The sequence below is a fragment of the Terrimonas sp. genome (assembly GCF_003075435.1).
Lineage (GTDB): Bacteria > Bacteroidota > Bacteroidia > Chitinophagales > Chitinophagaceae > Agriterribacter.
Genome location: NZ_QCZJ01000027.1, coordinates 1 through 57,671 on the forward strand (window position 1 = coordinate 1; position 57,671 = coordinate 57,671).

At 43.0% G+C, this 57,671-nt stretch carries 48 protein-coding genes and 1 pseudogene (1 of these 49 running past the window's edge); 27 read left to right on the plus strand and 22 right to left on the minus strand.

The features are described 5' to 3' along the window. Positions 1-836: 836 nt before the first annotated feature. The 7 genes from DC498_RS21270 to DC498_RS21300 are packed head-to-tail and all read right to left on the minus strand — an operon-like array spanning position 837 to position 15,720. Positions 837-4,079 (minus strand): SNF2-related protein, encoded by a 3,243-nt coding sequence (locus DC498_RS21270; RefSeq protein WP_116876189.1) that lies wholly within the window; start codon positions 4,077-4,079, stop codon positions 837-839. A gap of 57 nt (positions 4,080-4,136) precedes the next feature. Further along, positions 4,137-6,413, minus strand: coding sequence for a hypothetical protein (locus DC498_RS21275; protein WP_370443931.1), 2,277 nt, complete (start codon positions 6,411-6,413; stop codon positions 4,137-4,139). Positions 6,414-6,455: 42 nt separating this feature from the next. Further along, positions 6,456-8,750 carry an AAA family ATPase gene (locus DC498_RS21280; protein ID WP_116876191.1) on the minus strand — a complete coding sequence of 765 codons (2,295 nt, stop codon included), beginning with the start codon at positions 8,748-8,750 and terminating at the stop codon, positions 6,456-6,458. Then, positions 8,716-9,414 (minus strand): ABC-three component system middle component 1, encoded by a 699-nt coding sequence (locus tag DC498_RS21285; protein ID WP_116876192.1) that lies wholly within the window; start codon positions 9,412-9,414, stop codon positions 8,716-8,718. Before DC498_RS21285 ends, DC498_RS21280 begins: the two co-directional genes overlap by 35 nt. Continuing rightward, a complete protein-coding gene (locus tag DC498_RS21290) occupies positions 9,407-10,702 on the minus strand; it encodes an ABC-three component system protein (RefSeq protein ID WP_116876193.1) in 1,296 nt (431 codons plus the stop codon). Before DC498_RS21290 ends, DC498_RS21285 begins: the two co-directional genes overlap by 8 nt. A gap of 36 nt (positions 10,703-10,738) precedes the next feature. Then, positions 10,739-14,473 carry an AAA family ATPase gene (locus tag DC498_RS21295; RefSeq protein WP_116876194.1) on the minus strand — a complete coding sequence of 1,245 codons (3,735 nt, stop codon included), beginning with the start codon at positions 14,471-14,473 and terminating at the stop codon, positions 10,739-10,741. A gap of 2 nt (positions 14,474-14,475) precedes the next feature. Next, positions 14,476-15,720, minus strand: a complete 1,245-nt coding sequence (locus DC498_RS21300; protein WP_116876195.1) for an exonuclease SbcCD subunit D — start codon at positions 15,718-15,720, stop codon at positions 14,476-14,478. Between the two features lie 144 nt (positions 15,721-15,864). On the opposite strand from DC498_RS21300, the gene DC498_RS21305 reads away from it, so the two are divergent. Further along, positions 15,865-17,541 (plus strand): recombinase family protein, encoded by a 1,677-nt coding sequence (locus DC498_RS21305; RefSeq protein ID WP_165813920.1) that lies wholly within the window; start codon positions 15,865-15,867, stop codon positions 17,539-17,541. A 657-nt stretch (positions 17,542-18,198) separates the two neighbouring features. On the opposite strand, the gene DC498_RS21310 is transcribed toward DC498_RS21305, so the two are convergent. From DC498_RS21310 to DC498_RS21350, 9 genes are all read right to left on the minus strand, one after another. Next, complete coding sequence (locus tag DC498_RS21310) at positions 18,199-19,005, minus strand: PRTRC system ThiF family protein (protein WP_116876197.1); 807 nt, start codon at positions 19,003-19,005, stop codon at positions 18,199-18,201. Further along, positions 19,002-19,718, minus strand: a complete 717-nt coding sequence (locus DC498_RS21315) for a PRTRC system protein B (protein WP_116876198.1) — start codon at positions 19,716-19,718, stop codon at positions 19,002-19,004. Before DC498_RS21315 ends, DC498_RS21310 begins: the two co-directional genes overlap by 4 nt. A 10-nt stretch (positions 19,719-19,728) precedes the next feature. After that, entirely contained in the window at positions 19,729-20,883 is a 1,155-nt protein-coding gene (locus tag DC498_RS21320) for a hypothetical protein (protein WP_116876199.1), read from the minus strand. Positions 20,884-20,900: 17 nt separating this feature from the next. Beyond that, complete coding sequence (locus DC498_RS21325) at positions 20,901-21,119, minus strand: PRTRC system protein C (RefSeq protein ID WP_116876200.1); 219 nt, start codon at positions 21,117-21,119, stop codon at positions 20,901-20,903. Positions 21,120-21,137: 18 nt separating this feature from the next. Continuing rightward, complete coding sequence (locus DC498_RS21330; protein ID WP_116876201.1) at positions 21,138-21,782, minus strand: prtrc system protein e; 645 nt, start codon at positions 21,780-21,782, stop codon at positions 21,138-21,140. A 64-nt stretch (positions 21,783-21,846) separates the two neighbouring features. Further along, positions 21,847-22,080, minus strand: coding sequence for a hypothetical protein (locus tag DC498_RS21335; protein ID WP_116876202.1), 234 nt, complete (start codon positions 22,078-22,080; stop codon positions 21,847-21,849). A gap of 11 nt (positions 22,081-22,091) precedes the next feature. Then, on the minus strand, positions 22,092-22,469 hold the full coding sequence (locus DC498_RS21340) for a hypothetical protein (RefSeq protein ID WP_133176932.1): 378 nt from the start codon (positions 22,467-22,469) through the stop codon (positions 22,092-22,094). A gap of 55 nt (positions 22,470-22,524) precedes the next feature. Next, the gene (locus DC498_RS21345) at positions 22,525-23,598 is read right to left on the minus strand and encodes a DUF932 domain-containing protein (RefSeq protein ID WP_116876204.1); all 1,074 of its coding nucleotides are present in this window, start codon (positions 23,596-23,598) and stop codon (positions 22,525-22,527) included. Positions 23,599-23,637: 39 nt separating this feature from the next. Beyond that, positions 23,638-24,021, minus strand: coding sequence for a single-stranded DNA-binding protein (locus DC498_RS21350; protein WP_116876229.1), 384 nt, complete (start codon positions 24,019-24,021; stop codon positions 23,638-23,640). Between the two features lie 520 nt (positions 24,022-24,541). Here DC498_RS21350 and DC498_RS21355 point away from each other — a divergent pair. The 3 genes from DC498_RS21355 to DC498_RS26685 are packed head-to-tail and all read left to right on the plus strand — an operon-like array spanning position 24,542 to position 25,741. Beyond that, positions 24,542-24,910 carry an ArsR/SmtB family transcription factor gene (locus DC498_RS21355; protein WP_054282574.1) on the plus strand — a complete coding sequence of 123 codons (369 nt, stop codon included), beginning with the start codon at positions 24,542-24,544 and terminating at the stop codon, positions 24,908-24,910. Continuing rightward, the gene (merTP, locus tag DC498_RS21360; protein WP_240628069.1) at positions 24,907-25,527 is read left to right on the plus strand and encodes a mercuric transport protein MerTP; all 621 of its coding nucleotides are present in this window, start codon (positions 24,907-24,909) and stop codon (positions 25,525-25,527) included. Before DC498_RS21355 ends, merTP begins: the two co-directional genes overlap by 4 nt. Position 25,528: 1 nt before the next feature. After that, positions 25,529-25,741 carry a GDCCVxC domain-containing (seleno)protein gene (locus DC498_RS26685; protein ID WP_072188924.1) on the plus strand — a complete coding sequence of 71 codons (213 nt, stop codon included), beginning with the start codon at positions 25,529-25,531 and terminating at the stop codon, positions 25,739-25,741. Between the two features lie 61 nt (positions 25,742-25,802). Here the strand turns inward: DC498_RS26685 and mobC are convergent, their stop codons facing one another. The 4 genes from mobC to DC498_RS21385 all read right to left on the minus strand — a co-directional run bounded on the left by mobC (position 25,803) and on the right by DC498_RS21385 (position 30,634). Beyond that, a complete protein-coding gene (gene mobC, locus DC498_RS21370; RefSeq protein ID WP_116876205.1) occupies positions 25,803-27,800 on the minus strand; it encodes a conjugal transfer protein MobC in 1,998 nt (665 codons plus the stop codon). A gap of 11 nt (positions 27,801-27,811) precedes the next feature. Then, the gene (locus DC498_RS21375) at positions 27,812-29,119 is read right to left on the minus strand and encodes a relaxase/mobilization nuclease domain-containing protein (RefSeq protein WP_116876206.1); all 1,308 of its coding nucleotides are present in this window, start codon (positions 29,117-29,119) and stop codon (positions 27,812-27,814) included. Further along, positions 29,107-29,496 (minus strand): plasmid mobilization protein, encoded by a 390-nt coding sequence (locus DC498_RS21380; protein ID WP_116876207.1) that lies wholly within the window; start codon positions 29,494-29,496, stop codon positions 29,107-29,109. The genes DC498_RS21375 and DC498_RS21380 overlap by 13 nt, the downstream gene beginning before the upstream one ends. 235 nt (positions 29,497-29,731) lie before the next feature. Further along, the gene (locus DC498_RS21385) at positions 29,732-30,634 is read right to left on the minus strand and encodes a toprim domain-containing protein (protein ID WP_116876208.1); all 903 of its coding nucleotides are present in this window, start codon (positions 30,632-30,634) and stop codon (positions 29,732-29,734) included. 156 nt (positions 30,635-30,790) lie between these two features. Here DC498_RS21385 and DC498_RS21390 point away from each other — a divergent pair, with 156 nt between their 5' ends. After that, positions 30,791-31,078 (plus strand): hypothetical protein, encoded by a 288-nt coding sequence (locus DC498_RS21390; RefSeq protein ID WP_116876209.1) that lies wholly within the window; start codon positions 30,791-30,793, stop codon positions 31,076-31,078. 102 nt (positions 31,079-31,180) lie between these two features. Here the strand turns inward: DC498_RS21390 and DC498_RS21395 are convergent, their stop codons facing one another. Both DC498_RS21395 and DC498_RS21400 read right to left on the minus strand, forming a co-directional pair. Next, positions 31,181-31,645, minus strand: coding sequence for a DUF6843 domain-containing protein (locus DC498_RS21395; RefSeq protein WP_116876210.1), 465 nt, complete (start codon positions 31,643-31,645; stop codon positions 31,181-31,183). Between the two features lie 82 nt (positions 31,646-31,727). After that, positions 31,728-31,943: a hypothetical protein gene (locus tag DC498_RS21400; RefSeq protein WP_116876211.1), complete on the minus strand. Its 216-nt coding sequence runs from the start codon at positions 31,941-31,943 to the stop codon at positions 31,728-31,730. Between the two features lie 443 nt (positions 31,944-32,386). Between DC498_RS21400 and DC498_RS21405 the strand changes: the two genes are divergently transcribed. The 22 genes and pseudogenes from DC498_RS21405 to DC498_RS21515 all read left to right on the plus strand — a co-directional run. Continuing rightward, positions 32,387-32,989: a helix-turn-helix domain-containing protein gene (locus DC498_RS21405; RefSeq protein ID WP_116876212.1), complete on the plus strand. Its 603-nt coding sequence runs from the start codon at positions 32,387-32,389 to the stop codon at positions 32,987-32,989. Between the two features lie 65 nt (positions 32,990-33,054). Then, positions 33,055-33,444: an HYC_CC_PP family protein gene (locus DC498_RS21410; protein WP_133176933.1), complete on the plus strand. Its 390-nt coding sequence runs from the start codon at positions 33,055-33,057 to the stop codon at positions 33,442-33,444. 244 nt (positions 33,445-33,688) lie between these two features. Continuing rightward, positions 33,689-34,087, plus strand: a complete 399-nt coding sequence (locus tag DC498_RS21415; RefSeq protein WP_133176934.1) for a hypothetical protein — start codon at positions 33,689-33,691, stop codon at positions 34,085-34,087. A gap of 96 nt (positions 34,088-34,183) precedes the next feature. Next, positions 34,184-37,414: pseudogene (locus DC498_RS26590) on the plus strand (efflux RND transporter permease subunit). Positions 37,415-37,425: 11 nt separating this feature from the next. Further along, on the plus strand, positions 37,426-38,685 hold the full coding sequence (locus DC498_RS21430) for a TolC family protein (protein ID WP_116876216.1): 1,260 nt from the start codon (positions 37,426-37,428) through the stop codon (positions 38,683-38,685). A gap of 1 nt (position 38,686) precedes the next feature. Next, positions 38,687-40,042, plus strand: coding sequence for an efflux RND transporter periplasmic adaptor subunit (locus DC498_RS21435; protein ID WP_116876217.1), 1,356 nt, complete (start codon positions 38,687-38,689; stop codon positions 40,040-40,042). A 10-nt stretch (positions 40,043-40,052) separates the two neighbouring features. After that, positions 40,053-41,183: an efflux RND transporter periplasmic adaptor subunit gene (locus tag DC498_RS21440; RefSeq protein ID WP_165813921.1), complete on the plus strand. Its 1,131-nt coding sequence runs from the start codon at positions 40,053-40,055 to the stop codon at positions 41,181-41,183. A 150-nt stretch (positions 41,184-41,333) separates the two neighbouring features. Continuing rightward, positions 41,334-44,033 (plus strand): cation-translocating P-type ATPase, encoded by a 2,700-nt coding sequence (locus tag DC498_RS21445; protein ID WP_116876219.1) that lies wholly within the window; start codon positions 41,334-41,336, stop codon positions 44,031-44,033. 61 nt (positions 44,034-44,094) lie between these two features. Next, positions 44,095-44,964, plus strand: a complete 870-nt coding sequence (locus tag DC498_RS21450) for a restriction endonuclease (protein ID WP_116876220.1) — start codon at positions 44,095-44,097, stop codon at positions 44,962-44,964. Positions 44,965-44,974: 10 nt separating this feature from the next. Then, positions 44,975-46,351, plus strand: coding sequence for an MBL fold metallo-hydrolase RNA specificity domain-containing protein (locus tag DC498_RS21455; RefSeq protein WP_116876230.1), 1,377 nt, complete (start codon positions 44,975-44,977; stop codon positions 46,349-46,351). Continuing rightward, positions 46,352-47,857, plus strand: coding sequence for a thymidine phosphorylase family protein (locus DC498_RS21460; RefSeq protein ID WP_116876221.1), 1,506 nt, complete (start codon positions 46,352-46,354; stop codon positions 47,855-47,857). It begins immediately after the preceding gene. Between the two features lie 13 nt (positions 47,858-47,870). Continuing rightward, positions 47,871-48,626: an SDR family oxidoreductase gene (locus DC498_RS21465; protein ID WP_116876222.1), complete on the plus strand. Its 756-nt coding sequence runs from the start codon at positions 47,871-47,873 to the stop codon at positions 48,624-48,626. Positions 48,627-48,707: 81 nt separating this feature from the next. Further along, positions 48,708-49,598: a ribose-phosphate pyrophosphokinase gene (locus DC498_RS21470; RefSeq protein ID WP_116876223.1), complete on the plus strand. Its 891-nt coding sequence runs from the start codon at positions 48,708-48,710 to the stop codon at positions 49,596-49,598. Between the two features lie 29 nt (positions 49,599-49,627). Beyond that, complete coding sequence (locus tag DC498_RS21475) at positions 49,628-50,215, plus strand: helix-turn-helix domain-containing protein (RefSeq protein WP_240628070.1); 588 nt, start codon at positions 49,628-49,630, stop codon at positions 50,213-50,215. A 65-nt stretch (positions 50,216-50,280) separates the two neighbouring features. Continuing rightward, positions 50,281-50,460: a hypothetical protein gene (locus DC498_RS21480; protein ID WP_116876225.1), complete on the plus strand. Its 180-nt coding sequence runs from the start codon at positions 50,281-50,283 to the stop codon at positions 50,458-50,460. Then, positions 50,453-51,709: a hypothetical protein gene (locus tag DC498_RS21485; protein WP_116876226.1), complete on the plus strand. Its 1,257-nt coding sequence runs from the start codon at positions 50,453-50,455 to the stop codon at positions 51,707-51,709. Before DC498_RS21480 ends, DC498_RS21485 begins: the two co-directional genes overlap by 8 nt. Positions 51,710-51,834: 125 nt before the next feature. Further along, on the plus strand, positions 51,835-52,260 hold the full coding sequence (locus tag DC498_RS21490) for a TolC family protein (protein WP_165813922.1): 426 nt from the start codon (positions 51,835-51,837) through the stop codon (positions 52,258-52,260). 175 nt (positions 52,261-52,435) lie between these two features. Continuing rightward, positions 52,436-52,834 carry an HYC_CC_PP family protein gene (locus DC498_RS21495; protein ID WP_116876227.1) on the plus strand — a complete coding sequence of 133 codons (399 nt, stop codon included), beginning with the start codon at positions 52,436-52,438 and terminating at the stop codon, positions 52,832-52,834. A gap of 106 nt (positions 52,835-52,940) precedes the next feature. Further along, complete coding sequence (locus tag DC498_RS26660; protein WP_054282532.1) at positions 52,941-54,239, plus strand: efflux RND transporter permease subunit; 1,299 nt, start codon at positions 52,941-52,943, stop codon at positions 54,237-54,239. Continuing rightward, complete coding sequence (locus DC498_RS26665) at positions 54,203-56,170, plus strand: efflux RND transporter permease subunit (RefSeq protein ID WP_255415854.1); 1,968 nt, start codon at positions 54,203-54,205, stop codon at positions 56,168-56,170. Before DC498_RS26660 ends, DC498_RS26665 begins: the two co-directional genes overlap by 37 nt. Further along, positions 56,154-57,407 (plus strand): TolC family protein, encoded by a 1,254-nt coding sequence (locus DC498_RS21510; RefSeq protein WP_206197720.1) that lies wholly within the window; start codon positions 56,154-56,156, stop codon positions 57,405-57,407. Before DC498_RS26665 ends, DC498_RS21510 begins: the two co-directional genes overlap by 17 nt. Then, positions 57,385-57,671: the start of an efflux RND transporter periplasmic adaptor subunit gene (locus tag DC498_RS21515; RefSeq protein ID WP_054282530.1), read on the plus strand. Its footprint extends 1,051 nt past the window's final position; 287 of the gene's 1,338 nt are visible here — the first part of the coding sequence; its start codon is at positions 57,385-57,387; its stop codon lies beyond the right edge, outside the window. The genes DC498_RS21510 and DC498_RS21515 overlap by 23 nt, the downstream gene beginning before the upstream one ends.

Genomic DNA, 57,671 nt, shown 5'->3' on the forward strand with positions numbered 1-57,671 from the left:
ACTTTTTCAAGAAAATTAACCGCCTGAACACTGAAGCGCTGGTGCAGGGCTTCCTTACTTATTTCTATACCATGAGCCTGCCTGAGCTCTGCCGTCAGATCCGGCAAGCTTATTTGACCTTGAGGGCTATCGGCTACCATTAGTGTAGTTAAAAAACCCTGTGCTGTTATTTTGCCACTGCTTCTTTTAATAAATCCTGTTTGCCTGCCTATTTTCTCTGCCTGTGCAGAGCAAAGGAAGCCCTTGATGTTGGCAAAAATATCTGCAGCATGTTCTTCTAATAAAATTTCTCTGCGAATGGTTAATTGGTTTCTCCTCTTAGGTAGTAAATGCTTACTTTTGCAACGGGCATGTATTATACAAATTCCCCTTACTTCATGCCCTTAAATAATACTACAATGAGGAGAAAATAAAAAAACAACTCCCCACGAGGAGTTATTCATTATCAATTAGTTAGCTCCACTTTTCTTCTTAGCTTAACGACTATGGTGGTGACACATACCAGTTCAAAGCTGCTTGTTCCAGCCTGACAAGTTCTTACTCAAACGAATGCAGACATTTTTGTCGATTTAGGGAATGTCTACTGGTGTAAAGCTATTTTTAAGAATTGAAGGAGTTCGTTGCATTAATCTGAAAATCAACCAACGTTTGTTAAATGAAAAGAAAAAAGGATTACCGGTTAAAGTAATCCTTTTCGTGATCCCTGTGGTACAAAACTCGAACCACTTTTTAGCGGATTTAAAGCTGCTAAGTGAATTATAGATTTTAATAACACTTTCAAAGATTTGTGTTGATTTTATTAAATACTGTCGTGCTAATTCTATTAAATGATGTACTTAGCCATGCTCTTGTTTTTCACTCTTTCTAGTTAATCCAATAATACAGGCAGAAACCATCTCATCCAGCGTATTTGAATACTGGCAATTTTCAAGCAACCATACCAGATGCTCACTATTAAGTTTCACATTTTTATGGGTTAGGTCTTTTAAAGTGTATATTTTCCGTCGCTTTGTTTTGGGAGCTTTGAGTTTATCCAGTTCGGGTATAAGAATATCTAACCAAAGGTCAGCAAATTGATCCAAGTCCACATAATTGTCACCATCGGATTCTGGATTAAATAACATAAGCAACCTTTCAGCATTTAGCTTATCCTTCTCTGATTTGAATGTTGGTGTAAAATGCTTTAATATTTTTTCTCCTTGCTCCAAGGCCCTTCTTTTTTTCCAGGGTAATAAAGCCTTTTCCTGCCTCCGGAGTTTATAAATAATCTGTTTTATAGTAAGGGATGCATCAACCTCTTTCCACCTACGTTGGATAATGTCTTTTTTAGTTAAATAATGTTTCAATTTCTCTGTTATCTCTGAGAAGTCTGTATATCCCTTATTGTTTTCATCAATAAATAGCCATTTAGGGCTCTTACTCGTGCTACCTCTAAAGGCAAAAAAGCACCAATTATTATCAGTTTCGACAAAACTAACAGCTGTTTTAACGGTAGCATCAACATCCTTATATAAGTCATAAATTTTGTGATCAATTAATGAATTTTCTCCTTCAATCAAACTATACAGATCTTGAGTGCTATCACGTACACCTTCCCATTCATGTTCTTCTTCCGTATATTCATTATAAGCACGAATGACATTGTGCGTGTTAAGGTTAGCTTTTAAATACTTTTCATAAATAGATTGAGGGATAGCTACATTATTCCCAATTAAATCTTCAGTTAACAGTAATGTATCTACCATGCGCTTATCTCCGTTTAAAGAAAAAGCATCTGAGTCATCGGGCCACAAAACCGTGATTTCCTTGTGCTCGCAATCCATTCGTTCCAAACGGCCAATCCTTTGTTCGACTATTCGTAAAACGCTGGGCATATCTAACAGTAAAAGGCAACTAGCGTCTTGGAGATTAATTCCTTCAGACATGGCATCAGAACACAGGGCAATAAGTTTTTCCTCTGTCTGATTACCCAAGGCAAAAAGCTGCATAACCTCATTTCTATCTCGGGTATTATGTCCTGCTGCTACAATTGTTTTTATATCAGGATGTTTCTCGCGAATGAGTTTATACAAATAGTCCAAGGTTATAACAGTAGCATCAAACGCGAGTATTTTTCTATGAGCTTTAGTATTATCAATGAGCGTATCGGCCTTGCTTTGCTCACGTTTTCCACTTAATTGCTCGGCTAATGCTCCTATTTTTTGATAAAGGTGTATCTCATGATCACAAGCGGATTTATATAAGCGTTCGTCATATAACCATTGCTGTTCCTGACTCAATAGTGAATCGTCAACATGCTTTTTAGGAAGGCTTGAGCTACATTTCTTTATTTTACCTAAAATGTCTCCTGATGGATTTTTAGTTGAATGAAGACTAAATTTCTGATTAGCAGCATCTGTGCCGTGGAGATATTCAAAGAGTGCACAATGAGAGGATCGTAATTTGACTCTGACCATGTAGGCCGCTAATGCAGTAGCTGATGTAAACCTTTGTTTAATGTACATGTTCTGATCTTCTTCTGTATGCAGATAATCTGGTACTTTCAGAACCTGTAAATAATGGATACCCTTTAACTCTAAAGTTAGAGACAAAATCTGTTGGGCTATAGTTTTATCTCCCTCCGTTTCTCCAGTACTATATACGATGGAATTTGTTTTCGGGTACTTGCAAGTATGCCCTAATCTGTTCTTATAATGCTCAGGCTCCCGATCAATCATTCGGTTCAACTCTTTTTTCGTACGCCGAACAATAAACTGGTTCACGTACCGCTTTAATTTCTCGAGATGATTTTTGTCTATGCCTTTCTTCCTGTTTTTCCTCAATTCGAGATAAGTATTTAGATCATCATCGCTTAAATTGTCAATATCCAACAGCTCAATTAACCTCAGCAAGTCATCTACCTTTTTATTGATAGGCGTAGCGGTAGAAAGAATTACATGGCTGGAGCCCTTTGGAATAATGGCCTTGCTTCGCTTCGACAGAGGATGTAAATAATTGTGCGCTTCGTCTATTACCAGTATATCGGAATTTTGAATTGCTTTCTGCAGTACACGTTGACTTTTGTCGGAGCCAAGACTTAACCTGCCCATGGACTCAATTTTATTATAAAGAGCAAAATGCTCCTGTTCTCTTTCCCAGTTATCCATTACCTGCTTTGGACAGATAATTAAGGCATTAGAACGATCTTTCCTTCCGTTTTCCCATAGCCAATGGAACAATGTATAGGCAAGGGCAGTAGCAAATTTTGTCTTTCCGCTTCCCGTAGGATCCGCGACCAGAACCCTTCCCTGATCCTGTATTATTTTCATCGCCCGGGCAATGCCTATCTTTTGTGAAGGCCAAAGGTTGTGCGTGATCAGTGCCTGATACAAAACAGGATAGTCCTGCATCCATTTGCTTTCTAATATTTCCGCTATGGCTCTTGCCAAAGCCTCCTCCCAGGTAGCGTCTTTTAAAAGCTTGCTAAATAGTTCAATCAGGTCTTTATTATAATCCTGTGCAATGCCATAGTAATATTCTGCAATGCGTTTGATGTCATTATACTGATTTTTCTCTACTGGTGACGATTGCAATTCAACCCGGATATTCGCCTCCGTTTGGTACACAGTGCCGGATTTACTGAAATTGGATGATCCGAGAATTGCGGCCTCATCGCCTACATAGATCTTTGCATGTAACCGATCCTTTGCTTTGAAATAATAAATGCCGTTGTTGATCTTTTCTATAATATTTAAGATGGGCCCACATAATCGAATGCTTACGTTCTGCCTTACCCAATAATTTTTGATCTCCGTGGGAAGTGAATAATGAGGTAATCGCCTACTAACCCGCTCATCCGGGTCAAAACCGATAACGATACGAAGTTCCTGTAATTTTGGATAATCTGTCGCGCCAAAAACATCAATCAGATTGGATAGCGATGTAAATCCCGTAAGAATTAAATAGTTATCCGAATTCTTTATGTCCTTCAGCAGCATATCACGTACTGCTCTTGCCTGCTCTTTTAGATTCAATGGAAAATCCTCCTGACCAGGCAGGTTAAGATGATAGTTGAAGTCGAAGAGGTTAGGGGCTTTCACTGTCTTTTACTTTAAGAAATATACTTAAAATTTGGAGTTACAAGCTCATATCACTGATTATATATCGACATCATCGAAGATGCTTCTTGATGTTGTGATAATTGTTTTTTCTTCTGTTATATCTAATACTCTATCGGGCCTTTCATCTTTTTGAAAAAGATGTTCATCTACCCAGTTTTTAGCTTTTGATACTTCGTTCTCAATTACCTCAATAACATTTTCTTCTTCCCGAAATTCTTCTTGAAGAATATTCATTTTGTCGAAAAAATCCTCCATATGCTCTTCTGACGTATCATCATTATATGTTTTGAATTCGTCCTCTCTTTTTCTCCTTACTCCTTCAAGCTTCGGTAATAGCTGTGTTTTTATCTTTTGTTTCAGCTCTTCTAATTCCATTGTAGTAAAGACTTTTTGTAAATCTTCATTGCGCAGTACGTAAAGATCATCTCCCGAAATTGTAAAATGAGCTATATAGTTCACAAATTCCTTCCTGTAATTTTCCGGCAGGAGCTGTAGTTCATTCAGCTTGATGACTAGATCAATGTCTTCGGAATAATGAAAAGACATAGAAGGTTTTACTATCTGCTCGAATATTTTAGGATTTTTTGAAATGTAGAGATTTATGAAATCTTTTGAAGAGCGGCGCGATAGAAAGGTGTAGATTTTCCTTTTGGCCCCCCATCTTGATAGGTAATCTGTTTTATATGCCTCGGATTCGTTGAATAACAGTATCCGTTCTAAAATAATATTGTACATGGCTTTGGGGACTATGATGGTCTTTTCAAGTCCGACATTGCCGCACGTTACCTGTTCCATCACTTTTTCAATATCTGTGCCGTATAGGTATATTTCTAATTGTTCAGGACTCTTTGAAACGATTCGTGCGTAAGCGTCGCCGATAGTCGGATGCTTAAAGCGCCAAACAGAGTTATCTTCAATGAAAGTATATTGTACCAAGCTATCCTTCATAGCCTCAAGGGCTTGTATACAGCTTCCTATGTCGCTCCCTAGTTTATTGATAGCGTCGTATTCATTTTGCTCCAATTCTAACGGGCTTACTACTTGACCATTGTTCATATATATAAGAGCAAGTGCTGCTTTGCAATCATTATCAAGTCCACGAATAACATCCTCTAAAAAGCTCTCTTGTTTTTCAACAAATTGCATAAGTGAGTATTTAGAGATGTACATTTGTTTTGTAAAAGCAGGATCCGCCAGACGCCTGGCGGTTTCCGGTATAAATCGACTATTATTGGCTATGTCATTTAAAAATGGCTTCATCTTGGTAAGAAATTGTTTGGGGTGGCGTCCAAGCTTTAAATGATTATAAAGGATCTGCTCCTTTTCAGGCATTGTTAGTTTATGAAGGTCAATTACCACCTGGCTTTCGTTAAATAGTGGGAATGCACCTTCTTTCAAATCATTCCTCGCCCTCCTGTAGATATAGTCACGAGAAGTCATTACTATTTTAATTCCTTGTTTGATCATGGCCTTAACCTGGGGCAATATATGATTCCAATTATTGACCAAATTTGATTCATATTGTGTAACCCCAAACGCGTCATCAATCCAGAATAACTGAGTAGGAGCATCAGAATTCCAATGTTTAATCACCAGTTCTGGAGTATCCAGTTTAAGCGTAAACAATTTCCATTGGTCAACAGCCGCCATAGCTAAAAGCGATGCAATCGTCGTTTTTCCTGCAGCAGGCTCTCCGATAATAAGGACAAAACCATGGTCACTCAACGCTTTTGCAGCTTTATAATAGGCCGTAGTTATAACAATTTTGGAAAGGTCATCTCTCATAGAAAGCAACAACTGTCTTGCTTGTGAATAGGCACGCTCGTCCAAGATTTGACTGAGGTCTCCAAGCCCGTATATACGAGGAACTAGCGTCCTCAACCGTGTACTTTCATGAATCTGGGAATATATCCAATTGCTTCCAAACACTCTCCACGTTTTAACACCAAGAGCGGAGAGTTGTCTGCTGAACGTTGTTTCGAATCGTCCAGAAATACCTGCGTTTGTCATCAAGACATAACAGTCACACCGTTTTTCTAAGACTAGTCTTTCAATTTTAGAAAACTCATCATCAAGATCACTTAATCTTAAGTTTTTATCTGATTTATTTGTGAACTTACATTGTATAACAAAATTTCCTGTCAAATCTTCGCCGTCCTTTTGCTTCCAAATACCTGAAAAAGCACCGTCTTTACCAGCATCATTGCTGTCTAGGAAAGTCATAACAGTTTGGCCCAGAATCTCTTGTGTAATTGTCAAGCATAATTTTTGAAATTCATACCAACCTAAAAGATGTAAATCGTATTTAATCATTTTCAAACATATCCAATTTTAGTTCTGTAACAGTCGATAACTTTATGATATCTCTTTGAGATTTAACCGTTTTTCATTGAGATTATAGTTTTTGAATTTATACCTCATGAAGGCAGACATCATATCTTCGTGAGTGGACATGACAATCTGATTATCACTAAATTCGTTTCTAAGAAGGTCAATAAATCCATACATATTTAACTCATCCATCGTTTGAACCGGATCGTCAATCAACACTATTTTATTCTGCGAATACTTTTTGTGAAGCGCCAATGTGAAGGCAATAATGAGGGCAGATAGCTGACCAGAACTCATGGTAAAGACAGCATCGTATGTTTTATTTGAGTCTGTCTGAAATCTTATGCCATCTTTTTCCGAAAAAATAAATAGCCCAATTCCTCCTTGAAAGGATTGCATAATCCTTCCAGAGTATACATGAAAAACTATTTCTATATCCTTAATAATCTTTTTCTGGTAAGATTTTAATGAAGCATTATAGATGTTTTTTAACCCATTTAATTTTTGAGAAGTTTCTCTGGCTTCATCTCTGCTTTTAGTCACCTCAAGTAGTTTTGTTGATTTGTCTTGCAAAAGTTGGTTTTGGTTTAAAGACCATTTGTGAGATAGGTACCTTTTCTTTGCTTCTATATTTTCAACGGGGACAGCATCAATTTGATTGAATTCATTGTCAAAATACTCGCGGAAATAGGCCAAAAAATAAGTCTCGATCAGCTCCATCTCGGAGTCATCTTTTAAAGGAGTGATTGCATTTTTAAATCTATCGAAGAGTGCTGAAACATCAAGTAGTTGTTCGTTACCTAGATATTGTGAATAGTCCACTTTAAGGAACTCAAAAGATTTTATTACATCATTAAAGCGGTTAATTTCTGTTTCGAGTAACCTCGTTACAAATTCTTCATTGTAATTAACCTTAGATAAGTCTTCCTTTATAATGTCAATTAAGTGTTTAACGGTTCCTGATTTAAACGCTACAAAAGATTCTTGAAGCCTGTTACTTTTATCAGAATTAATTACTTTGATTTGCTCTGATTTATTTTCGATTTGAAGAAAAAGTTCCTCTATGTTACCCCAATCGTAACCACATAAGATACATTCACTAATCGAAGTTCCTGCTTCTCTTAAAATTGTGATTTCACCTATTAATTCATTTCTCGATCTGGAAATATCTGAGTATATTCTATCCAGTCCCGAAAGTTCCTGGAAGCCAGACAAAAGTTCTTTTTTTGTTGCAGCAAAATCAACTTTAAGCTCAGCCGGGATAAATTCATAAGTTTCTAAATCTATTGTCTGATCAAGCGTATTATTATTTAGAGATTCTAGTTGGTTAATCAAGTTTTGTAGTTGGGATACCCTTGTGCGTAAATCACGTAATTCGTCCTTTTTTGGCAAAAAATTGTAAAATTTGAAGAAATCCTGGGTCAAATCTTCATTTTCCAGTAGATAATCTACCGCCCTGTTTATTCTATATTGATTAAATAAGTTTTTTCGCTCAATAAATATTTTTAAACGTTCCAGAACACCATCATTACCCACTACATCTAAATAGTTAAACGAATTTGTGTCTACGTCTTCTTTATCCCAACTCAACTCTTTTTTTTCAAAAAGTCTAATGTAAGTGGACGGTTCTTGCTCTTCAGTTAGACTTTCTTTCAACCTATCTATCTCTTCAGCTAGACTTTCTGCTTCGCTGAAGTTATTATTAAAAATAGTGTCGATTCTCTTTTTTAAATTTTCAATTCTTTTAATTTTTTCTTCAAATTCTTTAAGGTCAAATAAATGACCAATATGGCTCTTTCTGGTACTATCCTTATGTTTCAGTAGAAAAAGACATTCTTCCTGTTCTACATAATTGAGAAACTGGAAATTTGAGTTATAGTTCTTGCCCAGTATCCCTGCCAAGAATAGTTCCTCGTTGTCAACAGGGCTTTTTTCTACTGAAGAAAAATCATCTTTTGTGAACAGTTTGTATATTGAAAAGTCTATATAAGGACTTATGGTGTCAACTTGTGCAAGGCGCTCCAATACATAAATTTGCTCATTTTTAGCAAACTCGATCGTAATTACGATATCTCCGTCCTGTGCATTTGCATGCTGGAAGGGGTTCTCTGAAAAGCTTTGTCTTCCATCAATCAATTTTAACTTTAAATCATTATACCGTCTTATTTTGCCGGTAAAAACTAATTCAATGGCATCATAAATGGTTGTTTTGCCAAATCCGTTTGGACCGTCAAATACAATGATGTCTGAAGAGTTGAAGTCTAAAGTAATATCTTTAAATACTTTAAAGTTCTGGATTCTGATTTTGTTGATTTTCATCCGGCAATACTGATTTTAATTTTTCAAGAATGGCTTCATCTGTCATAGCACTAAAGTCTTCATCACTCAGCGAAAAAAAATTTTGCTCTAACAAATCATTAAGCTGATTATTCTCGACTGACTTTTTATTGATTTCCTCTAATGATTTGAGGTTATTGGTCTGCGTGATCTTTATTTTAATGAATGGTATTTTGATGGCCATTCGGTATACTAATGATTCGAAATCATTAGCATCGAAATACATTTTATGTTTTTCAAATATTGTATCTGTCAAAATCAATGATTCAATGGTGGGGAGTGCTATTGAATCTCCAATTGTGTCACTTAAATTTTTCAGTTCCACTTCTGTGTAATAAAGAATACTCTTTTTAAAGTGGTACGGATTTTCCTCAATTTGTAACAAGCTTTCTGGTTTAATATTGGAAATTGCGTCAACCTTGTTTAAAACAAGCAGATTAGCGTTCTTATCAAATGTTGGCTCTTGGATAATTTCTTTTGCTTTTACAAAAAGCTCAATTTGTTCACTTATAATCTTGTCAAGATCATCATACTGAACAATCACCCAGTAATTTTGCTGCTCTTTCAGTGCATAGATTTTAAAGTCTGTATTTGCTTTTTCTTCAAGCCCAGCCTCTTCGAATATTCTACTAATTAGATTAATCATTTAATTTATTTTTTGCTGTTTCGAGATCAATTAAGCTAACCTTTTTCCATTGGGTTATTCTATTTCGTTTTTCATCGTCATCTATCCCTAGGTCGCCGGTATTTAAGTGACTTACATTATTTGCACAAGCTTCTATATCATCGACATTGCATTCGCTCGTGATAAGATAATCCGAGTTAAAAGGAACATCTACCATCGTATTAAATGCTGTTTTTAATATGCGTTCACTCGCATTTTTTTTGTTAGCATCTGAATTAGAATAGGTTATCGAAGTCGGGTAATATTGCTTTTTTTCGGAACACGTCCAACCAATTCCATTTCCATTATTTGATTCTTTAATTGTCAGCAGTATTTGGAAAAAGGCGTCTTTCATTTCGTCGTCACTCAAACAATCCCCATATTCCTGTAAATCACGATACGATATTTCTTTGTGTGGTCTAATACTCTGTAAAAAAGCCTTAAAATCGGTGGAATGGAGAGCGTTGAACAGATATAGATAATTGTCCATTTTTGTCCTGATATCATCCGTCAACTGCTTTTCTTCACAATCCAAACAGAATTCTTGGTAATAGCGGTTTAGATTAGATTTGATTTTGCCCTCAAAATATTCCTCATCTTGAATGATAGCTGTGATATCTTGGCGTATTGCATCGAGGAAATCTGACAAACAAATTGGATTTTCGTAAGCTGCGACAGCGATAGCCTCTCCTCCATGGTTCTTAGCATGAATGTATGTTACCTTATCAGCTATTTTCTTCTCCAATATATCATATAATATTTGTATGTTATTGTTGTTTTGATGCCCTGGAATATTATATTTCTGAAGTGCAATAACTATAATTGCCTTTACCTTATTGTCAATTTCTGGTAATGGACAAAAGCCATCGTTATTATCATAGCAATATATTTTTAATCTTGGATGTTGATTTTCTATTTCATCATTTGTAGATGTATTTTGGGTTGATAAATGAAAATAGGCCTCTACATCTGCTATGCCGGTAGCTACTTTCTTTTGTTCAAGTTGATTAAAGTCAGCCTCATAAGTTGAATAATGATTGCTTTTGACTGCTTTGACTTGGTGCAATGTTATAGGTATAATATTCCCTTGTTGATTATATTTAACAATTGCAAAATCCTCCAAAGAATCAAGTTGTAAGTGTAATGCATTTATCTCATCTGGACTTTTTTCAGCTATAAGCTTTAAAGCATGATAAAGTGCCACTCTTCCCTGATATATAAACCCACTCCAAGTTGCTGCTGCTGTATGTGGTAGTATTTGTTTCGCCATAATGGTCAAATTGTTTCTTTACTTTTATTGTTTTAATCAGATTCCCATCACCTCCACCTTACTCCTCCCACTCTGCTGTTTACTCACCTTGATCTGTACAGGTATCCGCTCCGTCATTTCCTGCACGTGTGAGATGACGCCTACCTTGCGCCCCTGGTTGTGCAGGCGTTCGAGCGCATCCATGGCGATATTGAGCGTGGCGGGATCGAGCGAACCGAAGCCTTCGTCGATGAATAGGGATTCCACCTTCATGCGGCTGGACGAAAGTGAGGCCAGTCCCAATGCCAGTGCCAGTGATACGAGGAAGGATTCTCCACCCGAAAGGGAATACACGGTACGTACTTCATCGCCCATATCCTGGTCTATCACCTGCAGGCCCAACGTGTTTGGTATACGTTGTAGCAGGTAGCGATTGCTAAGCATGCCCAGGTGTACATTGGCGAAACTGATCAATACGTCCAGGGTATATTCTTGTGCTATGAGCCGGAACTTTTTGCCATCTGCGGAGCCAATGATGTCGTTAAGCTTAGCCCAGTTTTCGGCAATAAGCTCTTTAGCGTTAATGATGCCCAGCAGGTCGCCTATTTTTTGCTTATTGGCAATATCCTGTTGTAGCTGGAAACCGATCTCATTCTTTCGCTGTACCTGCTGTTGCAGGTCTGTTCTCACTATATTCAGTAATTCGGTCAGCGCTTCTGCACTTCGTTCTGAAAGCCGTTGCTGTTCATGTTGCTGCAGCTGTGCCGTGCGTTCCTGTAATATGGATTGTGCTTGTGTAATGGCATCATCTATCGCCCTCAATGCGGTGCGTTCTGTTTCTATCCAGGCGGCATCATACGTCAACAATTGCGATAATCGCTCTTCATCCAATGCCAACGTATTGCGGCTATTAAATGCGGCAAGCCATTCGTGTATCTTTTGAGCAAAGGTTATAGCATGTTGCCGTAAAGACGCTATATCTTTTTCGGTCTGTTCACTTTGTGTGAGGGTACGGGTAAGACTTGTTTGTAACAGGTCACGTACCGTCTTAATTTTTTCCAGTGCCTGCTGTGCTGCTGTTACAGCCTGCTTTAAACCTTGCTCTACGGTTGCGGCAGCCTCACCATTAAAGATGGCTTGACGCTTTTGGTTAAGGATATCCTGTTGTTTCTTTACAGTGCTAAGTGTGTCTTGTTTTTTTTGTACATCCACTGAAGCATGGTGTAGTTGTCCTTCTGTTGCTTCGAGGGTTGCCGTCAATATGCCATGCTGCCGGAAATCTCCTTCCAGCTTTTGGGTAGCGGTTTTCCATTGTTCAGCAAAGTCGCCGATGCGTTGCAGAAATGCCGCAGGATCAGCTTTCCAATTGGTAAACCAACCCGGTGCAGTAAAGTAAACAGATAAGTTTTGTTCTATTGTGGCAAGCGCCTGGTTGTTGTTTTGCTGCTCTTTATGGTATTGCGCCTCTTGTTCCTGTAAGGACTGCAGGTGCCGGTCTGTATCTTTTACGGAATTGCTGTTTTCGTTCTGCTGGCGTTCCAGCTCGTTTATAGTGTTTTGCAAAGCATCCAGTTCCTGCTTTTTTGTGGCATACAACAGTATCTGTTGTTGCAGGTGTTTTTGTTGCGCCCGTGCATCCTGTAATTGCTGTACCAGCCACGTTGCTTTTTGTTGGTTGGGTATTTCAGCAGCATGAGTGTATATGGCAAAGCCTTCCCATGTTTTTTGATGGGCAGCAAATGCTGTTGTTTTAGTGCTTGTTTCCTGTTCCTGCAAGGCGATTGTTTCTTTTAAATAGTTAACCGTTTCTTGCAGACTGCTTTCTGTTTGCAGGCAGCTTGTATAAGCTTTATCATTTTGCTGGTGTGCCGCTTCCAGTTCTGCTAACACATGATTCAATTGGGGCTGTTCTGCAACGTAGGGATGCTCCAGGCTGCCACAAACGGGGCAGGGCTCTTCAGGGACTAATTGTAATCGAAGGGATTCCACGTTTTCAGCGGCCGCAAGACGTGCTTTATCCAGCATACGGAGCGATGCATCCCGCTCAGCGGTGGCAATTACTAACTGCGCTGCTGCCCGTGCGAGTGCCTGCGATTTATCGTTTAGTTCGCTTTTATTGTCGGTGAGTTTTTGCTTTAGGGTATCTAGGTCTGCCTCGCCGTGGGATAATATTTTCCAGTGCGCTTCCGCTGCAATCATATCTTCTATGCGTGAGTCAGTAGACACCTTTTCTTTTTCTAAAGATGCAATGGGTATAGCCACTAAAGCCTCCGAAGCTTCGATATGCTTTTTCTTTTCTACCTGCAATTGTTGGACAATAGCTGCCGATATTGTTTTCAACCCGGTTTTTACCTGTTTCGCTTCGGCTATTGAGGTTTGTGTATGTTCCAGATGAGGTAACAATACTTGTGCAGCATCCCGCAGTGTCCCTGCATCCCCAAGCTTTGCACTGATGAGGTTGTGATTTTCAGCAATGGGCTGTCGTGCGCTATTGTCTTGTTTCCATTGCTGTAATTGCGAAATATACGCAAGTAATTCTTCGGATTGCTGCTGCTGTGCCTGTAGCTGTTGCTGCAGTTGCTCATGATTAACTTCTGCGGTCTTTACTTCTGTTGCCGCCTGATTTACCTGTTCTGCTTTTTCTTTGATCTGTACATCCAACGCCCTTGCTTCTTCCAGGTGCGGTAGCGCTGCTTCCTGCTTCTGTATAGCGGCGGCCACTGTTTCATTTGCGGTTTGCAATTGCTTATCCAATTCTTCCTGCTGCTGTTGCAGGCTATCAAGCGTTGTCTGTAAATCTTGCAGCGATGCTGTTTTTTCGGCCAGTTGCTTTTCGGCCGCCTGTTGTCCATCCACCCAAGTCCGGGTAGGCTGCACTTGTTCCACCTGCTTTAGTTGTTGCTCACGACCTGCTGCATTTTGTTTGGCTTCAATGGCCTGTGCCTGTGTTGTATATGCGGCACTGACGCTGGTTTGTAACACCGCAAGCTGGGTATACCATGCAATTTCATTGATTAACGCCTCCGCTTCTTTTTCCTGTATGATTATGTTTTGTTCAAGTGTTGCTTTTTGCTGCTTTAGATCTTCTACTTCTTCTGATGTCAGTGTGAGAATGCCTTCCCGTTGCAGGTTTAGATCTTCCAACTCTCTTTTTTCTTTACTGTAATTGACAAATATCTGCTTAGATATTTCAGAATAGATACGGGTTCCCGTAAGCTTTTCCAAAAGAGCAGATTTTTCGTCTTTGGCTGCTTTGAGAAAAGCTGTAAAATCCCCCTGGGCAAGTAATACGGATCGGGTAAACTGTTCAAAATTCAATCCCACCAACCGTTCTATTTGTTCCAGTATTTCATTCTTTCTGCCAGGGATATCTGTGTTGGTGTCAATGTTTTTTAAAGTAATGGAATATTGTTGCAGGCTTCCATCAGCCTTATCCCTTGCTCTTCGCACCCGCCAAGTAGCCCTGTAGCGTTGCCCATCAACACCTGCAAAATCCACTTCTGCAAACCCTTCGCCGGTGCCGTCTCTTAATATACCCCGCACATCTCCCTGGCTGATGGCGCTTCCCTGCACATCGGTTATTTCGATGCCGGATTCCCTAGCCTGCAAGTACCTCGGCGTTTTGCTATATAATGCCAGACAAAGTGCGTCCAGGATAGTAGATTTGCCTGCACCAGTAGGGCCAGTAATGGCAAATATCCCTGCGGAACAAAGAGGTTCACTACAGAAATTTATTTCTGTATTTCCTTCGAGAGAAGCAAGATTTTTGATTCGAATGGCCAGTATTTTCATCGTTATGCTTCCATTTCACTTACTTCCTGAGCCACCTGCTGAAACAGTTTTACCAGATCCTCGGGAATTGGGGTGTTATATTTATTTTGATACACTTTATGTAATACATCTAGTGGTTTTAGCTCATTGAGCTGCGTTCGATCTGCCGCTGTATTTTTTTCCGAATCTGTTAACACAATATTATAGCGTACATCAATTTTCGCCAATCGTATATTTTTACCGGCAAGTGCTGTTTCCACCTTATGCCGAAGACCAGGTTCGGGGCCATCTAATAGCACCCGTACCTCTAGGTACGGAGCTATATTGTAGCTTCCTTCCAATGGTGGCAATTGTTGCAGTGAAGCAAGAACGTCTACCAGTGAGCTATGAACCGTTGGCACCTGTATTAGAGGGACCGTAACAGGAATCTCAATTGATTTAAAGCTTTCTATTTTCTCATCTATTAAATCAAATACAATCACCTGATGCTTGTAATTGGTTTCTGAAAAAGACATAGGTAATGGGCTTCCGCAATAACGGATGTGTTCCTTGCCGCCAATTCTTTGTGCTTTATGGATATGTCCCAACGCGACGTAAGAAATGCTTTCGTGAAATGCTGATGCCGAAATGCACTCTACACCACCCATGATCAATCGCTCCATTTTGTCTATATCACTTATTTCAGCCTGTTGGGTATGTAAATGTCCCATTACGATTATGGCCTGGCCAGCTTGCCTTTTTGAATCTACATATTCAAAAGCTTCTTTATAAAACGCTGCTACACCTTCGGAATATGGATTATCACAATTGGCGATTAAGGGATAATCCCCCATTCTTAGAAAAGGGGCAGCGATGCACCATGCTTTTATATTACCATCGTTACCCTTTAACGGTATCATGATTTTACTGTAATCAATCGTCCCATTTTCGTCTTTTTCTATCAAGCCTATAATATGAATATTGGAAGATTCCAATAGTGGTTTGGGAGACTCCAACCTTGCCGGAGAATCATGGTTCCCTGCTGTAATAATTATTTGTAGATCAGCATTTGCCTTTACGGCCTGATTTAAGAAGGAATAAAACATTTTGATGGACGCCGCAGACGGATTAGATAGATCGAATACGTCGCCGCTGATTAGCAGAATATCTATATGCTCATTGATAAGAGTTTCCAACAGCCAATTCAAGAATTGCTGATGTTCGTAAGTGCGGTCGTACTCATGGAAAAGTTGACCAATGTGCCAATCGGCGGTATGTAGAATTTTCATAATGGACTAAGGTTGTATCTAAAATTGCTCGATGAAATTGCAAGCAATTTGCTTATAAAATAATAATATAATATCAAAAGAATACATATTTCAGGTTTTTTTATTAAAAAAATGAAGGCAGAGCCATTTTCGATAAAATTCAAAATGAAAAAAGCAGATTTATACATTCGCGTCAGCACAGATGAGCAAGCTGAAAAAGGATTTTCGGTAAAATATCAGGAAGACATGTTGCGTCGACATTGCCTGATAAATAGTATCCAAGTTCAAAATGTCTACTTTGAGGATTTTCCCGCAAGGAATTTCAAACGTCCAACATGGTCCTCTTTATTGGTGGGTTACAAAACCCACAAAGCCCATAGACCGGATTATGTTCTTTTTACTAAATGGGACAGGTTTAGCAGAAATATAGCCGAAGCCTACCTGATGATTAAAAAGCTTCAGGATATAAATATCATTCCGCAAGCCATAGAACAGCCATTGGATATAAGTATTCCTGAAAACAAGATGGTCCTGGCAATTTACCTGGTAACGCCTGAAGTAGAAAATGATATACGTTCCTTGAATGTAAAGGAAAAGATGCAAAAAGCACGTGCGATGGGTAGATGGATGGGAAGTGCTCCTATTGGGTATCGAAACACGCAATCGGCGACTGGAGAAAAATATATAACGATACAAGAACCTGAAGCGACATTGATGCGAGAAGCATTTGAACAGGTTAGCCTGGGATTATTTAGTATCCGTGAAATCCACAGAATGTCTGTAAAAAAGGGTCTGGTTTGCTCGTTAAATAACTTCTGTCAGGCACTACGAAATCCGGTTTACTGCGGAAAAATCATCATAGATAGAAAACAGGTTATACCACAGATGGCAAGTGGCAAACATGCAAAAATCATTTCGCAACTGCTTTTCGACAAAGTACAAAATGTCCTTAAAAACAAAAGCAGGATGATAACGAATGCAAGCAAGAAAATCGCCAATGAAATGTTACCCTTCAGGGGATTTCTTTATTGCCCTCTCTGTTTTCAAAAGCTAACAGGCAGTAGATCAAAAGGGAGAACGAATTGGTATTTTTATTATCACTGTAATTGTGGCTTCAGAATAAGAACAGAAAAAGTGCATAACTCCTTTATCAGCATGATAAAATCATTAAAGCCAAATGTAGAATACAACATATTATTCCATTCAATTCTTAGAAAAAATTACAAGGCCTTTTCTTTTTTAACCATGATCAATCAGCATCGCACTGTCAAAAAGATTGAAGAGTTAGAGGATCATATGATAACAGCACGTTCGTTACTTCTTTCAAAAGATATTGATGCGCCGGAATATTATAAACTAAAAAAGGAGTGCCAGACAAAAAGGGAAATGTTGAAACGTAAAATCGACAATTCATCTATTTCCCTTAAACTTTGGGAAGGAAGACTCGACGCCATGTCAGGAACACTGTCTTCGCTTGATTACATATACGAAAGCGCAAGCATTGATCAAAAAAGACGGTTGATCACCTTACTGTTTAGAAATCCGATATTATGGAATGAGAACTGCTTTAGAAATTTACTTGAAGATAGTGTGAAGACCATTTATAATCATCTCATAAAAACACCAATTACTAATGAACCCAATTTAATAGAACTGGATGCACTGTCAGCAGACTATAAACTGATTATCGAAATAGAGCAACGAAGAGGAGTGCATCATTCAGCTTCCCAGATTCAGCATACCCTGTCATTTTTATATGATCTAGCGAACTTTACAGTTGAGTTTTACAACAGTCAATTCATCCTTAAGAATACGAATTTACCCACCTATAATTATGATTAAGCGGTTCGATGTATATTCAAGCCGCTCTGAACTTCCGTTAAAACTTATTGTCTATTAATGATTTAAGTGGTTCGAGTCCCAAGAGGTCATCCCTATGGGACTAGGACATAAATGTGTTATTTTATCTCGGAAAGTCTTTGTAATCAACTTATTTTAAGTCAGTTAAATTATCAAGTAATTACAGATTTTGGTTCGATGTATAAAATGAGTGCCTTTGAAAACTTTTCAGGATAAAGAAAAATGGAAAATATGAAAATACCTGGCAATTAGATACTTACTGAAAAACAAAAGGGACAAGATGAAAAATTTCATTTTGTCCCTTTTCGTGAACCCTGTGGTACAAAACTCGAACCATTTTTTAGCGGATTTAAAGCTGTTGACCGATATTTCAGCAACATAATAAACTGGCTTTCAGTATGGCATTGTGATTTGGCAGACGCATCGCCTTACTGATGTACGTAATTTTTTAAAATCAATATGTAGTGCAGAAGCCTGCAAAATATCAATCAATAAATGCCACAGTCTGTTGTACGGAAACGGATGCCGGGATATGTGATCGGTGGAAATCCGATTACGGACAAGTGGCTGTACCGCTTCCCGCACAGCGGCGTTCCGCCTACGGGGGAAAGGTATGCCGATGTGCCGCCTGGGAGGGCTTTAGGCGACCTTTATCGGTTGGGTAGTGAAGTTGTCAAGGTTATGAAAGAAGCCTTTATTTTCGGTCATTCCGTGACGGAAAAGGTTCCATAGCAGGGAACAACCCATTTGGGCAAGGGAGGAATTAATGTACAAGTCTTGCTTTTCCAATGCTTCAGCCAGTGAACAGCTTGGCGTATTATCTGTTTCTTCAGACCGTTTCAGCAGTTCGCCATATTCATCTGTAATAAATGGGAGGCTTGCCACCGCCTGATATTTTTCAGACTTTGGTTGCTTGATACTGCCGATAGTGGATAGCAGTACCTGCCCTGTGGATTGGCTATTGCCGAAATCCATCCAGTATTTGGCTTGGTTGCGGTATGCCCTGTTATTATTTAGCCCTTTAAGTATTTCAGCTATTTCAAACCGTGCTTTCACGCTGTCAACGCATGAGATGTAAATACCTGCCTGTGCGTGTTCGGGCAGCCTGTCTAAACTATCCCTCTCAAACTTTGCGGTTTCAGCTTTCCAGTTCGTGCCAGCCCATCTGTTGGAACGGTTTATCAGGGCAACGGACTTATACAGCCCTACTTCACATTCGGCAAACCGTTGTCTGCCTAAATTGGCATCTGTTACTATATCATCATCCCAAAGCCTGACCGCTATCCCTGCATGTCCTAATTCATTCAGGCTATAATTCATTTCTACCAATGCGGTCAGCACCTTTGAACCTGTGCCTCCAGCTCCTATAAGGTTTACCTCAATGGGGTTGGTGGGAGCGATTAGGTCATTGTCTGTAAAGTGTACCTTTATTTTATCCGTTTTCATCTTAGTATATTTTTTATTGTTCTGCCTGTTTTTTTCAATACGTCTTTTGGAAATGGCTCACCTGTTTTTCGCAGCTTCTTCCATAAACTAACACAGTTGCCTTGTATTGGGTCATGGTTTTGCATCAGGTGGCTGAAATAGCTGTTAAAGAAATAGGCTTCCCATGCGGCTGTAAATTCCTCCAATGATGCTGACCTTCTAATATTGACATCCACCGTACCCATACATACGCTTCCCTCCGCATATACATTGAAAAATGGAGCATGATAAAGTGGCGTGTTTTCGGTGGGTTTCCTGTCGCTTTTTAAGGCATAAACATGCAGCTTTTCTTTGTTGGCTATCCAAAGTAAAGCGGGTACACCTGCCATACCGTTTGAAATGCCTAAACCTTCAACGAAAAAGAGATTTTTACAGGTCGCCTTTGTAAACCACATCACAAAGCCGTTTTCTGAAGGGTCTGTGTAAAGGATATTTGAAGCAATGATGCCTTTAGGCTTCAGAAAAGCCTTACAGCCTTCTCTTGCTGTGTCCAAAGCCTTTGACAAACGCTGTGCTTCCTTAATGGTTAAGGGATGGGCATTAATAGGATTGCCATTCTTATCCATATCAAAATATTCTACATAGACTTCTGCGTTCATTCCTTTTGCTTCATAAAATACCAAAGCCGTTTTAGGATGGTAAAGTGTGCCGATATTTTCCATTACATCTTTCATGGTAATTACTTTAATCGTTATTCAGCAGGTAACATAAATCGCCTATCAATGGGAATAACCTGTTTTCAAATTCGAGGCTGCAATCGGTAATTGCTGTACCGTTAAACTTTTTTAATACGGTAGGTTCTTCTGTTGTACCACATTCATTGAACTCATTGTTTACACTTTCAGCAACCGTTTCATAAAGCCATCCCTTTGTATCTGCTATAAAGGAGATATACTTTCTCATTGCAATTACTTCGTCCTCCTGTTCTTCATCATCCTGTACATATTTTGCGTTTTGGAAAACCGTTGTTGCAGGATAATCAGTATAAAGTGAAAACATTCCCTTCGCTACATTCAGGCACTCCTGTTCAAAATCGTTTGCAGGTATGAATGCCTTTATCCGTTCTGCAAACACATCCAGATTTTTACGGTTGAATATTTTCTGCTCCATCTTTTCACCGCACCATTGAGCAACCTTCAATTCTTCTTTACGGCTGTCCAATTCTGCTTCATCGTCCTGTTCAATCCAATCAGCAATCATTTCGTATTGCCAATAGATGTAAGCATCCTCCTGCCTGTAATAAGGTATATCAGCTACATGATACAGGTAAGCAAATACTGATAATAATAGTCGGGCTGCTCTTTTTGTCTTCGGTTCTTTGAGCATTTTATATAACGGTATCACAGGGATGTAAAACAAGGTTGTTCCTGTATTGTATTGTTCCTCGCTTATGAAAAAGGTCTTTCCCTTATCATCCTGTACCAACTGCAAACTGTTCCAGTTTCTAATGTTCCGTTTTAAATGATTCTCCACTTCCCATACAGAAAGGGCGATATTATAAGGATAGCCGAACATCCTTGTATCCGTAGGCTCGAAGCCGTTGTAATGCCTGGCAACTGCACAAAGGGAGCAATAAAAATCAGTTTCTATTTTTTCCACTTTTGTAGGAGGTTGTACCGTTTTCATCGCCTCCAGTTTAGGCAGAAAAGTGGTTCTTAAAAAACCATTGGCAACATCTGTTGCGGTACTGACCTGCGTTTGTCCTTGCTTATTTCGTGTGCGTCTTTTGTCCTTTGTACCCATGCTGTGAACTCGCCCAACTGTTTGTAGAGCTTTCTTTGCCTTTGCTTTTGGGGCATTTGGATAATGCCCGATATAATATTGTGCTGCATATTCCATTGCTTTAAATTTTAAGATTAACCTTTTGTTCCCATCACACTTTCAAAACGATACTGTACGGTATCATCTTCAATTCGTGGTGCGGATATTTTGGCGGTGGTGAGTATGGGATAAGTATTGGTGTAAAAGTTCATTACGGCTTCCACACTCCATGAAGGTTCAGGGTCTGTAAGCCTTATATCCGTTCCGTTTTCTTTGAGTAGGAAAACCCTGTCTAATTGCTTTGCTATTAACATGACTTTTCGTTTTACAGGTTATTGATTTGTTTCTTCATCTTCTTCCCAATCTTCGTCGGTTGTTTCGGCATTTTCTTCGTTGCCTTCTTCTTCGGCATTCACTTCATCCCTTTGTGGCTGCTCGTCAGCTACTGGCGTTGCACTGCTACCAAACAAGTCAGGTGCAAACTTTGAGGATAAGGATGATTTTCGTTTGCGGATAGTTTCTGCCTGTTCGGGATATTCTGATGGGTCAGGCACTTTCATCCATGCGTCCCTGTATTTCCCTTCCTTCTCCAGTTCATCTACTTTTTGCATCGCTTCTTTGTATTTCTTCTCTCTGGCTTCTTTTTCCTTTCGCTCCCTGTCTGCCTTTTCTTTTTCCATAGCAGACTGCTTTTTCACTTCTTCCAACTGTTTCATAAAGCCTTCCATGTCCACCATTAAACCTGAAACGGTCTGTATTGGTGCAGTTATTCGTTCAAAGAAACCGTTATCCAGTTCTTCGGCACTTCCTCTAAGATTAAGAGGCGGTATCAGTTTCCTTGCTTCGTCCCCGCATTGCTCATTGTTGAGCATAACCGATACTATCCAGTTACTTTCTGCTCCCTTCCGTATAGTTACTTGCAGGTCGCCTGTTATATTCAATGCAGCTACGCTGCTGAAAAAATTTGTTGTTTCCATTGTTCAATTTTTTTTGTTATTAGAATTTCTATACAGCCCTGTATAGTTTTGCCTCAATATTGTTTTATCGAAACAGCCATCCCCACAGCCCACACAGCATTAGGGCTAATGCTGCCCATTTCAACATCCATTCTATTGCAAGTGTGATTAATCCCAAGAAATAGTTATTGAAATGCTGTAACCCACCTAAGCCCCTGCGGTTGAATTGTCGCATACCAACAAACAACCTGATTGCTAAACCGACAAAAAACATAGTCGGATATGGCATAGCTTCTAATAGTTTTATCAATGCTTCCATAACCTTGTATTTTACGGGTTAAATAATAGATCAATGGCTAATGTGAACTTAGGATTATTGTGCTTCCTGATAGTGGTGTATAAGGTCATACAATGCACCATGTACAATGCGACATAACCATCAAAAAGTTGGTCGGCAAATAAGCGGCTTTGCGTATGCAGTCGTTTTCCATACCTGCTTATCTTATTCCTCACTTCCTCAACAAAGGATAACCATGCTTCAATGGTCAGCAAGCCGTTTTCCCACTGGTTGCGTATTAATTGTTCGTCCTCCTGTATGGTAAGACACATATTGTTAGTGTACTCCAATAAGGCAGGAATTTCCTGCGGGAATAATTCGTGCAACAACTTTGCTTTCTCTACGTTTATCAAATTATCTAACGGTTTCATATACTTGATTTGTAAGTGGATAATAAGGACAGGCATTGCTGCCTGTCCTGTTACTTCAGTTCAATGCAAGCACATCTGCACCATCCTTTGCAAACTGGCTGCACAACTCAAATGCTCGTTGTGCTTTAGCCTGTGCTGTGCCTCCCATTACAATAGATTGGAGTTTGCTTTCATCATCCTTGTAATTGCGTACATTCTGATAGTAACCTGTTACCGCATTGTATGCCCCGAACACTGTTCCTTTGGTAGTATTCAACTGTTGTGTATCTGCCATCATTGCGTAAGCAAAGGCATCTTCCACCGTATTTTTAAAAACGGTTGACAGTTCATCCTCTGCACCTTTTTTGAGTGCGTCCAATGTTTCCTTGTTGGGGCAAAGTGCCAGTTGGATAAGTTTCTTTACCTCTTCATCACAGATACGCACCTTTGTCCATTGATTGAATATGCCCTCCAGTTGTACACTTAGCTGATTAGCCAGTCCCATTACTTTATGAGCATTTTCCAAACGTTGTTTTGCACCTGATGTGTGGCGAATGCGTACCACGTTGGACATATTCCCCAATGCTGCATTGAGAGTGTTTTGGCAAACGATACGTACAGGCGTAAATGCTGCGGTAATACTTCCTGTACCATCGTGTGAGGTGGTCAGGAAGATGTATTTTTCGGTAACATCATCACCGTTACCTACTCGGATATAGTCAGGGAGTTTAGCCGTAATAAATATGCGTTCTCCGTTTCCTAATGCACCTGCTGTTTCATACAGGATACCATCACCACCACCTACGATAGCATCGAAAAAGGCAAAGGCATCTGCATTCTGTACTATTTGGTAATCTTTTCCTACTACGCCAAAAACCGTATTGGTATCGGTACGCATAGTTGCGAAATTGTCGGGCAGTAAGATGTTGCCACCTTCTTTTATTTCACCGTCATTGCTTATGCTTATGCCTGTGCCACGAGTATATAAAGGAGATTTGATAACCTCGAAATCAAGCCCTGCGTATTTGATAGCTTCTGCACTGGTGGGATATTGCTCTACTATCTGTCCCAAATTGTGCCATGCTTTCTGCTGTACGCTAAAGAAGCTGTATTTGCCTGTACGTTCGTTATAATTAAGATTATGTGCCATGATTGTAATTTTTAAAAGTTGATAAATGAAAATGAGTGATTAGAAAGGCAAATCGTCTGTGCCATTGTTAGCAGGTACTGCGGAGTCGTTTCTGTTACCACCTGCTACGGACCGTTTACCGCCTCCATACAATTTGATTTTTGATGTATGGAAATTGAGTGCTGCGTGTGCCTCACCATCTCCACCAATCCATGCTCTTGCACTCACCCTGCCATTGAGTTCTACCAATGTTCCTTTGGTGAGTACCTTTGCTACATTTGTTGAAATCCAGTAGGCGCAGTTGAAATACTCGGTGTGTTCCACTCGTTCGCCCTGTTTGTTACGGTAGCTGTCATTCACTGCTACGGAAAAATTCACTACCTGTTTGTCGCTCAGCAAGGTGCTGATTTGTGCGTCCCTCGTTAATCTGCCAATGATGTTCATGATTTTTAATTTTAATTGTGAAACCATTTTGTTTACTTTTTTTTCACCCGCCTGCCCTAAAAGCATTTTTCCAAAAGAAAAAACGGGAAAAAAGAAAGCAGCGACAGAGTGGAGACGGAGGCGCGGAGAGCTATAAGTCCCGAAGGGTGCAAGCGCAGCGCAGCATTATGCGCTCGTAGCAACGAAGGCGTAACTATCTTAGCTGCCTTTTTACCCGTTTCGTTGGAAAATGCCAAAGCAGGTTGGTTGCTATCTCAACCAATCAGGACTTGTTATTCACTTGTATAATAAAGCATGAGGGGGATGTAAGGCGGTGAGGTACGAGCCGGTCCCGATGAAAGAGGGACGGAAGCGAAGCGTACCCTGGAATGACCCGACCCAAAGGGACATGCACTTTTAAAGAAAAATGAATTTTAATGGGTGTTTTGTGAGTATGTCTTATGGAGTATCTATATTATATTTAAGTATTTGCTTAAATAAGTAAATAATTCTTACATTTGCTAAAACAAAAAGTTTGACAATGGGTGATACCTGCATCAGGTTGCAAGCAGACATCGGACAAATTAAAAGTTGCCGTGAAAAATTAAAGGCTAATTCAAAAGCCTTTTTACAGTTGGGACAGGTTCTTGCTTTGGCAGGCAACGAAGCACGATTGAAAATCCTATTTTTGCTTGAAGAAGAAAATGAACTCTGCCCCTGCGACCTTAGCGATATTTTAGGAATGAGCATCCCGGCTGTTTCTCAACACTTACGCAAACTAAAAGATAGGAATATTATTGAAGCCAGAAAGGAAGGACAAACTATTTTCTATTCATTACGCAGTGAACATTTGAAAATTTTAAGACCGTTTTTTAAAATTATCAATCACCAAAATTTGGCGACAGTATGACAATGACAACAAAAAAAAATAAAAGCTGGATTGCAGGACTGTTGACGGCAGTTGCAGCTTCGCTTTGCTGCATTACTCCTGTTTTGGCTTTCTTGGGTGGTGCAAGCGGACTTGCCTCATCTTTTTCGTGGATGGATCCATACAGACCTTACTTAATTTGTTTAACAATTGCAATTTTCGCATTTGCCTGGTATAAAAAATTGAAACCACAAAAACAGGTTGATTGCGATTGCGAAGCAGATAACAAAAAATCATTTTGGCAATCAAAATCATTTTTAGCCATCGTCACAATTATAGCGGGACTTCTAATTGCGTTTCCTTACTATGCTAAAATATTTTATTCCAAGCCACAAGAAACAAAAGTAATCATAGTTGATAAAGCCAATATTGCAACGGTTCAACTCAACATTAGCGGAATGGACTGTGAAGGTTGTACAGCTCACATAAACGGAGAACTTTCCAAAGTAAACGGAGTTATTGAAGCTAATACATCTTACAAAAATGGAAATGCAATCGTAAAGTTTGACAATAGTAAAACATCTGCTGACACTATTGCAAACAGTATAAACAGCATCGGCTATAAAGTAACTTCATCAACCATCATTGACAACAAATAAAATGGGCACAACAATAATACTTCAATCAGTAATCACCTGCCCCAACTGCGGGCACCAAAAAGAAGAAACAATGCCAACTGATGCTTGCCAGTTTTTTTATGAATGTGAAAACTGCAAAACAAGACTAAAACCCAAACAAGGTGACTGTTGCGTTTATTGCAGTTATGGAACCATTAAATGCCCTCCTAAACAATTGGGGACTTCCTGCTGCTGATAGCCTATAACATTGAATTGAATGCAAAATTGGTACAGACGGAAATTGTGTTTCAACCTTTTTATTCTTTATTGACCACCAAATGACTCAGGCTTGGGTTATTTAATAATCGTTCCATTTCCGATTGAATAATATCTTTTATATCCTGCTTTATCTGTAAATAATTGCGCTGTACCATGCCATTATCCAGCTTGCGGATCATCTCTATCTCCTTATAGCTTTCCTCCTCTCTTTTTAGTGCATCGTGGTCATTGATAATTTCACAATGGAAGGCTTTCAGGTCTATTTTATTATCAGGGTCGTCAGCTACCATGCCCACGAACTCGCCAGAACTTAACGCCGATATTTTTGATGGAGGTATAGCGGCCTCCAGTTGCTTTGAGCGACTGATAGAAGTATCCCCGCTGTTGATGGAATAACTTTCCCTGTCCTGCATGATTTTCCCGAAGCGTTCGGAGAGCTGTTTTGCGGTATCGCCTGTAACCTGCCCCGCTACGATATTGCCGGTAATATTCATAATTACATCTGCCTGCTCCCGGCCATAATCCTTGCGAAGCTGGCTGAAATCCTGGATGCCTAAGCAGGTAGAAACCTTATTGCTCCTTGCAGTGGCTATAAGGCTGTCCATGTTGTTCAAATAAATCGTTGGAAACTCGTCAAAAACCAAACTGCTTTTCAATTTTCCTTTTTTGTTTACCTGTTTTACAAGACGGGTTACATAAAGAGAAAGCACCGCTCCATAGATCTGTATCTTTTGCGGATTATTGCCCATGCAAACGACTTTTGGGTCGTCAGGATTATTTACATCGAGATTGAAGTCATTGCCGGATAAAACATAATACAACTGTGGTGATGAAAGCCTTGCCATAGCCACTTTAGCAGATGCTATCTGGCCTTCCAGTTGTTCCATCACATCATTTAAGTAGGCATTTAAAAACGGATTGATCAATACCTCGCATTCTTTAGCCGCTTCTGTCCTGAACAGCGTAAAAAGGCTGTCATAATCTGCCTGCATCAGTTCTATGACGTGTGGCAACGTGCAAAATTCTCCGTCCTTATATTTCTTCAGATACCATATCACAGCCGTTAGGAAGTTAATTGGCGATTCCACGAAAAAATCGCCCTGACGCTTTATCCACTCTCTATTTAGTCCCATTAAAATGGTGCGGGCTGATTCCGCAGCATCAGTAATATCGGTCATGGCTGATGGCTCCAAAGGATTGCACCGATGGCTTCTTGTTAAGTCGTCAAAATTGATCACAAAAAATCGCGGAGGCTTGGCGTACCTATGCTTGTTTTTCAACCAGGAATTGTAGGCAATCCTTGAAAGATCGTCGAACTTAAAGTCGTACACAAACATGGTAAACCCCTTACGGATATGTTGGGTAATGACGTGCCTGATTACGAAATAGGATTTACCTGCTCCGGGAGTACCTAATACCATTATCGCCCTGAAAGGATTAATGATATTTATCCAGCTATTGCGAACCTTGTTTTTAAGGCGGTAGCGTGCCGGCAGGTTGATGGAAAATTCATTTTCCAGTAAGCGTTCTTCCTGCGGGAACGTCTCGTTTTCCTTGTTAAAAATATCCTTGTTATTGAACTTGCTTTTAATGATCCGGGAAAGCAATGTGCCTCCAGAAAGTATCAGTAAAAAACCTATTGCGGTAATGCTTATATAAACAATTGTCTTCTCCTGTGCAGGCAACTGAAGCATCAAGGAAAGGTAGCTGGCAAAATAGAGCAACAGCCCCGTTATGAGGTAGGCGAAAGCTGTTTTATAATTCAGTTTCTCATCCTTTCGGCCTTTGGCTCCGAGCAACGAAATCGCCAGAAAGCCTAAAGCAATCAGCTTGCTTTTAACAAAGTTGCTGAAGATACCTGTTCGGTAAATATTACCTAAAATGCGGTCGCTGAAAGTGCTGCTCAACTCCCATTCCTGAAAGGCAGCATAGCAATAATAATAGAAGTGTATCACTAAAATAACGATACTGATCAACCTGGTCATGTCCAGAATTTTCCTCAGCGCCTGTTCGTTCTCACCTGTCTGTACAGCCATTGTTTTATGTTTTATTGGTTATTGGAAACGTTCTTGTTTCTTTTTCTTTTCTTGCCTTTTTTCTTTAGCTGACCGGGTATATAATCAGCTACTTGGTCGGGTTGTATCAAGGCATCCAGTGCATTGCCAACAGGGATGCTAATTGGATCTGGCGTATGATCCTGGGGAAGCGTTTTAACGTCGCGGTCGGTCACTTGCGCAGGCTGTGTAGCTTTGCCTGCTTTTTGAGCTGTCTGTGGTAATAACTCTGACTTCATCACTTCTTTCAAGCCGCATCGTTCCTGTATGGCTTTGGCACTGTATTGCTTACCCAATGCACTTCCGTTGAAGATACTTTTGGTCTGATGATCCACGTAGGTTATGCCATATATCAACCCGGCATCATTTTGACGCAAGGCAACGTGTATGCCCTTTCTTTCGAGTTGATTTACCAGTTCGTCCAATGTTGGCGTTTTACCAATAAACAACCTGTCTATTTCATTTTTTACGCGGCTTTTAAATGGTTGTCGTTTGGCATCATTCGGGTTAAATTTTTCTTCCAGAAATTTCAGAGTAGGCTTATTATAAAAGTCGCTGGCCTTAATGGGTACGCCTACAGGCTTTCCATCCTCATCCAGTATGCGGTAAACCAATCCGCCACCCTGAAAAATTCTTGAATGTTCACTGCCTCGATCCGCCAGTACATTGTACTGTTTCAATACTGCATTCAGCTCCGGCAGACTGGTGTAGTGATATTTAAACAGTACCGAATCGAGTACATTGGTGATGGCTCTTTTTGTTTCTGTACGCCCGTATTGTACCTTCTTTGCATCAATAGGTTTTAACCTGAATGCCTGCCTTCTTGCATGGGCATCGGCGACTACAAGACCAAACATTTTTTCAATCTCTTTTCTTGCAGGCTCTGACTTGCGAATGCCGAGGTGATGCAGGTCAATGCGATTGCCGTTAGACTGGATATTAGTAGTAACTATATGAATATGCGGGTGACCTGCGTCATGGTGCTGATAAACAAGATAGGGCTGCTCACCAAAGCCTAATTTCTGCATATAAACGTTGGCAATTCCCATCAACTTTTCCTTGCTCAAATGTGTTTCCGAAGGGTCAAAATTGAGGGAAATATGTACGCTGTTTCGTTTAACATTCCCTCTCAGTTCTGTCCTTTTCAGCAGATAGCCTAACTTAATCTTCAGGCTCATTTCATCAGCATTCAGCGGAAAATTTTCTGCTCCGATGCACTCTGCTACACCTTCTTTAACTTTGTTCTCATTGTAGTTGAAAATACGGTGCATAGAGTGGCCAGGCTTTATCACTGCAACCATATTTCCAGTATTTTTTTTACGTTTATCCTGACCTCATCTACCTTACTGCTAAGGATATTTTTCTCCACTTCATACGCTATCAACCAGCTTTTAAATTCAGCGATCTGGCTGAGTGTATGGAGCTTTTTAACAGCTTGATTGAAGTTGTTTCCTACTGCATTTAGCTCGCTGCGAAGCCGGGTAAGCTCTGCCATTAAGTCATCCTGTGAGCTGTTACGGTAGGTTGTTACAACGGGTTTATCGAACAGGCTTCGACGTACATAATCGCTTAGCTTTCGACAGGTAGAAGCCTTCCACTTCTTTTCAATTTTAGCATACTCATCGGGTGTCAGACGCAGCCCGATAATGCGTGTCCTGTTTGAATTTTGTTCTTTCATCACTGATCATTTTCACGTTTTCAAACTCATTTTCACCTTTCAGACGCCCTGCCCACGAGTTCCGAGTGATGGGCAGCCAGATCCGGTTGTTTAACAACCGTTCATCTGGCCGATTGCGGGAAAGTTGCAATCTTTCAGCTTTTAGAACCTCTTCAGACATTGATAAGGCTCTAAAGCATGTAAGAGGCTAAAGCACTTTAAGAAGCTAAAGCGGCTCTTATAGTTCTGTTATCACTTATTTCAACTTCTGTTTTTGATGTTTCCTTTGCGGCTTACCGAAATTCACTATCCAGTCGTTGAAGTCTTTGTGGTTTTGATACAGACTGCTTTCGTCCTTGTAGTTACTGCTCAGGGAAAGTGCATACCGACTGCAATTTTGTCCGGTAGCATCTCTGTCCAGATAAAGCCTGATGGTATTATGTTTTTCCAGAAAAGGGCGTGCAGTTTCAAAGAAGGATACAGAGTTCAGCACTACAAAATCAAAGCGGTCTTCGGGGTCTTGTTGGTGGGTAGCCTTGAAGGAAAGGAAGTCGGTAAAGCCTTCAAAAACGATGACCTCACCGGCACTGTTATCAATGGTGGTGATGCCTTTTGGCGAGCTACTGGCTTTGAAGTAAGGATTGCGTATTTCAAAGCCTCCCAGGTCATTTTTGAAGCCGATACCATAATACACTTTTCCGTTAAGTTCGTACCGAACCTCACGGCAGTAGCGGTCAGCTATATCAATGGGTATGCGGCGTTGCTGCAAGTAGCGTAGAAGGGCGGTAGAGGAAAGTATGAAGTCTCCCAAAATCTTTATTTGGTTCTCAGGTTCAGGTCTGGTGATAGACTGCTGAATTGAGGGCTTTTGAAGGGAAAGATTACCGCTTAAATTCTGTAGCAATTCGGAAACGGTGCAGCCGTGATAAAGGATAGCAAAATCAACCAGGTTACCGCCTTTGCCGAGGCCGTGATCATACCAGCGGTTCAGCTTGCGATTAACTTTGAAGGAAGGCGTTTTTTCATCCCGAAGTGGTGAAAAATACCAATGATCGTTGTTCCTGATTTTTGATGGTTCATACCCTAAGTCAGCAAGGAAATGAACTATGTCTATTTCTTTGGCTTCACTAACGGAAAGCCTTTTATTCCTGAAATTCATAACCACACATTTTCAAACACACATTCAGTTCTTCTATGCGAAGTTAAACAGGCGATATTGCATTAACCTATCCTCATCATATTTTGATGAGGATGCAAAAACCTTTGTCATTTACTTTTGTGCAGTGAGTATTGTTTAAATTAAAACCGTGTGATTATGCTAACAACGAGTGATGTAGCCAAAGTGTATGATACTATTCTCAGTATCCCTGGCATGAGTGAAACAGTGAAGATTGACATGAGGATTTCCCGCAAGAACGTATTGTTGTTGCATAGTGTCCTCAAGCGTGGGTTGATGGCGAAAGACGATGATAAATCATCTGCCTTGCTGGAAAGTATTCCAAAGGAAGCATTGGACGAATTACACGTAATTGCCGATGAATACCTAACCAAAGCAGGATTGACTGAACTTAGCGAGAAGCTGAAGGCGCTAAGTACAAAGTAGCCAGGAATGCAGCAAAGCCATTTGGAGGGAAACGGATGTTTACAGCATAACCATAAGCAATTCCTTCAAATGGTTTTTTTATTATTCAACTACCCTGGATTATCATGGAATTTCCTTTACGGTGAAAGTGGCAACCATTAATTTTTTATTATTAGTATCACGTTGAATAACGTCTATTTCGTCTATCCATATACTATCAATACCACTGTAAGAAATAGGCACTCCCCCGGCGCGTGCATCGCCACACATCAATTGACGCAACCTGCCTTCTGGCTGCACATAGTAATAGTTATTCCATTTCTTCTTATAGGTGCTTTGCGTATATAAAGTACCTGAAGCGGGAATTTCAAAAACCCTTCTCTTTGCGTCCCTTTTTTCGGGCATACCATCAGGGTCATTAAAGAATACGGTAGCGGTTCCCTTAAAGCCATCAGGTATCAGGTACATATCGGCTCTTTTCTCCCAATACCCTGTCAATAAAATGACACCGCCAAAGATCACTGCACTTGCAATCAGGATAAGCAATATCATGCGGTTATCTGTAATGGGAACAATCTTGAATTTCATAAACAAGGAAGTTTCGGATTAACAATTTGGGGCGAATTTCAAAAAAGAAGAGAGGTAACAGCGCAACAGGGAAACTACGTTGTCAAGTCTTCTTCGTGATCACCCATCCTTCCTGCGTTCGGATGCTCGGTATGTTATTTTGCTCTAACCACTTCTGGAAAGCAGCTACGTCTTTAGGGGTAAAATGAATGATGTCACCATCTTTGAGCATAATGGTGAAGAAGTCACTTGCAGCAAGAAACTTTGCTAATTGTCCGGCAGTGTACTTAAAATCCGGGTAGCGGTTGGCTGAAGTCATACTATGTTGCTTTTAGTAGGTTCCCTTTTGACTTGCCGCCTGCACAAAAAAGAGCGCAGGCAACAACTCACCGCACTGAGGTCTTAGGAAACCCGGCAACGATAAGTGCGCCCACGCCGTAGCATGAGCGTTCTCACTTATTGTCCCATTGCCTTTTTGAAAGTTCCTAAGTTTCAGTGCGGGACTTAAAGCTAAAACGCTTCAAGAATATTTTGTGCAAAGATATAATTTTAAGCGGATTTCTTTGAATGTTAGCATAACATCATGGTTTAGCACAGTGAAATAAAGGCAGGGTTTCGCGCATGACGGAAATCAGTTTTTTCATTGATAACGGTCATTCTTTAAACGACTGTTCACGGTTTACCTTTATGCAAGATTTTATACAACCTGGTTTTTGATACAGGACGTTCAAAATGCGAAGTCTATTGCAAGCGTAATAAAGAATGAAACAAAATCAATTATATATCAAAGGCATGTGCTGTGAACGTTGTATTGACAAGGTGAAACAACTGCTTGGTGAAGGAAATTACAAGGCCCTGAAAACAACCCTCGGCGAAGTAACGCTTGAAAATAAACTAACAGAAAAAGATTTAGCGGCATTAAACCGAAAGCTGGCAACCTGGGGCTTTACCGTGGTGAACTCACATACAGAGCAGGTAGTTGCCAAAGCAAAGACAGCCATTTTTGAGTATATGAATGAAATGATCGGCAAAAGCTCAAAATTGCGATTATCAGATTATGTAGCAAAAAAAGTCGGCATGAGTTACTACTACATCAGCCGCATTTTTTCAGAGGCAGAAAAAATAACAATGGAAAAGTTCCTGATCCTGTTAAAAGTGGAACGGGTGAAGGAACTGCTTTTACAGGACGAAACAACAATCAGCAATATCGCATACGATTTGGGTTACAGTTCGTCACAAAGCATGTCCTCCCAGTTTAAAAAGGTTACCGGAAAAACACCTGGACAATACCGGCTCAGTCCGGTTCCGGCGCGTGTTCATCTGGATAAAATAGAGGTGCAAAATTTTATACAAAATCCAAAATAATGCGTACAAAGTTCAAAACGCCTAAAACTAACTTTGCTAAAATTGAAATAGTTGTAAAATAAACAATGAAACCAATAGCCGTCATAGCGTTAATGTTCGTTTACCTGATCGCATCATCAGGTATCAGCGGCTCCATACACTATTGCGGCGATACCGTTGCCTCTGTTTCTTTTGGGCACAACCATACCAATAAATGTGCCTGTGGCAGCGAGGATATGAAGGACTGCTGCCATGACAAAGATTTTTACCTGCATCTGGATGATGGTCATCAAAAATCAACGCAGGTATCCTTCGACCTGTCCAAAACATTTGACGTTGATATCGCATTGGTACCAGCCTCTCATTCCGATTTTCAACTATTCTCCTGGTCAGCCAGTCCCAAACCATCCTTCTATCATCCCCCCGACCAGCTACATCCCCGGCTGTATGTTTTAAACCGGGTTTTCCGGATTTGATGTTCCAAAATCATTAACCAACACGCCCGGCTCAGGCAGGTTGATGAGATCCCCCTTGTGTGCGGCGCTGCCGGTCTGTTACATTCAGACGGAAGATATACTTATGTCTATTCTTCAGTTGGCATGAATGATTTTCCAGTCCTGTTTGATGTGGTAAATGTTGTCAAAGCTTCCGCAGGCAGCTCAGCCGTTTGTTATTTCAATTCGTTCATTAATCAATATTTCACAATTAAAATCAAAAACAATGAAAAGGTTCCTTTTCTTTTTTATGCTGGCAGGAAGCCTGCTGGCATTCTCACAAAATTCGGTAGCACAGAAAAATTCAGTAACGGCTGCAACCGCTACTAAAAAGAACGGCTATACCGTTCTGAACGCCGGAGAGAAAGTCGTCCTGTATAAATACGAACACAAGGCACATGCGCCCAAACAGGCAGACAAGTATCCGATCACCTATTTCTTTACAACGGGAGATTCCGACGTACTGCAACCGCTTACAAAGACAAACCTGAAAAAAGCGTTTCCGCAAAACCATCCTTTCCACGACGCTTTGGATCAGACCTTCAAAGAAGACGGTGAACTTACCGCATATGACAGTTTCCACAAAATGTATAAAGTAAACTGGGTGTTGAAAAACCATCTCTGATTATTCAGGGGCTGCCTCTTTGCGGGCGGCAGCCCTTTGATTAAAACCACAACCATCGTAGTGTTATGAAAAGACAACTACTAAAACAATGATATCATGATAGAAAAAATAATTTCATGGTCTATACGGAACCGGTTCTTTGTCTGGATCGGGATTATCATGATCGTAGTTGGTGGCATCTACTCCATAAAAGAGACGCCGGTAGATGCATTGCCCGACCTTTCCGAAAACCAGGTGATCATTTATACAGAATACATGGGGCGAAATCCCAAGATCATGGAAGACCAGATCACCTACCCGTTAGTCTCCAACCTGCAAGGCATACCCAGCATCAAGTCCATCAGAGCGGCATCCATGTTCGGGATGAGTTTCATATTTGTCGTGTTCAAGGATGACGTGGATGTTTACTGGGCAAGAACCAGGGTTTTGGAAAGGCTCAATTATGCGCAGAAATTCCTGCCACAGGGGGTTACGCCTTCTTTGGGGCCGGACGGTACCGGGCTGGGTCATGTTTTTTGGTACACACTCGATGGAAAGGGTTATAATCTTGGGGAACTCAGGGCACTGCAAGACTGGTACGTAAAGTTCGCGCTTCAGAATGTGGAAGGTGTCAGCGAAGTAGCTTCCTTTGGCGGCTTCCAGAAAGGCTACCAGGTTACAATAGATCCGCATAAGCTGGTGTACTATGGGGTTTCACTCATGGATGTAACCCGTGCCGTCTCCGCCAATAATAAAGATGTCGGGGGCAGCTTGTATGAGATGAATTCAACCGGCTATTTGATCCGGGGTCAGGGCTATATTACCAGCCTTGATGACATCAAGGAAATCCCTATCGGCACCTATAAATCCATACCGATTACACTGAGTGATATTGCGGAAGTGCAGATGAGTCCCGATCTCAGACTGGGGATCGTTGATGAGAATGGCGAAGGAGAAGTGGTCGGAGGCATTGTTGTGGCCAGGTTCGGGGAAAACGCGAAGGACGTGATTGAAAGGGCAAAGGCCAAAATGAAAGACATTGAAAAAGGATTGCCTGCCGGTGTCAAATTTAAAACGGCCTACGACCGCAGCGACCTCATATTGGCTGCAATAGATACCCTCAAAGAGGCCCTTTGGCAGGAAATACTGATTGTTTGTATCGTTGTCATCTTATTTCTCTTTAGCGGCAAAAGCGGGCTGGTCGCGATTGTTTCCATTCTCCTGTCGGTACTTATCGGATTTATCCTCATGAAATTATTCGGGGTTACGGCCAATATCCTCTCACTGGGCGGTATTGCGCTTGCCATTGGTGATGTGGTAGATCCGGGAATTGTCATGGCAGAGAATGCCTACAGGATGTTAACCAACAGAGTTCTTAACGTAGAAAACAAGTAACCAGGTATGGCAAGCGAAAAACAAACGAAAGTAAAAGAACGAATAGGCCACACCAGGGAGATCCCTGAAGCGGAAAGAGTGGCTATTATAGAAGAATCATCACGGACGGTGGGCCGCTCGGTATTTTTTTCTGTGGTGATCATGGTCATCTCCTTTGCACCCATTCTTTTCCTGACCGGCCAGGAACGGAAACTGTTTGCACCGCTGGTGCTTACCAAAACGTTTTCCCTGATTGGTGCGGCCATTCTTGCCATAACGGTTGCGCCGATGTTAACGCGCACTTTGATGAAATGCCGCTTAGTGCCGGAAAGTAGAAATCCCGTATCCAATTTCTTTATTCTCCTTTATCAGCCGCTGGCAAGATGGTGTTTGAAATGGCGCAAAACAGTCCTGGCCATGTGTTTCGTACTCATTGCAGGAAGCGTACCCCTGGTTATAAACCTCGGTACAGAGTTTATGCCACCGCTGGATGAAGGCTCTTTGTTATTAATGCCCGTTACATTACCGGATGTATCCAATTCAGAGGCTAAACGCATCACCCAGTTACAGGACAAGATCATCAAAGACTTCCCGGAAGTGGATAATGTACTTGGTAAAGCCGGACGCGCCTATACTGCCACAGACAATGCGCCCATCAGCATGATCGAAACGATCATCGTGCTGAAGCCAAAAAGTCAATGGCGCAGTGGGATGACCAAAGAGAAACTGATCAAGGAAATGAATGAAAAAGTGCAGATACCAGGTGTTGTTGTCGGCTGGACACAACCGATCATCAATCGCATCAATATGTTATCCACCGGTATCCGGACAGATGTGGGCGTTAAAATCTATGGAAGTAACCTTGACAGCATTTATAATATCAGCCGCAAGGTAGAAGCGTCCCTCAAAGGAATTGAGGGTTTGGAAGATCTGTATGTTGAGCAACTCACCGGGGGCAAATATCTTGATATTAAGATCAGGAGGAAGGATGCTGCCCGTTATGGATTGAATATTGACGACGTGAACATGGTTATTGAAAGTGCGTTGGGCGGCATGATCCTCACCACCACCGTTGAAGGCCGGGAAAGGTTCAGTGTAAACCTGAGACTGGCGCAGGAATACCGCAATGATATTGACGAGATCAAACGCATTCCCATCCAAACGATGAAGTACGGGGTATTGCCACTTTCTTCCGTGGCGGATGTAAAAGTATCGGAAGGGCCTCCGATGATCAATTCTGAAAATGCCATGCTCAGGGGCACAGTGCTTTTCAATGTGCGGGGAAGGGATATGGGTAGCGTGGTAAACGATGCCAAAAAAAGGATAGAAGAAACCTTCAAACAACTTCCCCAGGGTTACTATATAGACTGGAGCGGCCAGTATGAGAACCAGGTAAGAGCAGAGCAGCGGTTAAAGGTAATCATACCGATTGTGATGCTGATCATCGCCTTCATTCTCTACGTCACCTTTAATTCATTCAAGGCAGTGGCGATTGTGTTTATCAGCGTGCCGGTGGCGCTGATGGGCGGTGTATATTCCCTGTACTACTATAATGTCAATTTCTCGGTGGCTGTAGCAGTGGGTTTTATAGCATTGTTCGGTGTTGCCGTGGAAACCGGCGTACTGATGATCGCCTATCTGAATGACTCCATCAAAAAGCTTGTAGCAGCTAAAGGGAACGGCCCTGAAAACATCAGCGACGATGATCTGAAAGAAACTTTCCTGCTGGGTGCTACCCAACGTGTGCGGCCACTGCTCATGACCGTATTAGCCAATATACTTGGCCTGATACCCGTAATGACCGCTACAGGAACCGGTAGTGATGTGATGAAGCCAATTGCGATTCCCTTTGTATTCGGCCTGATCACCTCCACGCTGTTTGTCCTGATTGTACTGCCGGTAATCTATAATCTTTTAAAAGAATGGGAACTGAAAAAGCATGGCAAACTGGTGGTGCTTGAAATCAAAGACTAAAACCCGGATTCATGAAAAGTAATAAGCTATATACAATCTTCCTGCTGCTGATCGCTTCTGTAAATGTTGCGGCACAAGACAGCGTGAAGCTGAGCATGCAGGAAGTTTTTACCGCTATAGACAAATCCTATCCACAGCTTCAGTATTACGACGCTAAAATAGCTTCCATTCGTTCGCTGGTTGACGGTGCAAAAGCATGGATGCCTCCCACCGTGTCACTGGCCTTTGACCGGTTCCCTTACCGGCTTTCCCTGATAAAGGAAATGATGCCCGATAACCAGGCGGGTATGATGGTGTCCGTGCAACAGATGATCCCCAACGCTGCCAAATTAAATGCAAAAAAAGATTACCTCGGTTCCCTGGAAAATGTACAGCGCAATGACGCTGAGTGGCAGCGAAACACCCTGCATTTTACCGCAAGGCTTTATTATTACCGCCGGTTTATTGCCGAAAACAAACTAAGGACCATTCAACAATACCGCGACCTGCTCAAAATACTGATCCAAACAGCAAAGGATAAATACACCTATAACCAGTCTGACCTGCCGGCAATATTCAAGGGGGAAGCCGCGCTGAGCGAACTGGAAAACATGGAAACGATGAGCCTGGCACAGATCGCGGAAAGCAACATCGGCCTTAATACCCTGATGAGCCGTGACGTGAATGCCCCGTTTGCCATTGACACGCTCTTGCTGCCTGTTGACTACCGGGCAGATTACCTGATGGTCAATGATACCTCAGCACTTTTGAGAAACGACATTCTTTCTATGGAGAGCCGCATCAGTTCTATGAAATTCAATCAGAAATGGGCCGCTACCGGTTCCCGGCCCGACTTCGGTGTGCAAATATCACACGGGCAGATGTTCGGCATGCCTAACCAGTTCTCCATCATGGGAATGATGACCATTCCCATAGTGCCCTGGTCATCGAAGATGTACAAGTCCGATGTACGGTCTATGGAGTTTGAGATTGATGCCATGCGGCAAGAAAAATCAACCATGCAGCTCATGGCCACACAAATGGTAAGGGAAAAGATCACCATGTTGATCTATGAGACGAGGCAGTTGGATAACTATGATAAAAATGTAGTGCCTTCCTACAAAAAGAACCTGGAAAGTAACCTATTGGCCTATCGCCAGAACACAGGTAACTTCTTTGTACTGCTGGATGCATGGAACATGCTGCTCATGAAGGAACTTGAACGTACCGATAAATTGGGACAGGTGTTTACGATACAATCTGAATACGAATATCAACGGGAAATAAAATAGCATGTGTAATCATAATCAACATACCAGCTTCAGCGGGCACAAAAGCCGGGTATATTTTATATGCATCGCGTTTGCTTTTGTGTTGCTTGCCTGCAACAATCGCAGCGCAGATCACGGTGCCCATTCCGGCGGCACAGCAGATCATGCCACCATGAAGGACAGCAGCGGCATGAAAATGAGCGGGGTAAAGGATAGCAGCAACGCCCATGCTGCGCATGGCAGTATGGCCGGTATGGATATGCCCGGTGAACAGGCGTCCACTGATACGATAGCGGATGAAACGTACTGGAATACACTGCCGACCAACCGAACCGTGATCTCTACCCAACAGGCAATCGAACCGCTTGACCAACCGGCGAATTTTACGGTTCACGGTAACGGGTATATTGACTTTGACTACAGGCGCAACCGGAAAGTACCCGTTCGCGTTGGCGGCAGGATTGAAAGGCTGTATGTAAAATACAATTACCAGTATGTGCGCAAAGGCGAAAAGATACTGGAACTCTACAGCCCCGACATAAGCACCTATATCGAAGAATTGCTTTACCTGCAAAAGTCTTCCGGCGACAGTATCCTCGCGGGCAGGGCCAGGCAAAAGCTCTTATTGCTCGGGCTTACCTCCAGCCAGGTAAAACAGATTGAAAAATCAGGGGAAGCGCCTTATACCATAGCCATTTACAGCCCTTTTGAAGGATTTGTGCTTTTTGACCCATCGGCACCGTCAGCTATGGCCGGAGGCGCAGGTAATGACGCAGGAATGGGTGGTGGAATGGCTGGCAGTACTGGTTCATCGGCGGTAAGTCCGGCTACGCGGTTAAGCGATAACAGCATTCGCGAAGGGATGTACGTGAGTAAAGACCAGACCCTTTTTTGGATCAATGATTTCAGGGAAGCCTGGGGCATAGTGGCATTTACCAAAGAGAATGAAAAGTATATCCGCAAAGGCCAACCGCTGTCCGTTACCAGTGAGCTGATGCCGGAAAAGACCTTTACAACCCCTGTTCAATTCCTGGAGCTGGTGTATCAGCGCGGGCAAAAATTCAGCCAGGCAAGGGTGTATTTACCCAATACTTCGGGGATACTTAAACAAAATTCCCTGATCACAGCCACGGCATCCGTAACGGCCAGTTCCCTTACGGTTCCGGCAGGCAGTGTCTTTTATCTTGGAAAGGTAGCCATTGTGTGGGTGCGGGCCGGTGTCACAAAGGACGGAAGCAACATCTTCCAGTCAAGGGTGGTACGGATCGGTCACCGGGACCACGAACGGGTCGAAATACTGCAAGGACTGCAAAAAGGAGAATGGATAGCCAGGGATGCTGCTTACCTCGCAGACGGGGAGACAATTATCAAATATTAATGCTGTAGGTATGAACAAGAAAATATGGATGATCATTACTGCGCTACCGCTCATTGTTTCCATTGCTTCATGCACCGGAAAGGATGGGGATGCACAAAAGCCGGAACATAGCCAACATGGCGCGGACGGGCCGGCGCCGGAACAAATGGAGATGGTGACGCTTTCAAAACGGGACGAACAGTATGCCAACATTGCGGTGGACACGGTGAAGAGGCAGGCTATTTCGGAATATACCACCCTGGTAGGCGCTACCAGCATTGACGAACGTAATGTAAGTGTTGTCACATCACGCATCAGGGGAAGGCTGGAAAAATTATTTGTCCGCAATCCGCAGGAAAACATCAGCAAGGGCATGCCCTTATATGCCATCTACAGTGAAGAGTTATTGTCTGATGAAAATGAATTGCTCAATGTACTGCGGCAGGAGGTGCAACTCGCCGATATGAAGCAGGTAATGGCGCAACTGGTGGAAGCGGCGAGAAAAAAATTACTATTGTGGGGATTATCGAGGGATCAAATCACACAGATCGAACAAAGCGGCGAAGCCTCCCCTTTGATTACCATCCATAGCCCTGTCGGGGGCACGCTGGTTGACCTTTCTGTAAGCGAGGGTCAGTATGTAGAGATCGGAACCCCGCTTTTCCGGTTGGCAGACCTGTCACAATTATGGATCGAAGCCCAGATGTACACGGGTGAACTCAGGTGGTTAACGGAACAGCCCATCATTACTGCGGATTTTGATGCTTATCCCAACCAGGTATTTTCCGTTACGCCGGTGTTCGATAATCCTTCCGTGGAACCAGATCAAAAGATCAGCCTTGTAAGATTTCTGATCGGTAACAAAAGCGCTTCGCTAAAGCCGGGTATGATGGCATACGTCAACATTAAACGGAATCAAAAATATACGATGGTCATTCCCAAGTCGTCCATCCTGGTCGGCAACATGGTAACGGCATGGGTGAAAAAAGGCGATGGCATGTATGAAAACCGGGTCATTCAATTAGGCATTCAGAATAAAAAGGAAGTGGAGGTGACCGGTGGCCTCAAGGAGGGCGAACTGGTGGTAACCAGTGGCGCTTACCTGTTAAACAGCGCATTGGTGCTGAAGAAGGGCACCGGCATGGAGGGAATGAAGATGTAACAGCGTCTCCAAAGCGCCAACAACAAAAAGAAAATGTTGCGCTGGACTTCATTGCCAAAGAAAACTTGAGACAGACAGGTGCGGATAATTTGTAAACAGTCACTAAAACCGAGCACGTCAGTAATACTGCTTTGACTTAATAAATAAGATATGTTACTACAAGAATTTAATAAAGTGAGCAAACCCTGGTCAGTTGACCGCTCAACCATCCTGGATGAACTGGATACCACGCAGGAAGCCGGGCTTACTGCGGCGGAAGCCGAACGCAGGCTTTCCATTGCAGGATATAACAGGATTGAATCGGGGAAAAAAGTAAGCCCGCTCATGATCCTGGTCAACCAGTTTATCAGCCCGTTTGTGCTGTTGTTGGCCATTGCTGCAGGGCTGTCGTTTTTCTTCCAGGAATGGCTCGATGGGATTGCCATCATCGCCGTGATCGTGATCAATGCCGTCATCGGATTTTTGATGGAGTTTCAGGCAGAACGCTCAATGGAAGCCTTAAAAAAACTAACCACCGTACCGGCCCGCGTGCTGCGAGATGGGACACTTGGTGCAATATCTTCCGAGGAGCTGGTACCGGGTGATATTCTATTTGTGGAAGGCGGAGACATGGTTACAGCAGATGCCAGGCTGATCAGTTCGGCTCAGTTACAATCGGATGAATCCGCACTTACCGGCGAGTCCTTGCCGGTGGAAAAACAGACCGGCCAATTGCTGGAAACAGTTCCCCTGGCCGAACGGGACAATATGTTGTACAAAGGCACTTTTGTAACAAAAGGAAATGGTTTTGCCGTTGTGGTGCGCACCGGCATGGCCACCGAGTTGGGAACCGTTGCCCGCATGGTGCAACAGGCGCAGCAATCGGCTACACCGCTTGAAAAGAAAATACAGAAGCTCAGTAAGAACCTGCTATGGATCACTGTGGGGCTTTTGGTTGCCATATTTACTGCCGGGATATTAAACGGGAAGGATTTTGTACAGATGCTCGAAACATCCATTGCACTTGCCGTTGCCGCAATTCCTGAAGGGCTGCCCATCGTTTCCACGTTAGCGCTGGCATTCGGCATGTTACGGATGGCCAGGCACCAGGTCATCGTAAAGAAGCTGTCATCGGTGGAAACCCTGGGTGGTACCAACGTGATCTGCACCGATAAAACCGGGACACTTACACAGAACAAAATTGAAGCGGCCTACATTGAATTTAAGGAGGGCGGCTCCCGCATAGAAGTGGACGTTGCAGGCTGTGTGATACGCTTTAAGGATAATGATCAGTTGCCCCATTACCCGGCCTATGGGCATTTGCATCGGATTGCTGCCCTGTGTAACACCGCAACGTATCAGTATGATGCTACCTCGGCCAAAGAATCAGGTGACCCGCTGGAAGTGGGACTACTCAAAATGGTCTATTGTTCACCCGTTAAACCGGATGAATACCAGCGGGCTTTTTCAAAAATAAATGAAGTGCCTTTTTCTTCCGATACGAAGGTCATGGCTACCCTTCACCACAAAGACAGTGACTATTATGTAGCCGCAAAAGGAGCAGTGGAAGAACTATTATCCTGCTGTTCATCCGTACTGGAAGGAAGTGATGTTGTTGCACTGACTGAAGAAAGAAAAACAACATGGCTATCCAATGCTGAAAAGCACGCGCAATCCGGGTTAAGAATGCTTGCTTTTGCTTTTAGAAGCGCTGATACGGAAGAAGAAGATTTCTTGCATCATCTTACATTGGTAGGCGTGGTCGGCTTTTTAGATCCGCCCCGCCCCGAGGTACGTGCAGCCATTCAGGAATGCAGATCAGCAGGCATAAAAGTAGTGATGATCACCGGAGACCACCCGGCCACCGCTAAGAACATTGCCATGCAATTGGGGCTGGCAGAAGAAAGCGATGAGGTAGTTCACGGAAACAGCATGAAGCCCTACGATCAACTGACGCCGGAGGACAAGCAAAAGTGGCTGCAATCCCCCGTATTTGCGCGTGTATCTCCGGAACACAAGCTGGACCTGGTGACCCTGTTCCAGGCAAATAAAATGGTCGTAGGGATGACCGGCGACGGCGTGAATGACGCTCCGGCCCTGAAGAAAGCAGATATCGGTATTGCAATGGGACAAAGGGGTACGCAGGTAGCGCAGGAAGTAGCAGATATGGTCCTGAAAGATGATGCCTTCTCATCCATCGTCCTGGCCATCAAACAGGGACGGGTAATTTTCGATAATATCAGGAAATTTGTGATCTACCTGCTTTCCTGCAATCTCAGTGAACTGCTGATCATTGCCACTGCATCCATTCTGAATTTGCATTTTCAGCTTTTTCCGCTCCAGATACTTTTCATCAATCTTGTAACAGATGTATTGCCGGCGCTTGCCCTGGGTGTCACCGAAGCGCCTGCGCATATCATGCAGCGAAAACCTTATTCGGCCGGTACGCTGATCATTGATAAAAAAAGATGGACAGCCATTTTTGCCTATTCTACGGTGATCTCCATTACCACCATCGGTGCGGTACTTACCAGTCACGAGTGGCTGCACAAGCAGGAAGGTTGGAACGGTGAGCTGTGTAACAATATGCTTTTCTATACCCTTATTTTTTCGCAGATACTCCACGTCTTTAATATGTCATTTGAAAAGGGCGTTGCATTTTATAAATCAGAAGTGTTCCGCAACAGGTATGTATGGTATGCAGTGCTGGGATGTATAGTTATAGCGTTGCTCTCTTACTTCGTTGTTCCTTTAAGAAAAGTCCTTGAAGTTTCAATTTACGGATGGCAGGATTGGTCAATCGTCATTGTGTTCTCCTTTCTTTCACTCATTATCAACCAGGCTTTAAAAAGAAGCCGCTGGATTATATGAGCTGTGAACGGATAACAGGTTGTAAGCAACCTTAAAGACAACAGCAAAAACTCAATAGCACATGCGGGATAACAACAGAAATATAAATGTTACAAAGGCATCGGGTATCAGGGTGCCCTTCAATAAGAACAAATTGAAACAGTCGCTGCTCCGCTCAGGAGCCAGCGGCCAGCAGGCTGAGGGTATTGCCAATGAAATTGTGAACAGGCTGGTAGATAATATGTCTACTAAGGAAATCTACAGGAAAGCTTTCCGGTTATTGAAAGACAGGTCGCGTCCAATGGCTGCAAGGTATAAACTGAAGCGTGCGCTGATGGAATTGGGACCTTCGGGTTTCCCCTTTGAGCAGTTTGTAGCTGAATTACTGACATACAAAGGGTATAAAACTGAAGTTGGCGTAACCATACAGGGGCATTGTGTGAAGCACGAAATAGATGTTATAGCTGAAAAGGATGACCAGCACTTTATGATCGAGTGCAAGTTTCATAATCAACAGGGTTATATATGCGATGTCAAGATTCCCCTGTACATACAAGCCCGGTTCCTGGATGTGGAGCGCCAATGGAAACAGATCGACGGGCATGACAAGAAGATCCATCAGGGCTGGGTGGTTACCAACACGCGTTTCTCAGACGATGCCGCCCAGTATGGCAGGTGTATGAAAATGAACCTGGTCAGTTGGGATTATCCTAAAAATAACGGCATAAAAGACTGGATCAACCTGTCTGGTCTCCATCCCATAACAAGTCTTACCACGCTCACCGGAAAGGAAAAGCAAGCGCTGCTCAACAGGAAGATTGTTTTATGCAAGGCCCTGCACCATGGTGAGGGTATTTTGGAAAGCATCGGCGTAAGACCTCCCAAGTTGCAAAAGGTGTTGGAAGAATGTGCTGCACTATGTCAAGCGCTTGAAAAATCATATAGATACTAATACAACAGATATGGAAAAATCAGGTTTAAAAATACAATTTTTAGGTGCTGCGCAAACAGTAACCGGCTCCAGGCACCTTGTTTCCGCTTATGGCAAAAACATACTGGTGGATTGCGGCATGTTCCAGGGACTAAAGGAACTCCGGCTGCTTAACTGGCAACCGCTCTCTTTTCCTGCTAAAGACATTGATATCGTTTTACTGACGCATGGGCATTTAGATCATACCGGTTTCCTCCCGCGTCTTGTAAAGGAAGGTTTTTCAGGAAAGATCATCGCTACGGCCCCTACAGTCCAGATTGCGGAAATTATTTTAAAGGACAGCGCAAAAATCCAGGAAGAGGATGCCTTGCGGGCTAATAAGCATAAATACACTAAGCATAGCCCCGCTGTTCCGCTTTACGGGCTGCAGGATGTGGACCGTACACTGCCGCTTTTTCAGACGGCGCCATTGAACCAGTGGGTGCCGTTTGGTGAACAGATCAGTTACAGGTTCAGGTATAATGGACATATCCTGGGAGCAACCTTTATCGAGCTGCGGATCGGGGAGAAAACGATTGTGTTTTCAGGCGATATCGGCCGCAAACAAGATCCGCTGCTTTTCCCACCGGAAAAACCTGAGAAGGCGGATATCCTGTTTATCGAATCGACCTATGGTGACCGGCTCCACCCGAAGGAACCGGCAATGGATATTTTAGAACGCATTATCATTCGGGCTGCATTAAAAAAAGGCACCATCGTCATACCAAGTTTTGCTGTTGAGCGCACACAGTTGCTGATGTACCTGTTCTGGCAGTTGAAACAAAAAGGCAGATTGCCCGATATACCGATTTACATGGATAGCCCGATGGGGAAAAATGTACTGGAGGTATTTCACAAAAATGGCACCTGGCATAAGCTGTCTGTCGAAGAATGTTCGCAAATGTGCGATACGATCCGGCGTATAACAACGCTGGAAGAAACAACTGCACTGATAAACAGCAAGCAGCCGAAAATTGTGATCGCAGGAAGTGGTATGGCAACCGGCGGACGGGTATTGAGCTACTTTGCAAAGTACCTGGGCGATACGAATGCCACGGTACTGCTGGTGGGCTACCAGGCAGCGGGAACACGGGGCCGCGCTTTACTGGAGGGCGCAAAGGAAGTTAAGTTGTATGGCAAATATTTCGCGGTCCGCGCAGCCATAGAAAACATCGAAGGCTTATCCGGCCATGCTGATCAGCAGGAACTCATTGAGTGGCTGCAAGAGCTGAAGCAACAGCCTGAAAAGATATTTATCGTACATGGAGAGCCGCCATCTGCAAAGGCGCTCAGGGATAAAGTGAAAGAGGTTTACGGATGGACATGCGAAATACCGGCATTAAATGACACCATAACAATCAATGAATAAATGGAACATCATCATTCCTACAACACGTTAAGGGTTAAATCTATCGGTATTGATACGTACCGGGAGAACATTGTCTACATGCGTGCTGATTGCCACATATGCCAGTCAGAAGGCTTTACAGCACTCACCCGCATAGTGATACACCACCATGAAAAAACCATTGTAGCGACCCTCAACGTGGTTCACTCAGATCTGCTTGCCGTGGATGAAGCGGCATTGTCAATGGAAGCTATGAAAAGGCTGGGCGTTGTTGATGGGGACTGTCTCACGTTCTCCCACCTGGAGAACATCAATTCCCTGAGCTATGTACGGGCAAAAATGTATCACGATCAACTGACGGAGCAACAGTTCAACGAGATCATGAAGGATATCGTTGCAGGGAAATATTCTAACATTGAACTGGCTGCGTTTATTTCAGCCTGTTCTGACGATAACCTTTCAGTACCTGAGATCATCGGGCTTACAAAGGCGATGATCAATGCAGGACAAAGTATCTCCTGGGAAAAATCCGTGGTACTGGACAAGCACTGCGTGGGCGGACTGCCCGGTAACCGTACCACACCTATTGTTGTCAGCATTGTTGCCGCAGCCGGGCTGACGATTCCAAAAACCTCATCAAGGGCCATTACTTCCCCCGCAGGAACTGCCGACACGATGGAAGTGATAGCACCGGTTGACCTGGATATGGATGAGATCAAAAAAGTGGTTGAAAAAGAAAATGGCTGTATTGTGTGGGGCGGTGCTGTAAAACTAAGCCCCGCAGATGACATATTGATTTCAGTGGAGAAATCGCTGGACGTAGACAGCCAGGGGCAGATGATTGCCTCCGTACTGTCAAAAAAATCGGCAGCCGGTGCCACGCACGTGGTCATAGATCTCCCGGTCGGTAAAACAGCCAAAGTACGCACGCATGAAATCGCCCTCCAACTGCAACATGATTTTGAATCGGTGGCACAGGCCATTGGCCTGCAATTACAGGTCATTATCACCGATGGACAACAGCCGGTAGGAAGAGGTATTGGTCCTGCATTGGAGGCAATGGATGTGCTGGCTGTTTTGCGCAACGAGAAAACGGCTCCAACGGATTTGAAGGAAAGGGCTATTACGCTTGCAGGTGCGCTCCTGGAATTATCGGGCGAATATGCACCTGGAACCGGTAACAATATGGCCAGAAGCATTCTTGAAACCGGAAGTGCCTGGGCAAAATTCCAGGCCATTTGTCAAAGTCAGGGCGGTTTCAGGGAACCTGCATTTGCACCCTACCATTTTGAAGTCTGCTCGGACAAGGAGGGCGTTGTTACCGCAATAGACAATCGTAAACTGGCGCGGGTAGCGAAGCTGGCAGGAGCGCCGCAGTCGGCCTCAGCCGGCATCCTGTTCAATGCGCCCCTCGGCAAACAGGTGAGCGTGGGCGACACGCTGTTTACCCTGTACGCCCATACAAAAGGAGAACTGGAGTACGCCCTTACTTATTTAAAAACAGATAACATCATTACTATCGAATAAAAAAATCAAAACAATGGAAACAACATTTAAAGATAAAGTAGCCATAGTGACCGGGGGAAGCTTTGGCATTGGCAGGTCAGCCGCCATAGGTTTTGCCAAACGGGGAGCCAAAGTAGTTATTGCCGACTGGGTGGAAGATACTGAAACACTCCATCTTATTCAGGCTTTAGGAGGTGAAGCCCTGTTTGTAAAATGCGACGTATCCAGCACCGAAGAGGTCAGGGAAATGGTGGCTACAACAATTAAATCCTTTGGCCGCCTGGATTATGCTTTCAACAATGCCGGTATTGAAGGGGTTACTGCCATCACCCATGAATGCACGGAAGAGAACTGGGAAAAAACCATTGGGATCAACCTGAAAGGTGTCTGGCTTTGCATGAAATATGAGATACAGGAAATGCTGAAGCAGGGAAAAGGCGCTATCGTGAACAATGCTTCCATCGCCGGGCTGGGCGGATTCCCCGGATCTCCCGCTTACGTGGCAAGTAAACACGGCGTACTCGGTCTGACCAGAACTGCTGCGCTGGAATATGCCAAATCAGGTATCCGGGTAAATGCAGTTTGTCCGGGAGTTATTCAAACCCCGATGATCGACCGTTTTACCGGAGCGGATCAGGAAACCGTGAAGCAGTTTGAGAGCATGGAACCGATAGGCAGAATGGGACAGCCGGAAGAAGTGGCCGAGGCCGCTATCTGGCTGTGTGCTGATGCCGCTTCCTTTGTGACCGGCAACGCTATGACCGTTGACGGCGGTTGGGGCGCTCAGTAACACAGCGGTTAACCTGAACTGCTGCCAGCAAAGCATACTGTTATAGAAAATGATCTTTATTTTTTTAAAACTATTGAGTCAATGAAACCCATTGTATTTGCCCTACCGGGAAACGAAACATTTGCACAGCAACTTGCTACAGCTTTAGAAGCTGATACCGGGGAAACCACCATACGCAATTTCCCTGATGGGGAAACATACGTCCGCGTATTGACCGATGTAAATGGCAGGGAGGTGATCTTGGTCTGTACGCTTGATCACCCTGATGGCAAATTGCTGCCATTATATTTTCTTTCTCATACGCTAAAATCGCTGGGCGCAAAATGCACCTGTATTGTAGCCCCGTATCTTGCCTACATGCGGCAGGATAAGGTCTTCCATCCAGGGGAGGGAATAACCTCTGCATATTTTGCCAAACTGATTTCCGGTTTTGCAGAAAGACTTTTTACGATTGATCCGCATTTACACCGCAGAACTTCAATGGCCGAAATTTATTCGGTTCCCTGCATGGTACTGCACGCATCAACTCTTATTTCGGATTATATCCGCGATCATATCGGCAATCCCCTGTTGATAGGGCCTGATAGTGAAAGCGAGCAATGGGTTTCGCAGGTAGCTAAAGATGCCAATGCTCCTTACATAGTGCTGGAAAAAGTAAGAAAGGGCGATACGGAAGTAAATGTAACCGTTCCGCAGGTTGAAAAATACAAGGATCACACCCCGGTATTGGTGGATGATATCATTTCCACTGCACGTACCATGATAGAAACGGTGAATCACCTGAAAAAAGCAGGAATGAAGCCGCCGGTCTGTATTGGTGTACATGCCGTTTTTGCCGGTAACGCTTATGAGGAACTCCAAAATGCCGGAGTAGACAGCATTATTACCTGTAATACTATTGCGCATGCCTCCAATGCACTGGATGTAACAGCACTAATGGCTGCTTCCCTAAACAAGATTTTCCTTTCGTAACTTTGGCAAGGATAATCGTAACAAATTCAATGTCTGTAAATGAACCCTTTAGTATGGTTACCTTATTTATCAAGAACATGGTTTGCGACCGCTGTGTACTGGTCGTAGCCGGTGAGTTAAAGAAAATTGGCATAAATGCCCAAAAAATCACGTTGGGAGAAGTGACCCTTGAAAAGGAACTTACGGCCGATCAAAAGGAGCAGCTTCATCAAGCTTTACTTGACCTGGGGTTTGAACCTATAGACAGTAAGAAGGGACGCATCATTGAAAAAATAAAAACGGTGATCATAAACATGGTACATCATAGCGACCATGATGAAAAAACCAATTTATCCGATTTATTAAGCAAAGCGTTGCATCATGATTACAATTACCTGTCCAATCTGTTTTCGGAAGTGGAAGGTATCACTATTGAAAAATACTTTATCGCTCAAAAAATTGAGAAGGTTAAAGAATTACTGGTGTACGACGAGCTTTCATTAAGTGAAATTGCTTTGCGTATGAATTACTCCAGTGTTGCCTATCTGAGCAACCAATTCAAAAAAGTTACCGGTCTTACGCCAAGCCATTTCAGACAAATCAGGGAAGAAAAGCGGAAACCGTTGGATAAAGTCTAATTTTATAGGGTAAAACAAATTGGTGTTACGAAGTAGCGGCCTTCCGCAAATGACAAAAGCAAAAGATGGACTGGTGTTTCTTCCCATGTTTTTCTCCTATCTCCACCGCCAATAAAAGGATTGTTTTGCAGGATCTGTTACCTGGCTATATCGAAAAAGCTGGATGTAAAAATGTGGAAGAAACACGCTATTTTAATACCCTGTTCGGTACCGTAAAACTCATTAAAGCCATCAAAGATGAATAGCCATCTTCATTCAATCATCCAACAGTATAAAGCTGACAGGGAATCAGTTTATAATACCTGGTTTACTAATAACGAAGAACGTTTGAAAGCATTCCGCTCCATCCGCAGAGGCGTACAGCAGATAGTGGATGATATTAAAAACAAGAAATTCGGAAATGATTTTAAAGGATCTTCTCTTGAATTTGTGCTCACCTGTATAACCGAACAAAAGCAGGTGTTTGAGGGAGCTGCGCACCCCTTCTATTGGAAGCCCAAGCTGAGAATCCCCGACATTTACGAAAATGAAACAAATAAGCAGCACTTTGGCCAGTTCCTTGAAAATTGCCTGAATGCAAAAGCAGAGGCGCAAATCATTAAAGAAATTATCCGGCTGGACAGCTACAAGATAAAAGGACTGGGGCCTGCCGTATCGAACATTCTTTATTTCCTGCATCCCACCATTGTACCACCCTTTAATACAGCCATCCTGAATGGATTCAATTATCTGTTCAAAGACAGGAAGAAATTAGGAAGTTGGAGCGAGTACCTGGCGCTGCGGGAAGTGTTGATCGATACCAATAAGCAATACCGCTCGGAACTTTCGCTGGATTTGGGAGCGATTGCAGGATTGCTTTTTGAAATAGGCACCCAAAAAATCATATTGGGTACAGATGAATATTTGTCAGAACCAGAGAGAAAGAAATTGGAAAAGCTGATTGAAAAAAGACGAGAAGAAGTAGAACATGAAAAACAGGAAGAGGATCTGCATACAGAAATGCAGTATCACTTACTAAAAATTGGTCACGCTTTGGGGTATGATGTCATTGCAGCTTCCAATGACCGCTCCAAATCACATTGCGGCAACAATTTTTCTTTTATTTGTTTGCAGGCATTTCCGGAGATTGATTTAGACCGGGAAACATTGAATACCGTAAAACTGATTGATGTATTATGGTTTCAAAAAGCAACCAATAATGTCATTGCTGCCTTTGAGGTGGAAAAAAGTACCAGCATCTATTCCGGTATCTTACGGCTTACAGATTTGAGTTACACGATCGCCGATGATGACGAAGTATTTTATCTGATCGTACCCGATAAAAGAGAAAAAGATGTGGTGGGGCAATTGTCACGGCCGGCCATAAAACAGAACAAGGTAATGATCAAGTATATTCTTTTTTCCGATTTGCGCCAACATTGCGACGCGCTCTGCAAATTTGGCGACAGCCACCTGATCATGGAAAAAATTGCAAGAAACGTGGCAACCAGGTAAGCCTGCTCTACACCCAGTCATTGTAAACAAATCAGGGAAGATAAACGCAAATCGTTGGATCAGGTGTAAACTTATAAATCAGTTCCTAATAATGCCCTTCCGGTTGTGCTATTATGTCAAACGATTTGGATACAACTAAAAGCAGTTGGACACATGCAGATGAAGATACTTATATAGCGGTGTGTCCACTAATGATATTGCCGCCCACACCGGCTTACCGTTCCCTGAGTGCCGGGTTAAGCACTCCTGTAAAGTTCTCCAATCGTTATAAAGGCGACATCAAAGCAGCAACATTTTCTATGCAGCAGGCAGAAGTGCAGTACCAACAGGTAGTACAGCAAATCCAGGTAGAGGTTACGCAAGCCTTCATTAACTACCAGGCTGCCCAAAAGCAAGTGCAGCAGTTCGACAATGGAATGCTAACGGATGCAAAAGAAGTTTTAGAGGGCAAGATCTACAGTTACAAGCGTGGTGAAACTTCTTTGCTGGAAGTATTAAATGCCCAACGAACCTATAATGATGTACAACAGATTATTACCAGGCGCTGCTGAACTATGCCTCCGCCCTGATCAACCTGGAAAGGTCGGCCGGAATCTGGGACATACATTAGCCCGGAGACTTAGCCGTATAGCACGCCAAATCCAATTATCTTATCATGTATCATCGGGCTAAAAAATTATTACGCTACATTCTCAAAAAAAATGTTTATATATTTGCAACGACAAAATGAAAAAGATTTTCCTTTTCATATTAGCCTTTACTTACTTTGCCTCTACTTCAGGCGCTACCCTGCATTTGCATTATTGTATGGGCAAAATGGTAGAATGGAGTGTATCAGACAATGAAGAGGAAAACTGCCCGATTTGCGGCAGCGACAAGGGCAAAATGGTGGAAAAGGGCTGCTGCAAGGATGAACACAAGCAGCTCAAAATTACCAATGATCACAGCATAACAGAAACGGCTTTCCAGGGATTGTATTTGATGGCGGTAGCCTTGCCTGATTCTTTCATTGACATTCCAGCTATCACCTTTTCTTCTATTACTGAGGAAAATCCCACCAGTAACGCACCACCCTACAGCACCGGAACTCCGATCTACAAGCGAAATTGCGTTTTCCGTATTTAGACTCCGCTCCACATTTTGAGCCTGACAGTATGCTGTTGGGCTAAAGGCATTTCTATCCACCGCTGATCTACCATCAGCATTACTTATCGTTCCTTATTTATCATTTATGGTACATCGTATTATAGAATGGTCGCTGCGCAACCGTTTCATCGTGTTAGTCCTGGCGGCAGCTTTTTTTGCGTGGGGCGTTTTTGCTGTTAAAAACAACCCCATAGATGCCATTCCCGACCTTTCCGAAAACCAGGTCATCGTTTTCAGCGAATGGATGGGACGGGGACCGCAGTTGATCGAAGACCAGGTAACCTACCCGCTGGTTACCAATTTACAGGGCCTTCCTAAGATCAAGTACGTGCGGGGCACGTCCATGTTCGGCATGAGCTTTATTTACATCATTTTTGAAGACAACGTAGACATTTATTGGGCAAGGGAACGGGTGCTGGAACGGCTTAGCACTATTTCCCGCAACCTGCCGCCAGGCGTCAGCCCGCAGTTAGGCCCCGATGGTACCGGCGTTGGGCATGTCCTGTGGTACACCCTCGATGCACCGGGCATGGATCTCGGTGAACAAAGAGCCTTGCAGGACTGGTATATCAAGTTCGCGCTGCAAAATGTACGAGGCGTAAGCGAGATCGCTTCCTTTGGCGGGTTCCAAAAGCAGTATCAGATCACGCTCGATCCCAACAAGCTTTTATACTATAAACTTGCTGTAAGTGATGTCATCAGCGCCGTTCGTGCCAATAACAACGAAACGGGCGGCAGTAAGTTTGAGTTAAGTGATATCGGCTATGTGATCAAGACCTCCGGCTATTTACAGTCCATCGGGGAAATCCAAAACATTGCCGTAAAAAGCAGTAACGGTATTGCCGTTAAAGTATCGGACATAGCCAGTGTGCAAACTTCCGGTGAAACAAGATTAGGGATTTTTGACCAGAATGGCGAAGGAGAACGGGTCGGCGGCATTGTGGTCATGCGCTATGGCGAAAATGCCGCGGAGGTAATTGAAAACGTGAAGGCCAAAATGCAGGAAGTAGCCAAAGGCTTTCCAGAAGGGGTAAAATTTGATATTGTTTATGACCGTGGCCAACTAATAAAGCAATCCATTTCCTCCGTCAAAGGCACACTTATCGAAGAGATCATAGCGGTTTCATTGATCGTTATCATCTTCCTGTTTCACTGGCGCAGTGCGCTGAGCATTATTATTCAAATTCCCGTCACCATTGCCATCAGCTTCATCCTGCTCAACGCTTTTGGTATTTCCTCTAATATCATGTCGCTTACCGGTATCGCATTGGCCATCGGGGTAATTGTGGATAATGGCATTGTGATGAGTGAAAATGCTTACAAGCACCTGGCAGACCGCTACGCACATTGGCAACAAGAACAAAAAGACAATCCTCAATTATGATCTGGCACAAAAAAAATAAAAAAGCAAAAGAAAAATGGATCACCGAGGAAGAGCGGTTATCCATTATTGAAAAATCCAGCAAGCAGGTATCCAGGGGTGTCTTCTTTGCCACGGTTATCATCATTACTTCTTTTCTTCCGGTGTTTTTACTCACCGGGCAGGAAGGGAAAATGTTTCACCCGATGGCCTACACCAAAACCTTTATACTCATAGTGGATGCGCTATTGGTATTAACCCTTGCGCCGGTGCTGATTTCCTTCTTCATGAAAGGAAAGTTCCGCCCCGACAGTGCTAATCCGGTAAACCGCTTTCTGGAGCGGATCTATACCCCGGTGATCCAATGGGTGATGAAGTGGAGAAAGACCACCCTTGCCATCAATATTCTGGCATTGCTGGTTTCCATTCCCCTGCTCAGAAGTTTGGGCACAGAGTTTATGCCGCCGCTGGATGAGCAAAGCATTTTGTTCATGCCTGTTACGCTACCGGATGTTTCCAACTCCGAGATGAAAAGGATATTACAGGTGCAGGATAAGATCATCAAATCCGTTCCGGAAGTGGACAAGGTGTTGGGGAAGGCTGGCAGGGCCAGTACCGCCACCGATAATTCGCCTATCAGCATGATTGAAACCATCATTATGCTCAAACCGCACAAAGAATGGCGGGAAGGCATCACCAAAGCGAAGATCATTAACGAACTGGACGCCAAACTGCAAATTCCCGGCGTGGTAAACGGCTGGACGCAGCCAATCATCAACCGTATCAATATGCTTTCTACTGGTATCCGCACGGATGTGGGTGTAAAGGTCTATGGACAAAACCTCGATACGATTGCCGTCGTATCAGAGCGGGTAAAAACAGCACTTGAAGGCACGGCCGGTATAGCTGATCTGTATGTTGAACCGATCACAGGCGGCAAATACCTGGCTATTGACACACGCCGGGCAGATTTAGGTCGCTATGGTCTGAGCGTGGACGATGTCAACCAAACCGTAGAAACGGCATTGGGCGGTGCGCCCATCGGGCAAACAGTAGAAGGCAGGCAGCGCTTTAGCATTAATGTACGGCTGGCGCAGGATTACCGCAACAGTGTAGACAACATTAAACGCATACCACTTCGGTCAGCCGGTTTCGGCGAAGTGCCGTTGAGCGCCGTAGCCGATGTAAAATTTGAAGACGGCCCACCCATGATCAACTCCGAAAACGCCTTGCTGCGAGGAGCTGTATTGTTTAATGTAAGAGACAGGGATTTGGGCAGCACGGTAAAAGAAGCAATAGAAAAGCTCAATCAGCAAAAAGGCATTTTACCGGCAGGCTATTTTCTGGAATGGAGCGGGCAGTATGAAAGTTTGATCAGGGGGCAGCAAACGCTGATGTGGATCGCGCCTATTGTGCTGGTGATTATCTTCTTCTCCCTGTACTTCGCCTTTCACTCCATCCGTGAAGCGTTTTTAAGCCTGATCACCGTTCCGTTTGCGTTGATCGGCGGAGCCTATATCATCTATTTCTGGGGCGTCAACCTTTCGGTAGCGGTTGCCGTGGGCTTTATCGCCTTATTTGGTATTGCGGTGGAAACCGGTATCGTCATGGTGATCTACCTCAACGATGCCATGCAGCAATTGATCAAACGCAAAGGCAATTCCAGTGAAGCCATTACCAGGGAAGATCTGCGGGAGTATGTCATTCAGGGTGCCGCCAAAAGGCTGCGTCCAAAGATCATGACGGTTTGTGTTTCGCTGTTTGGGTTGGTGCCGGTGCTGTGGGCCACCGGCGTGGGAACCGATGTGATGAAACCGGTAGTGCTGCCAATGATTGGCGGTGTGTTTACTTCAGCCATTCACATCCTGCTGGTAACGCCGCTCATCTTCTTAATGGCAAAAGAGTACGAATTAAAAAAATACGGAAAACTGGAGGTATATGATGTTCACCATTAAAAAATGTTTGTGGCTGCTCGTACTGCTTCCTTTCAGTGCCCTTGCACAACAAAAGGAAGTGCTGAGCCTGCCCGATGTGCTGCAAAAAATAGACAGCAATAATATCCTGCTCAGAACCTACGGATTAAAAGCGGAAGGATACAAGTACAGCGCCGATGCCGCCACTGCCTGGATGCCGCCGATGGTGGGCTTAGGGTCGTTTATGACGCCTTATCCTTTTCAGAAAATAATGGAGGCCAGGGACAAAGGTTCCCTTATGCTGCGGCTGGAACAGGAAATTCCGAACGGCAAAAAATTGCAGGCGAAAAAAAGATACATCCAGTCGCAGGGCAATGTGGAAAATGCCAATCGTGCGGTAACGCTTAATGAGCTGAAAGCACAGGCAAAATCACAGTATTTTAACTGGCTGGTAGCGTTGGAGAAAATCAGGATCATCCAACAAAACGAAAAAGTGCTGGAGATGATGAAGAAGATTGAAGAGGTACGCTATCCTTACAACCAGTCGCAGCTAAGCACAGTTTACCGGGCAGAAGCATCCATCGAAAAGAACCGCAATATGCTCTTTATGCCACAGAGCGAAATTGCGAAGGCAAAAGCCTATCTGAATGCTTTAATGAACCGTCCGGGCAATGCAGATCTTCAGATAGATACGGTGTATGAACCACGCTTTGTTGCCGCAACATTCTATGACACGGCCAGTCTTGCCACCCAGCGAAAAGATGTGCTGCGGATGAATGAAAGCATCCACGCCATGCAGCTCAATATCGAAGCCATGAAACTGGAACGGAAGCCCTCGTTTCGCATTCAATACGACCACATGTCGCCGTTGTCTTCCATGATGCCACAGGCATTCAGTGTGATGGGCATGGTCTCTATTCCTATTGCGCCGTGGTCAAAAAAAATGTATCAGTCGGAAATCAAATCCATGCGGTCCAATATCCAGGCGATGGAACAGGAACGTGCTGCCATGCTCCAGGAGACACAGGGCATGTTGTACGGCATGCAGGCAGAAATTCAAACGATGCAGCAGCGCATTCAATCCATAGAAGAAAAAGTGATACCGGCATTGCAAAAAACCTTTGATGCCAGCTTCATTACCTACCAGGAAAATAAGCTCACCCTCACAGTGGTTTTGGATAACTGGGACGCCCTGAACATGATGCGACTTGATGTGCTGGACGAAAAACAAAAATTATATCAAATGATCGTCGATTATGAAAAGGAATTATTCAGATAAACTGCTCATCGCGCTGCTGTTCTCACTATTGCTTTTTTCCTGCAAGGAAAAAACAGGAACAGCCACTGCGGATTCAATGCATGCCCACGACAAAGCAACGGCCTATACCTGCCCCATGCACCCGGAAATTGTGCGGGATCATCCGGGTAAATGTCCTATCTGTGGCATGGACCTGGTACCCATGAGCCATTCCAATGAGCTTCATGTAGATAGCAGCATTTTGCCGTTGCTGAAGCCGGTGAACGAACAGGTGGTTTCCGGTAT

Excerpts from the sequence above, each read along its gene's own strand:
- DC498_RS21275 (WP_370443931.1), bottom strand. The coding sequence starts at position 6,413 with ATGATTAAATACGATTTACATCTTTTAGGTTGGTATGAATTTCAAAAA.
- DC498_RS21280 (WP_116876191.1), bottom strand. The coding sequence starts at position 8,750 with ATGAAAATCAACAAAATCAGAATCCAGAACTTTAAAGTATTTAAAGAT.
- DC498_RS21285 (WP_116876192.1), bottom strand. The coding sequence starts at position 9,414 with ATGATTAATCTAATTAGTAGAATATTCGAAGAGGCTGGGCTTGAAGAA.
- DC498_RS21290 (WP_116876193.1), bottom strand. The coding sequence starts at position 10,702 with ATGGCGAAACAAATACTACCACATACAGCAGCAGCAACTTGGAGTGGG.
- DC498_RS21295 (WP_116876194.1), bottom strand. The coding sequence starts at position 14,473 with ATGAAAATACTGGCCATTCGAATCAAAAATCTTGCTTCTCTCGAAGGA.
- DC498_RS21300 (WP_116876195.1), bottom strand. The coding sequence starts at position 15,720 with ATGAAAATTCTACATACCGCCGATTGGCACATTGGTCAACTTTTCCAT.
- DC498_RS21305 (WP_165813920.1), top strand. The coding sequence starts at position 15,865 with ATGAAAAAAGCAGATTTATACATTCGCGTCAGCACAGATGAGCAAGCT.
- DC498_RS21310 (WP_116876197.1), bottom strand. The coding sequence starts at position 19,005 with ATGAAAACGGATAAAATAAAGGTACACTTTACAGACAATGACCTAATC.
- DC498_RS21315 (WP_116876198.1), bottom strand. The coding sequence starts at position 19,718 with ATGAAAGATGTAATGGAAAATATCGGCACACTTTACCATCCTAAAACG.
- DC498_RS21320 (WP_116876199.1), bottom strand. The coding sequence starts at position 20,883 with ATGGAATATGCAGCACAATATTATATCGGGCATTATCCAAATGCCCCA.
- DC498_RS21325 (WP_116876200.1), bottom strand. The coding sequence starts at position 21,119 with ATGTTAATAGCAAAGCAATTAGACAGGGTTTTCCTACTCAAAGAAAAC.
- DC498_RS21330 (WP_116876201.1), bottom strand. The coding sequence starts at position 21,782 with ATGGAAACAACAAATTTTTTCAGCAGCGTAGCTGCATTGAATATAACA.
- DC498_RS21335 (WP_116876202.1), bottom strand. The coding sequence starts at position 22,080 with ATGGAAGCATTGATAAAACTATTAGAAGCTATGCCATATCCGACTATG.
- DC498_RS21340 (WP_133176932.1), bottom strand. The coding sequence starts at position 22,469 with ATGAAACCGTTAGATAATTTGATAAACGTAGAGAAAGCAAAGTTGTTG.
- DC498_RS21345 (WP_116876204.1), bottom strand. The coding sequence starts at position 23,598 with ATGGCACATAATCTTAATTATAACGAACGTACAGGCAAATACAGCTTC.
- DC498_RS21350 (WP_116876229.1), bottom strand. The coding sequence starts at position 24,021 with ATGAACATCATTGGCAGATTAACGAGGGACGCACAAATCAGCACCTTG.
- DC498_RS21355 (WP_054282574.1), top strand. The coding sequence starts at position 24,542 with ATGGGTGATACCTGCATCAGGTTGCAAGCAGACATCGGACAAATTAAA.
- merTP (WP_240628069.1), top strand. The coding sequence starts at position 24,907 with ATGACAATGACAACAAAAAAAAATAAAAGCTGGATTGCAGGACTGTTG.
- DC498_RS26685 (WP_072188924.1), top strand. The coding sequence starts at position 25,529 with ATGGGCACAACAATAATACTTCAATCAGTAATCACCTGCCCCAACTGC.
- mobC (WP_116876205.1), bottom strand. The coding sequence starts at position 27,800 with ATGGCTGTACAGACAGGTGAGAACGAACAGGCGCTGAGGAAAATTCTG.
- DC498_RS21375 (WP_116876206.1), bottom strand. The coding sequence starts at position 29,119 with ATGGTTGCAGTGATAAAGCCTGGCCACTCTATGCACCGTATTTTCAAC.
- DC498_RS21380 (WP_116876207.1), bottom strand. The coding sequence starts at position 29,496 with ATGAAAGAACAAAATTCAAACAGGACACGCATTATCGGGCTGCGTCTG.
- DC498_RS21385 (WP_116876208.1), bottom strand. The coding sequence starts at position 30,634 with ATGAATTTCAGGAATAAAAGGCTTTCCGTTAGTGAAGCCAAAGAAATA.
- DC498_RS21390 (WP_116876209.1), top strand. The coding sequence starts at position 30,791 with ATGCTAACAACGAGTGATGTAGCCAAAGTGTATGATACTATTCTCAGT.
- DC498_RS21395 (WP_116876210.1), bottom strand. The coding sequence starts at position 31,645 with ATGAAATTCAAGATTGTTCCCATTACAGATAACCGCATGATATTGCTT.
- DC498_RS21400 (WP_116876211.1), bottom strand. The coding sequence starts at position 31,943 with ATGACTTCAGCCAACCGCTACCCGGATTTTAAGTACACTGCCGGACAA.
- DC498_RS21405 (WP_116876212.1), top strand. The coding sequence starts at position 32,387 with ATGAAACAAAATCAATTATATATCAAAGGCATGTGCTGTGAACGTTGT.
- DC498_RS21410 (WP_133176933.1), top strand. The coding sequence starts at position 33,055 with ATGAAACCAATAGCCGTCATAGCGTTAATGTTCGTTTACCTGATCGCA.
- DC498_RS21415 (WP_133176934.1), top strand. The coding sequence starts at position 33,689 with ATGAAAAGGTTCCTTTTCTTTTTTATGCTGGCAGGAAGCCTGCTGGCA.
- DC498_RS21430 (WP_116876216.1), top strand. The coding sequence starts at position 37,426 with ATGAAAAGTAATAAGCTATATACAATCTTCCTGCTGCTGATCGCTTCT.
- DC498_RS21435 (WP_116876217.1), top strand. The coding sequence starts at position 38,687 with ATGTGTAATCATAATCAACATACCAGCTTCAGCGGGCACAAAAGCCGG.
- DC498_RS21440 (WP_165813921.1), top strand. The coding sequence starts at position 40,053 with ATGAACAAGAAAATATGGATGATCATTACTGCGCTACCGCTCATTGTT.
- DC498_RS21445 (WP_116876219.1), top strand. The coding sequence starts at position 41,334 with ATGTTACTACAAGAATTTAATAAAGTGAGCAAACCCTGGTCAGTTGAC.
- DC498_RS21450 (WP_116876220.1), top strand. The coding sequence starts at position 44,095 with ATGCGGGATAACAACAGAAATATAAATGTTACAAAGGCATCGGGTATC.
- DC498_RS21455 (WP_116876230.1), top strand. The coding sequence starts at position 44,975 with ATGGAAAAATCAGGTTTAAAAATACAATTTTTAGGTGCTGCGCAAACA.
- DC498_RS21460 (WP_116876221.1), top strand. The coding sequence starts at position 46,352 with ATGGAACATCATCATTCCTACAACACGTTAAGGGTTAAATCTATCGGT.
- DC498_RS21465 (WP_116876222.1), top strand. The coding sequence starts at position 47,871 with ATGGAAACAACATTTAAAGATAAAGTAGCCATAGTGACCGGGGGAAGC.
- DC498_RS21470 (WP_116876223.1), top strand. The coding sequence starts at position 48,708 with ATGAAACCCATTGTATTTGCCCTACCGGGAAACGAAACATTTGCACAG.
- DC498_RS21475 (WP_240628070.1), top strand. The coding sequence starts at position 49,628 with ATGTCTGTAAATGAACCCTTTAGTATGGTTACCTTATTTATCAAGAAC.
- DC498_RS21480 (WP_116876225.1), top strand. The coding sequence starts at position 50,281 with ATGGACTGGTGTTTCTTCCCATGTTTTTCTCCTATCTCCACCGCCAAT.
- DC498_RS21485 (WP_116876226.1), top strand. The coding sequence starts at position 50,453 with ATGAATAGCCATCTTCATTCAATCATCCAACAGTATAAAGCTGACAGG.
- DC498_RS21495 (WP_116876227.1), top strand. The coding sequence starts at position 52,436 with ATGAAAAAGATTTTCCTTTTCATATTAGCCTTTACTTACTTTGCCTCT.
- DC498_RS26660 (WP_054282532.1), top strand. The coding sequence starts at position 52,941 with ATGGTACATCGTATTATAGAATGGTCGCTGCGCAACCGTTTCATCGTG.
- DC498_RS21510 (WP_206197720.1), top strand. The coding sequence starts at position 56,154 with ATGATGTTCACCATTAAAAAATGTTTGTGGCTGCTCGTACTGCTTCCT.